The organism is Sphaerospermopsis aphanizomenoides BCCUSP55, assembly GCF_001586785.1.
Classification (GTDB): domain Bacteria; phylum Cyanobacteriota; class Cyanobacteriia; order Cyanobacteriales; family Nostocaceae; genus Sphaerospermopsis_A; species Sphaerospermopsis_A aphanizomenoides_A.
Genome location: NZ_LUFH02000012.1, coordinates 1 through 57,671, shown reverse-complemented (window position 1 = coordinate 57,671; position 57,671 = coordinate 1). Strand labels below are relative to the sequence as shown.

Annotated in this window: 54 protein-coding genes, 1 tRNA gene and 1 pseudogene (1 of these 56 running past the window's edge); 20 read left to right on the top strand and 36 right to left on the bottom strand. The window is 38.8% G+C overall.

Features of this window, described 5'->3' with window-relative positions:
• Positions 1-153: the end of a transglutaminase TgpA family protein gene (locus tag A0J48_RS04910; protein ID WP_200320874.1), read on the top strand. It extends 2,175 nt beyond the left edge of the window; the window shows 153 of its 2,328 coding nt (coding positions 2,176-2,328); its start codon lies off the left edge, out of view; it ends in the stop codon at positions 151-153.
• Positions 154-234: 81 nt separating this feature from the next.
• Here the strand turns inward: A0J48_RS04910 and A0J48_RS04905 are convergent, their stop codons facing one another.
• Positions 235-1,845 carry an acyl--CoA ligase family protein gene (locus A0J48_RS04905; RefSeq protein WP_200320872.1) on the bottom strand — a complete coding sequence of 537 codons (1,611 nt, stop codon included), beginning with the start codon at positions 1,843-1,845 and terminating at the stop codon, positions 235-237.
• A 258-nt stretch (positions 1,846-2,103) separates the two neighbouring features.
• On the opposite strand from A0J48_RS04905, the gene A0J48_RS04900 reads away from it, so the two are divergent.
• Both A0J48_RS04900 and A0J48_RS04895 read left to right on the top strand, forming a co-directional pair.
• Positions 2,104-2,679 carry a CAP domain-containing protein gene (locus tag A0J48_RS04900; protein WP_234300717.1) on the top strand — a complete coding sequence of 192 codons (576 nt, stop codon included), beginning with the start codon at positions 2,104-2,106 and terminating at the stop codon, positions 2,677-2,679.
• A gap of 98 nt (positions 2,680-2,777) precedes the next feature.
• Complete coding sequence (locus A0J48_RS04895; RefSeq protein WP_200320868.1) at positions 2,778-3,944, top strand: pyridoxal phosphate-dependent aminotransferase; 1,167 nt, start codon at positions 2,778-2,780, stop codon at positions 3,942-3,944.
• A 210-nt stretch (positions 3,945-4,154) separates the two neighbouring features.
• Here the strand turns inward: A0J48_RS04895 and A0J48_RS04890 are convergent, their stop codons facing one another.
• Positions 4,155-5,480, bottom strand: a complete 1,326-nt coding sequence (locus A0J48_RS04890; protein WP_200320866.1) for a glycosyltransferase family 2 protein — start codon at positions 5,478-5,480, stop codon at positions 4,155-4,157.
• A 357-nt stretch (positions 5,481-5,837) separates the two neighbouring features.
• Between A0J48_RS04890 and A0J48_RS04885 the strand changes: the two genes are divergently transcribed.
• Positions 5,838-5,990: a helix-turn-helix domain-containing protein gene (locus A0J48_RS04885; protein WP_267910271.1), complete on the top strand. Its 153-nt coding sequence runs from the start codon at positions 5,838-5,840 to the stop codon at positions 5,988-5,990.
• Positions 5,991-6,184: 194 nt separating this feature from the next.
• Here A0J48_RS04885 and hsdR read toward each other — a convergent pair whose 3' ends face one another.
• The 6 genes from hsdR to A0J48_RS04855 all read right to left on the bottom strand — a co-directional run bounded on the left by hsdR (position 6,185) and on the right by A0J48_RS04855 (position 13,686).
• Positions 6,185-8,536, bottom strand: a complete 2,352-nt coding sequence (gene hsdR / locus A0J48_RS04880) for an EcoAI/FtnUII family type I restriction enzme subunit R (protein WP_200320898.1) — start codon at positions 8,534-8,536, stop codon at positions 6,185-6,187.
• A gap of 256 nt (positions 8,537-8,792) precedes the next feature.
• Positions 8,793-10,211: an ATP-binding protein gene (locus A0J48_RS04875; protein WP_234300715.1), complete on the bottom strand. Its 1,419-nt coding sequence runs from the start codon at positions 10,209-10,211 to the stop codon at positions 8,793-8,795.
• Positions 10,208-11,494: a restriction endonuclease subunit S gene (locus A0J48_RS04870; protein ID WP_200320862.1), complete on the bottom strand. Its 1,287-nt coding sequence runs from the start codon at positions 11,492-11,494 to the stop codon at positions 10,208-10,210. Before A0J48_RS04870 ends, A0J48_RS04875 begins: the two co-directional genes overlap by 4 nt.
• Positions 11,495-11,526: 32 nt before the next feature.
• Positions 11,527-13,059, bottom strand: coding sequence for a class I SAM-dependent DNA methyltransferase (locus A0J48_RS04865; RefSeq protein WP_200320860.1), 1,533 nt, complete (start codon positions 13,057-13,059; stop codon positions 11,527-11,529).
• A gap of 61 nt (positions 13,060-13,120) precedes the next feature.
• Complete coding sequence (locus A0J48_RS04860) at positions 13,121-13,294, bottom strand: hypothetical protein (RefSeq protein ID WP_200320859.1); 174 nt, start codon at positions 13,292-13,294, stop codon at positions 13,121-13,123.
• A gap of 320 nt (positions 13,295-13,614) precedes the next feature.
• A tRNA-Thr gene (locus tag A0J48_RS04855) sits at positions 13,615-13,686 on the bottom strand.
• Between the two features lie 378 nt (positions 13,687-14,064).
• Between A0J48_RS04855 and argF the strand changes: the two genes are divergently transcribed.
• From argF to A0J48_RS04840, 3 genes are all read left to right on the top strand, one after another.
• A complete protein-coding gene (argF, locus tag A0J48_RS04850) occupies positions 14,065-14,985 on the top strand; it encodes an ornithine carbamoyltransferase (protein WP_200320857.1) in 921 nt (306 codons plus the stop codon).
• A gap of 178 nt (positions 14,986-15,163) precedes the next feature.
• A complete protein-coding gene (gene lexA / locus A0J48_RS04845; protein WP_200320855.1) occupies positions 15,164-15,769 on the top strand; it encodes a transcriptional repressor LexA in 606 nt (201 codons plus the stop codon).
• A gap of 139 nt (positions 15,770-15,908) precedes the next feature.
• Entirely contained in the window at positions 15,909-17,381 is a 1,473-nt protein-coding gene (locus tag A0J48_RS04840; RefSeq protein WP_200320853.1) for a DNA phosphorothioation system restriction enzyme, read from the top strand.
• 168 nt (positions 17,382-17,549) lie between these two features.
• Here the strand turns inward: A0J48_RS04840 and A0J48_RS04835 are convergent, their stop codons facing one another.
• The 7 genes from A0J48_RS04835 to A0J48_RS04800 all read right to left on the bottom strand — a co-directional run bounded on the left by A0J48_RS04835 (position 17,550) and on the right by A0J48_RS04800 (position 24,108).
• Positions 17,550-18,680 carry an RNA-guided endonuclease InsQ/TnpB family protein gene (locus A0J48_RS04835; protein WP_200320851.1) on the bottom strand — a complete coding sequence of 377 codons (1,131 nt, stop codon included), beginning with the start codon at positions 18,678-18,680 and terminating at the stop codon, positions 17,550-17,552.
• A 253-nt stretch (positions 18,681-18,933) separates the two neighbouring features.
• The gene (locus A0J48_RS04830; protein WP_200320849.1) at positions 18,934-19,665 is read right to left on the bottom strand and encodes a M50 family metallopeptidase; all 732 of its coding nucleotides are present in this window, start codon (positions 19,663-19,665) and stop codon (positions 18,934-18,936) included.
• Between the two features lie 93 nt (positions 19,666-19,758).
• Entirely contained in the window at positions 19,759-20,601 is an 843-nt protein-coding gene (locus A0J48_RS04825) for an FHA domain-containing protein (RefSeq protein WP_200320848.1), read from the bottom strand.
• A gap of 105 nt (positions 20,602-20,706) precedes the next feature.
• Positions 20,707-21,429, bottom strand: coding sequence for a 6-phosphogluconolactonase (gene pgl, locus A0J48_RS04820; protein ID WP_200320846.1), 723 nt, complete (start codon positions 21,427-21,429; stop codon positions 20,707-20,709).
• 410 nt (positions 21,430-21,839) lie between these two features.
• Positions 21,840-22,625, bottom strand: a complete 786-nt coding sequence (locus A0J48_RS04810) for an MlaE family lipid ABC transporter permease subunit (protein ID WP_200320842.1) — start codon at positions 22,623-22,625, stop codon at positions 21,840-21,842.
• A gap of 65 nt (positions 22,626-22,690) precedes the next feature.
• Positions 22,691-23,434 carry a ribonuclease PH gene (gene rph, locus A0J48_RS04805; protein WP_200320840.1) on the bottom strand — a complete coding sequence of 248 codons (744 nt, stop codon included), beginning with the start codon at positions 23,432-23,434 and terminating at the stop codon, positions 22,691-22,693.
• 98 nt (positions 23,435-23,532) lie between these two features.
• Complete coding sequence (locus A0J48_RS04800; protein WP_200320838.1) at positions 23,533-24,108, bottom strand: adenylate kinase family protein; 576 nt, start codon at positions 24,106-24,108, stop codon at positions 23,533-23,535.
• A gap of 350 nt (positions 24,109-24,458) precedes the next feature.
• On the opposite strand from A0J48_RS04800, the gene A0J48_RS04795 reads away from it, so the two are divergent.
• From A0J48_RS04795 to A0J48_RS04785, 3 genes are all read left to right on the top strand, one after another.
• A complete protein-coding gene (locus tag A0J48_RS04795) occupies positions 24,459-24,995 on the top strand; it encodes a P-loop NTPase family protein (protein ID WP_200320836.1) in 537 nt (178 codons plus the stop codon).
• 434 nt (positions 24,996-25,429) lie between these two features.
• Positions 25,430-27,910 (top strand): vWA domain-containing protein, encoded by a 2,481-nt coding sequence (locus tag A0J48_RS04790; protein WP_200320834.1) that lies wholly within the window; start codon positions 25,430-25,432, stop codon positions 27,908-27,910.
• Between the two features lie 121 nt (positions 27,911-28,031).
• Entirely contained in the window at positions 28,032-28,550 is a 519-nt protein-coding gene (locus A0J48_RS04785; RefSeq protein ID WP_200320896.1) for a DUF29 family protein, read from the top strand.
• Positions 28,551-28,932: 382 nt separating this feature from the next.
• Here A0J48_RS04785 and A0J48_RS04780 read toward each other — a convergent pair whose 3' ends face one another.
• Complete coding sequence (locus A0J48_RS04780) at positions 28,933-29,676, bottom strand: response regulator transcription factor (RefSeq protein ID WP_200320832.1); 744 nt, start codon at positions 29,674-29,676, stop codon at positions 28,933-28,935.
• A gap of 156 nt (positions 29,677-29,832) precedes the next feature.
• On the opposite strand from A0J48_RS04780, the gene A0J48_RS04775 reads away from it, so the two are divergent.
• The 3 genes from A0J48_RS04775 (at position 29,833) to A0J48_RS04765 (ending at position 32,542) form a co-directional block, all read left to right on the top strand.
• On the top strand, positions 29,833-30,897 hold the full coding sequence (locus A0J48_RS04775; RefSeq protein WP_200320831.1) for a YheT family hydrolase: 1,065 nt from the start codon (positions 29,833-29,835) through the stop codon (positions 30,895-30,897).
• A gap of 35 nt (positions 30,898-30,932) precedes the next feature.
• The gene (gene hetI, locus A0J48_RS04770) at positions 30,933-31,652 is read left to right on the top strand and encodes a 4'-phosphopantetheinyl transferase HetI (RefSeq protein ID WP_200320829.1); all 720 of its coding nucleotides are present in this window, start codon (positions 30,933-30,935) and stop codon (positions 31,650-31,652) included.
• Between the two features lie 356 nt (positions 31,653-32,008).
• Positions 32,009-32,542 carry a late competence development ComFB family protein gene (locus A0J48_RS04765; protein ID WP_200320827.1) on the top strand — a complete coding sequence of 178 codons (534 nt, stop codon included), beginning with the start codon at positions 32,009-32,011 and terminating at the stop codon, positions 32,540-32,542.
• Between the two features lie 28 nt (positions 32,543-32,570).
• Here A0J48_RS04765 and A0J48_RS04760 read toward each other — a convergent pair whose 3' ends face one another.
• From A0J48_RS04760 to A0J48_RS04735, 6 genes are all read right to left on the bottom strand, one after another.
• Positions 32,571-33,167, bottom strand: coding sequence for a hypothetical protein (locus A0J48_RS04760; protein ID WP_200320825.1), 597 nt, complete (start codon positions 33,165-33,167; stop codon positions 32,571-32,573).
• A 282-nt stretch (positions 33,168-33,449) separates the two neighbouring features.
• A complete protein-coding gene (gene purU, locus A0J48_RS04755) occupies positions 33,450-34,304 on the bottom strand; it encodes a formyltetrahydrofolate deformylase (RefSeq protein WP_200320823.1) in 855 nt (284 codons plus the stop codon).
• Between the two features lie 47 nt (positions 34,305-34,351).
• Entirely contained in the window at positions 34,352-35,050 is a 699-nt protein-coding gene (locus tag A0J48_RS04750) for a DUF4340 domain-containing protein (RefSeq protein ID WP_200320822.1), read from the bottom strand.
• A 134-nt stretch (positions 35,051-35,184) separates the two neighbouring features.
• Positions 35,185-37,002 carry a Gldg family protein gene (locus A0J48_RS04745; RefSeq protein WP_200320820.1) on the bottom strand — a complete coding sequence of 606 codons (1,818 nt, stop codon included), beginning with the start codon at positions 37,000-37,002 and terminating at the stop codon, positions 35,185-35,187.
• 127 nt (positions 37,003-37,129) lie between these two features.
• Entirely contained in the window at positions 37,130-37,942 is an 813-nt protein-coding gene (locus tag A0J48_RS04740) for an ABC transporter permease (protein WP_200320818.1), read from the bottom strand.
• Entirely contained in the window at positions 37,943-38,929 is a 987-nt protein-coding gene (locus tag A0J48_RS04735; protein WP_200320816.1) for an ABC transporter ATP-binding protein, read from the bottom strand.
• A 539-nt stretch (positions 38,930-39,468) separates the two neighbouring features.
• On the opposite strand from A0J48_RS04735, the gene A0J48_RS04730 reads away from it, so the two are divergent.
• The 4 genes from A0J48_RS04730 (at position 39,469) to A0J48_RS04715 (ending at position 44,662) form a co-directional block, all read left to right on the top strand.
• Positions 39,469-42,864 (top strand): phycobilisome rod-core linker polypeptide, encoded by a 3,396-nt coding sequence (locus A0J48_RS04730; RefSeq protein WP_200320814.1) that lies wholly within the window; start codon positions 39,469-39,471, stop codon positions 42,862-42,864.
• 338 nt (positions 42,865-43,202) lie between these two features.
• Positions 43,203-43,688 (top strand): globin family protein, encoded by a 486-nt coding sequence (gene apcA, locus A0J48_RS04725; RefSeq protein WP_200320812.1) that lies wholly within the window; start codon positions 43,203-43,205, stop codon positions 43,686-43,688.
• Between the two features lie 67 nt (positions 43,689-43,755).
• Positions 43,756-44,241 (top strand): allophycocyanin subunit beta, encoded by a 486-nt coding sequence (apcB, locus tag A0J48_RS04720; protein ID WP_015213876.1) that lies wholly within the window; start codon positions 43,756-43,758, stop codon positions 44,239-44,241.
• Positions 44,242-44,455: 214 nt separating this feature from the next.
• Entirely contained in the window at positions 44,456-44,662 is a 207-nt protein-coding gene (locus A0J48_RS04715; RefSeq protein WP_200320810.1) for a phycobilisome linker polypeptide, read from the top strand.
• A 125-nt stretch (positions 44,663-44,787) separates the two neighbouring features.
• On the opposite strand, the gene A0J48_RS04710 is transcribed toward A0J48_RS04715, so the two are convergent.
• From A0J48_RS04710 to A0J48_RS04655, 12 genes and pseudogenes are all read right to left on the bottom strand, one after another.
• Positions 44,788-45,009, bottom strand: coding sequence for a type II toxin-antitoxin system HicB family antitoxin (locus A0J48_RS04710; RefSeq protein WP_200320808.1), 222 nt, complete (start codon positions 45,007-45,009; stop codon positions 44,788-44,790).
• Complete coding sequence (locus tag A0J48_RS04705) at positions 45,009-45,230, bottom strand: type II toxin-antitoxin system HicA family toxin (RefSeq protein ID WP_096567347.1); 222 nt, start codon at positions 45,228-45,230, stop codon at positions 45,009-45,011. The genes A0J48_RS04710 and A0J48_RS04705 overlap by 1 nt, the downstream gene beginning before the upstream one ends.
• A gap of 8 nt (positions 45,231-45,238) precedes the next feature.
• A complete protein-coding gene (locus A0J48_RS04700) occupies positions 45,239-46,837 on the bottom strand; it encodes a hypothetical protein (protein WP_200320806.1) in 1,599 nt (532 codons plus the stop codon).
• Positions 46,838-46,952: 115 nt separating this feature from the next.
• Entirely contained in the window at positions 46,953-47,240 is a 288-nt protein-coding gene (locus A0J48_RS04695; RefSeq protein ID WP_200320805.1) for a hypothetical protein, read from the bottom strand.
• A 218-nt stretch (positions 47,241-47,458) separates the two neighbouring features.
• Positions 47,459-48,538, bottom strand: a complete 1,080-nt coding sequence (locus A0J48_RS04690) for a class I fructose-bisphosphate aldolase (protein WP_200320803.1) — start codon at positions 48,536-48,538, stop codon at positions 47,459-47,461.
• 127 nt (positions 48,539-48,665) lie between these two features.
• Positions 48,666-49,058: pseudogene (locus A0J48_RS04685) on the bottom strand (ACP S-malonyltransferase).
• Entirely contained in the window at positions 49,055-49,432 is a 378-nt protein-coding gene (locus A0J48_RS04680) for a DUF433 domain-containing protein (protein WP_200320801.1), read from the bottom strand. The pseudogene A0J48_RS04685 and the gene A0J48_RS04680 overlap by 4 nt, the downstream one beginning before the upstream one ends.
• 103 nt (positions 49,433-49,535) lie before the next feature.
• Positions 49,536-50,366, bottom strand: coding sequence for a FecR family protein (locus A0J48_RS04675; protein ID WP_200320799.1), 831 nt, complete (start codon positions 50,364-50,366; stop codon positions 49,536-49,538).
• An 86-nt stretch (positions 50,367-50,452) separates the two neighbouring features.
• Positions 50,453-50,827, bottom strand: a complete 375-nt coding sequence (locus A0J48_RS04670; RefSeq protein WP_200320797.1) for a hypothetical protein — start codon at positions 50,825-50,827, stop codon at positions 50,453-50,455.
• A gap of 143 nt (positions 50,828-50,970) precedes the next feature.
• Positions 50,971-51,564 carry a Uma2 family endonuclease gene (locus A0J48_RS04665; protein ID WP_200320795.1) on the bottom strand — a complete coding sequence of 198 codons (594 nt, stop codon included), beginning with the start codon at positions 51,562-51,564 and terminating at the stop codon, positions 50,971-50,973.
• 535 nt (positions 51,565-52,099) lie between these two features.
• Positions 52,100-53,467 carry a DUF3370 domain-containing protein gene (locus A0J48_RS04660; protein WP_200320793.1) on the bottom strand — a complete coding sequence of 456 codons (1,368 nt, stop codon included), beginning with the start codon at positions 53,465-53,467 and terminating at the stop codon, positions 52,100-52,102.
• Between the two features lie 109 nt (positions 53,468-53,576).
• Positions 53,577-54,128: a pyroglutamyl-peptidase I family protein gene (locus A0J48_RS04655; protein ID WP_200320791.1), complete on the bottom strand. Its 552-nt coding sequence runs from the start codon at positions 54,126-54,128 to the stop codon at positions 53,577-53,579.
• A 64-nt stretch (positions 54,129-54,192) separates the two neighbouring features.
• On the opposite strand from A0J48_RS04655, the gene hisH reads away from it, so the two are divergent.
• Positions 54,193-54,828, top strand: a complete 636-nt coding sequence (hisH, locus tag A0J48_RS04650) for an imidazole glycerol phosphate synthase subunit HisH (RefSeq protein ID WP_200320789.1) — start codon at positions 54,193-54,195, stop codon at positions 54,826-54,828.
• 66 nt (positions 54,829-54,894) lie between these two features.
• Complete coding sequence (gene rsmD, locus A0J48_RS04645) at positions 54,895-55,464, top strand: 16S rRNA (guanine(966)-N(2))-methyltransferase RsmD (RefSeq protein WP_200320787.1); 570 nt, start codon at positions 54,895-54,897, stop codon at positions 55,462-55,464.
• Positions 55,465-55,613: 149 nt separating this feature from the next.
• Here the strand turns inward: rsmD and petG are convergent, their stop codons facing one another.
• A complete protein-coding gene (gene petG / locus A0J48_RS04640) occupies positions 55,614-55,727 on the bottom strand; it encodes a cytochrome b6-f complex subunit V (RefSeq protein WP_200320785.1) in 114 nt (37 codons plus the stop codon).
• Positions 55,728-55,936: 209 nt separating this feature from the next.
• Between petG and A0J48_RS04635 the strand changes: the two genes are divergently transcribed.
• Complete coding sequence (locus A0J48_RS04635) at positions 55,937-56,311, top strand: c-type cytochrome (protein ID WP_200320783.1); 375 nt, start codon at positions 55,937-55,939, stop codon at positions 56,309-56,311.
• Positions 56,312-56,475: 164 nt separating this feature from the next.
• Here A0J48_RS04635 and A0J48_RS04630 read toward each other — a convergent pair whose 3' ends face one another.
• Positions 56,476-56,946, bottom strand: coding sequence for a tetratricopeptide repeat protein (locus A0J48_RS04630; RefSeq protein ID WP_200320781.1), 471 nt, complete (start codon positions 56,944-56,946; stop codon positions 56,476-56,478).
• Positions 56,947-57,671 lie beyond the last annotated feature (725 nt).

The following is a 57,671-nucleotide window of genomic DNA, read 5'->3' as shown; positions in this document are numbered from 1 at the left end:
TCATACAACCAACATCCGAGAGAAACTGCTCAAGTCATTGATGAAATTTGTCAAGCTTATGTAAGTTGGCGCTATGGCGGTTTGACTCCTAACTGGCAAGAATTACAGCAAAGGTGGAAAGAGTTGCAGAAAATGAAGACTATTAGTAGGTGATAGGTGACAGAACTTTATAAACTCGGTACTCGGTACTCAATACTCGGTACTCAATACTCGGTACTCGGTACTCGGTACTCCTTACGCACCTTGAATTTTTCTCTCATATCCTGCCCATTCTTTATTTCTGAGGATATATTTTTGAATTTTACCAGTGCTGGTTTTTGGCAGATTAGTAAATTCAATGGCAATTGGACATTTAAAAGCTGCTATTTGACTACGACAAAATTGGATTAATTCTTGTTCTGTAACTTGCACATCTTCTTTTAAAGTCACAAAGGCTTTTGGTGCTTCGCCTCGTTTTTTATGTGGTACAGAAATGACCGCACATTCTAATACTGCTTCATGGCGATAAAGACATTGTTCAACTTCAATGCTAGAAACATTTTCGCCATTGGTAATAATGATGTCTTTCATTCTGTCCCGCACTTCAATATAACCATCTGGATGCATTACAGCTAAATCTCCGCTGTGAAACCAACCACCACGAAAAGCTTTTTCTGTTCCTTCTGGATCATGATAATAACCTTTCATCACCATATTTCCCCGCATTACTACTTCCCCCATTGTTGTGCCATCAGCAGGGATATCTTGCATATTTTTATCTACGACTCGTAACCCATCACCGCTAATATAAGTTACTCCTTGACGGGCTAATAATTTCCCCTTTTCTGCGTTGTTGAAATTATCCCAATCTGATTGATATTCACATATCGTATAGGGTCCATAAACTTCTGTTAAACCATAAACATGAATAATTTTTGCCCCAATAGCTGTATATTTTTCAATTAATGTTGGTGATGGAGGTGCGCCGGCGGTGGTAATTGTGATGGGTTTTTCTAAACTTAGCGGACGTTCTCGATAATTGAGGAGAGAAATTAAGACAACTGGTGCAGCATTAAAGTGGGTTACTTGTTCTTTTTGAATAATTTCCCAAACTTTTGCGGGGTGGAATTTGCGTAAACAAATATGCGTGCCACCAATAGCTGTAACTGCCCAAGGAAAACACCAGCCGTTACAATGGAACATTGGTAATGTCCAAAGATAGACTGAATTAGGAGTTAAGTTTATTTCTATAATTTCTCCTAAAGTGCTAAGATATGCACCTCGATGGGAGTACATAACACCTTTGGGATAACCGGAAGTGCCGCTAGTATAATTAATGGTAATTGTTTCCAATTCATCTGTAATTACCCAAGGTAAAGCTTCAGAATTACCAGTTTGTAGAAATTGTTCATAATCTTCTCCATCTAAGGGAGTAAATCCAGGTATATCATTGATATTAATAATATGTTTAACGGTTTTTAATTCATTTTGAATAGGGCGAATGATATCTGCTAATTCTGTATCCACAAATAAAAATTTAGCCCCGCTGTCGTTGAGAATATAGGCAACTTCTTGAGATGCTAACCGGGTATTAATAGAGACTAAAATTCCTCCAGCCAGAGGAACTGCAAAATGAGCTTCTAAGAAATGAGGTGTATTGAAAGCAAAGAAGGCCACCCGTTCCCCTTTTTCCATTCCAGCATAACGCAAGGCTGAGGCTAAACAATTGACACGCGCTGCAAATTCTCTGTAGGTAAATGTTTGCTGTTCATAAATAATGGCTACTTTATCACGGTAAACTTTGGCGTTGCGTTCAATAAAGGTCAGGAGTGTGAGAATGATGTGATAAACTGCTTCTGTCTGCATTGTGGATACCAATGATGTATATACGAGTTTGTAATATATATTACGATAATATGCACTAGATATATACTTAAAGAAATATTTTTGGTTATAAGTAAATACTCTATTGTTATCGTCTCAATTTACAATCACAATGATCTGATGTATGTGCATCACCAATAGTCAATCGTAGAAATGAAGACCAGTAAAAAAGTTAATCTTTGGTGGAGATACTTGTTTTTATTTATAGTGCTATGGGCTTCAGGCCCAGTCAGCCATTTTATGAACCAAGCCTTACGTGGGTATCCATTAGATGTTAACTATTTCTGGACTGAACTTTCACCATTGGGAATGTTTGGAGCGGATTTATACAATGGTAATGGTGGTGCAAATTGGAAAATAGGCCAACCCAAAGCTACAGCTTGGAATGCTCAACAATTACGTTCTTTACCAGAGTTGCAAAAGTTTGCAGTAGAATTAGTAAACCGCGATCGCACTCTCAATAACTTAAAACCTTTAGTGACAGATCCTTTACTGTCACAAGCAGCCCAACGTTATGCCCAGGATATGATGGATCGGAATTATTTTAGTCATATCTCTCCTGAAGGTAAAAATCCTAGAGACCGTTATCTGGCTGTTGGTGGTAGTCATCATGTTGGTGTAGGAGAGAACATTTACAAAGGTACTTTTAGTGATTTAGGCTTAAATTACAAACAAGTAGAAAATTTCCAACGGGGTTGGATGTATAGTAATGGACATCGCGCCAATATACTCACTCCTAAATATGGTAAATTTGGCTATGGAATAGCTGCTAGACCAAATGGTGAAATCTATGCAGTGCAAATGTTTAGCAACTAAATAGTTAATCAAACCCAGCAGGAATTTACAAAAGGCAAATCTCAACTGGGATTCTGGGATATCCTTAGATTGGATAGAGATTCGCCCAAAGAAGTAGAATGAAGCTGGCAGCAAGAGTAAGTCAGGTGACACCCTCCATAACCTTAGCGATCGCAGCTAAAGCTAAGGCCATGAAAGCTGAGGGTATAGATGTTTGTAGTTTTAGTGCTGGAGAACCAGATTTTGACACACCAGCGCATATCAAAGCCGCAGCTGCGAAAGCTTTGGAAGAAGGAAAAACCAAGTACGGCCCCGCTGCTGGTGAACCAAAGTTAAGGGAAGCGATCGCCCACAAGCTAAAAACTGATAATGGTCTTGATTATAAGGCAGAGAATGTGCTTGTCACTAATGGGGGTAAGCATTCTCTCTACAATTTGATTGTGGCATTGATTGACCCTGGTGATGAGGTAATTATTCCTGCACCCTATTGGTTAAGTTATCCCGAAATGGTGACATTAGCTGGTGGAAAATCAGTAATTGTAGACACCGATGCTTCAACCGGTTATAAAATTACCCCAGAACAGCTAAAACAAGCCATTACCGCCAAAACCAAGTTATTTGTCCTCAACTCTCCATCTAACCCCACGGGGATGGTGTACACACCAGAGGAAATTCAAGCCTTAGCTAAGGTGATAGTTGATGCAGATATCTTAGTTGTATCTGATGAGATTTACGAAAAGATTCTCTATGACGGTGCAGAACACATCAGCATCGGTTCTCTAGGGAAAGAAATTTTTGACCGGACTTTAATTAGTAACGGTTTTGCTAAAGGTTACTCCATGACAGGTTGGCGACTGGGTTATTTAGCAGGGCCTGTGGAAATTATTAAAGCCGCCAGTACCATTCAAGGGCATAGTACCTCAAATGTGTGTACCTTTGCTCAATATGGGGCGATCGCAGCTTTGGAAAGTTCCCAAGACTGTGTAGAAGAAATGCGTCAAGCTTTCGCTAAACGTCGTCAGGTAATGTTTGAAAGACTCAACGCTATTCCGGGTTTGAGTTGTCCTAAACCAGACGGTGCTTTTTACCTGTTTCCTGATATCAGCAAAACTGGTTTAAAGTCTCTGGAATTTTGCAATGCTTTATTAGAAGCACATCAAGTTGCAGTCATTCCCGGCGTGGCTTTCGGTGCTGATAATAACATTCGCCTTTCCTACGCCACTGATATGGCGACTATTGAAAAGGGAATGGATAGGTTAGAGAAATTTGTCCGTTCTCGGATTTAATGGGGTGTAAGGGTGAAGAAAAGGGTGTAGGGGTGAAGAAAAGGGTGTAGGGGTGTAAGGGTGTAGGGGTGTAGGGGTGAAGAAAAGGGTGTAGGGGTGTAAGGGTGTAGGGGTGTAGGGGAGAATAATGTATTGATCATCTATTCCCTGTTCCCTATTCCCTATTCCCTCTTAACTGTCACCTGTCACCTGTCACCTGTCACCTATTCCCTATTCCCTATTCCCTTCTTTCCGAATTATGCCCATTTCTTGTAATCCTTGACGTAATCTGTGGGCTTCTTGGGGATTGTTTTGTTCATGGAGTGCGATCGCAAATTCAAAAGCTGCTAAACTATTTTCCACATCACCTACTTTCAGCAACACAACTCCCAAATTTTGATAAGCTTCTGCATAATCAGGATTTAATTGAATAGCTTTGTCATAATTATCAATAGCCTCAACCAACAAACCCATAGCTTTACATACCATTCCCAAATTGTAATAACCAATCACAAAACTGGGGTCAATTTTGATAGCGGTTTCATAAGCATTTTTTGCCCCTTGTAAATCCCCCGCAGTTTTTAACAAATTACCTAAATTATTGTATCCTCCCAATTTCAACAGAGGATAAATCGGTAATTTCACAGCCGCTTGATAATGAGAAATAGCCTGGGGTAAATTTTTTAAATGTGTATGGGCAATTCCTAAATGATAATTTAATTCATACAAAATATCATAATTTGTTTCCTTGATATCTTGAGCCAGATAATTCCCAACTTTCCTTGATTGAGAATTTTGAAATCCTCGAAGACGGGTTTTATTTTTGTCACTGCGATTATTTGGCTGAATTAATTGATTACTGATTAACTGATTCAATCCCTGATTTAATAACTCCAACCCCTCATTAATTTTGCCTATTTCTACATACAAAGCACCTAATTTGCTGCAAACATAGGCATCATGAGGATTAACTGCAAAGAATTCCTCCATTGCTGCTATGGCTTTAGCATATTTATTCTGCTGATTAATTACAGCTTTTTGATATCCAGCATGAAGAATAGCTACTTCTGGTAAATAACCAATTTGCCAATAGGGTTCTTGCTTTAAAATTTCGGCAATGCTATCATCAACTAAGGCATGATAAGGACGATCAAATTTAATCTTAGGATGGTTGCGAAACAGTCGAGAAACCAAAGAATAAGGTGATTGATTTGCACCTACTTCCTGACGCACAAGATTAATTAATAAATAATCTTGAATGTTAATTGCTTCTTTTAAATAGGGTACAATTTCTGGTTTAAGCGTTTCATCAGCATCTAATACTAAAACCCAATCTCCGGTGACATATTTCAAAGCTTCGTTGCGAGCGATACTAAAATTATTACACCATTCAAAATAATGTACCTTAGCACCGAATTGTTGAGCGATTTGAAGTGTTTTATCAGTTGAACCTGTATCGAGAACTACAATTTCGTCTACCACATTTTTGACACTTCCCAAACACTTTGGTAAATTAATTTCTTCATTTTTGACAATTATGCACAGACTGAGTTTCATAGGCTAGTTGTTTTTTAAGTAGTTTTGCAAAATAAATTGCACATTTTGGTAAGGGAACAGAACTACTCGCTTTGTGAACTTAAAAGTAGTAAATTAGTTTTGGTAAAGGTGAAAGGTTTTTCTTTTTTATCCCTTCTCCCTTTTCCCTGAACCGAACAGTATTAAGAATAATTGATAATTAAGGATAATCAATGCATGATTAGGACATCAACTATAACAGGTGACAGGTGACAGGTTACAGGTTACAGGTTACAGGTTACAGGTTACAGTGAGAAATCAAGGTTTAAGAGTGTCTAAGTGTTGAGGGGGCGAATGTCCTAACTACCTTGTCTATAGCTATATTATGCCTACGGCACGCTGCGCGTTACGCGCCAGTTAGTTTACAGGCTGCGTAAGGTTGACAAAATGCCCCGATTAACCGCAGAAAGGTTAAATGGCATTTGTAAGGCATTAAACTGTCAACCAGGCGAACTTTTGGAATATGTGCCTGATGATGCTAAAGATAAGTAGTCGTGCAAAATAAATTTTATAGTTAGGAGAGGGAATAGGGAATAGGTAATAGGTAATAGGTAAGGAATACAGACATTTTTGTTTTCCATCAATATGTACAATTAATTTTGCTTGGGTACTTAGTTCTACTGTTAATCTAGTTTCCTAGAACCCACATAGTATACAAAAGAGCTTAATTGTAACAATTTGCCCAATTAAGCTGCTATATCCTGTGAATACAAATACTGCTGAAATCCTATAAATACTTCACTAATATTAGCAACGCTACCTAATTCTTTAATGGCATCATGAATAGTATGATATTTCAATTCTAATAGTTGGGGTAACTTAGATCGATCCAGTTCTTCTACTCCATCCTTAATATATTGATCTAACACAAAATCCAGAAATTCCTGTTGTTTCCCTACATATTTACAGAAAATTAACGATTTATGGGCTAGAACCCTTTCCCGACGGCTAATAGGTACAGCAGCATAAGCAATATAGGCTAACACATCATATAAATCACTTTTTTCAGCATTAATTAAACGGCTAATTTCTGTTAATTGTTCTGAATCATAACCTTTTTCTGATAATCCTTCTAATAGTGCTTTTCTTGTATCTGGACGACTCCAAATAGTTCTTAATTCATTTTCATTTTTAAACAGTTCGGGAATTTCACCAAATAGCCTTTCTACAAATTCTGCGGCAGTTATGGGTTTACCGTCTACACTCCAAAAGCTGGTAGATATTTGATGTTGAATAGTTCTTTCTTTACCATCTCCTAATTTAACTTTAATTATTTTAGGTGTAGTATCTTCTGTTTTTTCGGTTCTCTCTTTTGTCGTATTATTATCTGTATTTGGTGATAATTCCCGTGCTTTTTTGTTGGTAACTTTTACAGGTTCTTGGGGTTCACCATCCCATTCTGGATCGTTAAAATGTTCGTAGGCTTTGACAAAATCATAAATAGTAAAATAATCCTTACCATCATATAAACGAGTACCACGACCAATAATTTGTTTAAATTCAATCATGGAATTAATGGGACGCATTAAGACTATATTCCGCACATTGCGAGCATCAACCCCGGTGGAAAGTTTTTGCGAAGTTGTTAAAATAGTAGGAATATTTTTTTCATTATCTTGAAAATTCTTCAGGTGTTGTTCTCCTAATTTTCCATCATTAGCTGTCACTCTGTGGCAATAATTAGGATTATTACTAATCTTAATTTGATTGATTAAATTTCTTACTGCCAGGGCGTGATCTTGGTTAGCACAAAATACAATAGTTTTTTGATTTTGATCTATTTCTGCCATGAACAGTTGTACTCGATAGCGTTCCCGTTCTTCAATTTCAATAATGCGATTAAAGTCTGTTTCTGTATAGGTTTTTTCATCATCTATTGCCCCTTCTATGACATCATCATCAGGGCTGTAAATATATTCATCTAAAGTGGTTTCTATTTCCCGCACTTTAAAGGGAGTTAAAAACCCATCATTAATACCATCTTTGAGGGCATAAGTATAAACTGGCTCACCAAAATAAGCGTAGGTATCAGCATTGTTTTGACGTTTGGGTGTAGCAGTAAGTCCTAGTTGTACCGCAGGGGAAAAGTATTCTAAAATTCCTCGCCAGGTGCTTTCGTCACTTGCTCCACCTCGGTGACATTCATCAATAATAATAAAGTCGAAAAAGTTGGGAGGATAGTCGTTAAATTTGGGGGTGGGTTTACCTTCTTCATCCTTACCTGTCATCAAGGTTTGGAAAATTGTAAAAAAGATGCTGCCATTTTTGGGAACTCTCTCCCGTTTTTTGATGGTTTCGGGAGCTATGCGAACTAAAGCATCATCAGGAAAGGCAGAAAAGGAGTTAAAGGCTTGGTCTGCAAGAATATTACGATCTGCTAAAAATAGTATTCTGGGGCGGCGTTTGGGTTCACGGCTCAAGTTCCATCGGCTTTGGAAGAGTTTCCAGGCCAGTTGGAAAGCGATAAAGGTTTTACCTGTACCAGTGGCCATTGTTAATAAAATTCGGTTTTGTCCTTGGGCGATCGCCTCTAAAACATATTTGATGGCATTATGTTGATAGTATCGGGCTTCCCACGTACCGCTTTTATCTTCAAAGGGAATAGTTGCAAAAATATCGCGCCATTTTTGTTCTTGTTCCCTGAGCGGAGTCGAAGGGAAGGTAGCTTCCCATAGTTCATCGGGTGTGGGATATTTGTTTATATAACCTTCTTTTCCGGTGTGCATATCTACTTGGTAAATGCCAACACCATTGGTAGAATATGCAAAGCGAGTTTTTAATTTTTCGGCGTATTTTTTCGCCTGTGCTAAACCTTCCGTATCAGGTAATTCGCGTTTTTTAGCTTCAATAACAGCGAGTTTTTCACCACGATAAACTAATACATAATCAGCGATATCTGCTTTTGCCCGTTTACCGTTGCCAATTAAACGGCCAGGAGCAATGACTTCTCGACGGATGCGACTATGTTCCACAACTCCCCAAGCAGCAGCAGTTAAGGCGGGGTCAATTAATTCGGCGCGGGTTTCGGCTTCGCTCAACCTAGAGGTTTCGGCTTCGTTCATATTTCGCTGATCTCGATTTGCTCTAAAACACTTTTTTGCTTGTTCTGCAAGGGTTTCGGGAATTGAGAGTTACTAATCTCGATTTGCTCTAAAACACTTTTTTGTTGGTTTTGCAAAGGTTTCAGTAATTGAGAGTTGCTGATCTCGATTTGCTCTAAAACACTTTTTTGCTTGTTCTGCAAGGGTTTCATGAATTGAGAGTTGCTGATCTCGATTTGCTCTAAAACACTATCTACGCCCAAAAAGGCAGATATCTGGCATAGCGCGTAGAATTGGTTTCAGATTGATCTGCTTTGATTAATCCAGCTTCTTTTGTATAACCAATAATCTGAGATACGGTTGCTGTCTGTGTTTCACTTAAATCAAACCTTTCCCGTAGTGTCTGGTTAGACATTCTTTTATTATTGACATATAACAGACAGCAATGTTGATAACAAGCTCTAATTCTGTCTGTTTTGCTCATATCCCCAAAATCCTGATAGGCAAATAGGATTGTTGTAGTGCGTGTATCACCTACTCGGAAATCTGGTGCAGGTAGTTGAGATTCTTCTGCTGCTGTTACAACTTTATCAATGCCACTACCTTTTTCTTCACATATACCGAAAAGTCGCATTAAATTAGCTAGTTGTTCATTACGGGAACGATTTTCATCAATAAATCGCTCTACCTTAATGGGTGGAATACCAGGATTAGATATCTCAATGCGATCGCTAAACATCTCGATCATCACTGAAGTACCTGTTGCCAAAAAATCCTGATGTACCAAAGCATTAGCAATCAGTTCTCTTAAAGCCTGTTTTGGGAACATCTTTACTTCTTCTCGCACAACTTCCTCTATAAAGCGATTTTGTGGTGCGGCTGAATGGACAAAATCTACTAATCCATCAAAACCAACTGCATAACCTTTAACACCTGTTATTTCATTACGAGTTTTTAACTTATCTATACCTTCGTAAATAACTACACGGGGTGCTTTACGAGCTAATGCAGGGGAAAAAGCATCTAGTTTTTTTGCTAAAAGAATAGCTGCTAGGTTTGTAATTGTCCAACCCTGTGCTGTTTGTAGAATTAAATGTTGGCTTTGCAATCTATCAAGAACAGCATCGCGGGTAGTTGGATAGGGAATCTTTAGCAGGTCAAAGTATGATTGAGTATCTAAAAGCTTAATTACGTCATCAGGGCTGACATCAGATCGAGCAGCTTGGGAAAACCAATCTTGTTGATCTTCTGCAAAAATGCTTTTAAGTACATCCGGTGTCATCGGTACTAAATCTTCCCCTGCTCTCATCAGGTAAGCCCCTTCAAAGGCTAATGGTTGCCCAACGGGACGGGTTGGTACTTCAAAAACCAGCACTCGTCCGTCGCAATGATGTAATTCTGTAACGTCTACCCGAAATCTGAGCTTTTCAACTATATATGCTTTAATCTTATTTAAACTATCTGCTGTTGGCCAAGCTAGAGTACCTACTACTTGGCGGGGTGGTTTATTGGTAACGCCCAAAACAAGACAACCACCTTTTTCATTTGCCAGTGCTACACAATATTTCAGAAGTTTAGTTGAATCAAATTGGTTTTTGGCTTCTTTAAATTCAAGATTCTCTGTTTCTGCTGGTACATTTAGCCATTTTTCAAGGGTTTCAAGGGTAATCATGCTGCTGTTTCCTCCATTGCAGTTATCCCTTTATCTGCTGTGGTCGGTGAGCGAAGTCGAACCGTTAGTTCCCCTGTAAAGGCTTTTTGCAGGATGGATTGTTTTAGTTCGTTAAGTGCAGCAATTTTTTGAAGGTAAATATTTTCAAGGCGTTGGGTTTCATTTCTTAAATCATCAATTTTGTTTGTTATTTGATTCTGCTCATCTAAAGATGGCATAGCAATAACTAGATCCGAAAGTGACTGATTACTTAAATTTTGCATAGTTGCGCCAGTAGAAAGTCTTTCTAGTTGGTTTCTGTATACTTCTGACCTAAGAAGATGAGCAAGAAATACTGAATTAACATTTTCAAATGGTTTGATAAAGAAAGAACCACTTCCACAAAGACATCCAGATTGTTCTTCTGTAACAACCGCACATCTTCCTATTTCCCCTCTTCTAGCTACTACAACATCATTTGTTGTTAAGACGTAAGATTTTAGTCGTTTAACTGTATCAGGACTAACAGTTTTACTGAAATTTGGAATAATCTTCTCGTCTTCAATATTTGCTGGGTTTACTATTGGAATACCGTTAGAAACATAGTCAGATTTATGTAAAAGTGATCCAAATGGACCAGTGAAAACTTTGCCACCAATTTCACGTAGTTTTTTCTCTTCCCAACCTTCACCTTTTTGACTAAAAATAGAATTTAGATAACTTTCAAATACTTCCCGTGCATTGCTGAGGTTTTTTTCAGTGTTGCTTATTGCTCTATCAATTCCCTCAAACGCCTCATCCAATATCGCTACAATTCTCTTTTGTTCTGGAAGTGGGGGAAGAAGAACTTTCACACTTCTAACAAGGTCAATATTCAAATTGCGAACTGTAGATCCTGCTGCAAGTTTATCAAACTGTTGATAAGTTGTATTTGAGCCAAGAAAATAGTAAAGGTAATTCTGATCAAAGAGTCCAGATTTATCTTTCAATACCAGCCATCCGTCATGAATACAACCTGATGTACGCATAATATATGGACGACCAAAACTCATAGAATTTGAGAGAATAAAATCTCCTTCATTTACTAATCTTGAGTATTTTACGCCATCTTGTTTAATTTTCTCTTTAGTCTCGTAAATATATTTAGAACTAACCGAAGCATCACTTATTTTAATCCAATTTATTCCATTTGGTTCATTAGTTAAAAAATCCTTAATTGGCCTTGGTGAACCACCACGATATATTTCACATAATTCATCAAGTTTTTTAATTTCCCATCCTTCTGGCAATTGCTTATTTTCCATAATCACCTTATCTTTTAATACTTTCTATATTGCTAATTGAGCGAAGTCGAAACCACGATCCCCCCAATAATCTCTAAAATTTCCGCAGTTTCCAGATCCAAAACTACAATTTCATCTAAAATATCCTGCGGTTCTCTTAACCTCACTTCCTCCACCTTATTGGGATTTTTCACCGATAAATCAAACGACTCCTGATCAATATCAGCAATATCCACTAACCAAGACTTTTCCGACACTGCAAAAGTAGCTTGTAACTCCACAAACTCCCGTAAATCATTATCATTTAAAGGATTTGTTTTCCCCAAACTTCGCCCCGGATCTAATTGATAATACCAAATCTTTTTAGTCGCCATTTGTTCATTTATAGACTTACCTTGATTAAAAATCGGTGTAGTCTGAATAGCGTCTAAAGGTTCTCTTTTCTCAAAAAATAAAACTACAGTTTTCACCCCCGCCCCGATAAAAGTCCCCCCAGGACAATCTAAAATAGTATGTAAATTACAACTACTCAAAAGCTCTTGACGCAAAGCACGGGAAGCATTATCAGAATTAGAAAGAAAGGTATTTTTAATAACTACCGCCGCCCTACCTCCAACCTTCAACATTTTGATAAAATGCTGCAAAAATAAAAACGCTGTTTCTCCAGTTTTAATATTAAAATTGTTCTGTACTTCTTTCCGTTCCTTCCCCCCAAAAGGAGGATTTGCTAAAATCACATCAAAACGATCTTTATCTTGAACATCACTAAGATTTTCCGTCAACGTATTAGTATGAATAATATTCGGGGCATCAATCCCATGTAAAATCATATTCATGATGCCAATAACATAAGCTAAACTTTTCTTTTCTTTCCCAGTAAAAGTATTTTTTTGCAGTATTTCCAGTTGTTTAGTTGTTAATTTACCCTGTCTTAAATAGTCATAACTTTCACATAAAAAACCCGCCGAACCACAAGCACCATCATAAATTTTTTCACCGATTTTTGGCTTTACAACCTGAATCATTGCCCGAATTAAAGGACGTGGTGTATAATATTCCCCACCATTACGCCCCGCATTTCCCATATTCTTGATTTTCGCTTCATAGAGATGGGATAACTCATGTTTTTCCTGCTGGGATCTAAATCTCAATTCATCAATAAATTCCAGCGCATCCCGCAAACTATAACCACTTTGAAACTTATTTTTAATTTCGCTAAAAATCTCGCCAATCTTATATTCTATGGTATCTGAACCGCTAGACCGTTGCTTAAAACCTTGTAAATATGGAAATAATTGACTATTTACATAATTGATTAAATCATCACCAGTTAAAGCATGGTCATGATCTAATTTACCCTTTTCATCTTTTGGTGCTGCCCAAACTGACCAACGATATTTTTGATCAATAATAAATGTATAAGATTCGCCACTTAACTCCGCTTTTTCAAATCGTTCCTGTTCTAAATCATCCAAATACTTCAAAAACAATAACCATGAGGTTTGTTCAGTGTAATCTAACTCTGTAGTACACCCGGCCTCTTTCCAGAGAACATCATCAATATTTTTAAAAGTTTGCTCAAACATTTAGGTTTACTTTTCAGGAATTATATTTTACGAATACTTTATTAATTTTCAGCATAGCCATTTAACTTCCCTGTGACTTGTCACCCGCAGGGGAATCTTTTTTTTGTAACCAATCTCTAATCACCTCCTCTAAAGCCGCAGTTTGCGTCACTTCCAGACGCGCACAGGCAACTTCAAAAGCAATTTTTAACTCTTTGGGGACTCTTCCCCTCACCTCTCTAGTTTCTTCTGCCATCCTATCTGAAGCTCAAGCTTGCGGCTTCTATTTTTGCACAGTATTTGAGGAAAAAAACTTCTGCGCTATTGCGTCATTGCATCATTGCGCTATAATCAGGAGAGGTAAAAAAACTATCAACCAACAATCATATCACTTTTCTCTGCGTTCAGGAAGAATTGGTTGGATTCCAGGCACAGACAATTGTGTTAACACATAAAATTCTAGAAGGAAAAAACAACATTAATTTGCAAAAACATAGCCAACTTAGATTGACTCTAAAAAACAGTCGATGCGACATCAATTTAAAAAAAGCGACATTTAATGTGCGAACGTACAAAAGCCAGCAGTCGGATTTGAACCGACGACCTTCCGATTACAAGTCGGATGCACTACCACTGTGCTATGCTGGCGGGTTGGTTAATGCCGTTAAAACACTCACCGATTAATAATCATAGCATAGATAAATAATTTGTCTAGGGGTTAGGGAAAAAAATTTTCCAATGCCCCATTCCCTTAAAACTTACGCAAAAAAACGAAAAAATAAGGTTTTCGGAGGATAGGTTCATCAAAGAAAAAAACCCCTACACCCCACACCCCACACCCAGCCCAGATGATAAATTTTGTGCGTCAGTCCTGTCCCGATAAGTTGACACATCAAATATCATTACCCAGAGAACAGTCATCCTGTAGCTCAAGGTAAAAATATTTGGTACAGTTTTAAATCTGTATTCCTATTGACGCGGCTGAGTGAAGACACAGAAAAACATTATTATTTACAAATCATCAGCATGGCAGCATTGATCGGACGAGATTTATTAGGTCTGGCGGATCTTAATTCCACAGAACTGCAAGAACTTCTAGAAATGGCAACTCAACTGAAGTCACAAAAACTCAAGTTGCATTGTGATCAAGTGTTAGGTTTGTTGTTCTCCAAAGCTTCAACTCGGACACGAGTCAGTTTTACTGTGGCAATGTATCAATTGGGTGGACAAGTTATTGATCTTAACCCGAATGTGACGCAAGTAAGTCGAGGAGAACCTGTACAGGATACTGCTAGGGTATTGGATCGTTATTTGGATATTCTCGCAATTCGCACTTTTGCCCAGCAAGAGTTAGAAATTTTTGCGAATTATGCCAAAATTCCTGTCATTAATGCCTTGACAGATTTAGAACATCCATGTCAGGTGTTAGCTGATTTACAAACGATTCAAGAATGTTTTGGGACTTTGGCAGGTTTAACTTTAACTTATGTGGGTGATGGGAATAATGTGGCTAATTCCCTGATGCTGGGTTGTGCTTTGGCTGGAATGAATGTGCGGGTGGCTTTTCCTTCGGGTTATGCACCTGATGCGGAAATTGTGGAAAAAGCTAGGGCGATCGCTAATAATAAAACTGAAGTTGTTCTCACCCATGACCCAAAAGCAGCCGCAGAAGGCTCCCACATTTTATATACTGATGTGTGGGCAAGTATGGGTCAAGAGTCAGAAGCTGATAATCGTTTTCCTATTTTCCAACCTTATCAAATTTCTCAACAATTATTAGGTCTTGCCGATCCAGAAGCGATTGTTTTACACTGTCTACCAGCCCATCGTGGTGAAGAAATTACAGAGGAAGTAATCGAAGGTTCTCAATCAAAAGTTTGGGATCAGGCAGAAAACAGATTACACGCTCAAAAAGCTTTACTGGCAAGTATTTTAGGGGCAAAATAACAGCAGTAGTAATGGGTAATGGGTAATAGCGAATGGGTAATAAATTTTATTTTTCCCTATCACCAATTACCTATCACCAATTACCAATTATCATTAATCTTTAATTGAATCTTGTTAAGAAAGGATTTTTGTAGTACAAATGCTCTAGGGACATTTGTAATTACTTCCCGATAAATTTATGGAAAAACTAACTGAAGCGCAACAAGAATTGTACGAATGGTTGGCGGAATATATCCGAATCAATCAGTATTCTCCCTCAATTCGGCAAATGATGCAAGCGATGAATTTGAAATCACCTGCACCAATTCAAAGTCGGTTGGAACATTTACGCAACAAGGGATATATTGATTGGAATGAAGGTAAAGCGCGAACAATTCGGGTCTTACGCCAAACAAAGCAAGGTGTGCCAATTTTAGGAACTATTGCTGCTGGTGGTTTAATTGAACCTTTTACTGATGCGGTTGAACATTTAGACTTGGCGAATTTATCTCTACCTCCCCAAAGTTATGCTTTACGGGTTGCTGGTGATAGCATGATTGAAGATTTAATTGCTGATGGTGATGTGGTTTTTTTGCGTCCTGTAGCAGAACCTCATCATTTAAAAAATGGTACGATTGTGGCCGCTAGGGTGGAAGGTCATGGTACGACGTTAAAACGTTTTTATCGTCAAGAAGATATGGTGACTCTCAAACCTGCAAACCCTAAGTATCAACCCATCGAAGTACCAGCAATGCACGTACAGGTACAAGGTTCTTTAGTAGGTGTGTGGCGTAATTATAATTAGGGACTCTTAACAGGTTATAAGTGACAGATGAAAGAGGTAAAAGGAAAAAGATAACGCAAAATTCATCTTCACTGTCACTTGTCAATTTCTACCTTCTTGACTGTCATTTGTTAGCTGCCATCTTTGTCACTGTCACCTTATGTATTTAACGCGAAAACCAGTGCAGAAATTGCCTTCTTTCTCTCTCAAATTGCCTTTTGTAAGAGAGAATAGTGGCAGTTATCACCTTCAGCCATCATTACCAGGATGTCCAAAAATGCCTGTATCCCTGCAACTGCGGGGGTATCAACGCCAAGCGATTACTAGCTGGTTTGCTAATAATGGTAGAGGTACTTTAAAAATGGCTACTGGTAGTGGTAAGACAATTACTGCACTGGCGATCGCTTGCGAATTGTACAAACAGATAGGTTTACAAGTCTTGTTGGTGGTGTGTCCTTACCGTCATCTGGTCAGCCAATGGGCTAGAGAATGTGATAAATTTAACTTACAACCGATTTTAGCTTTCGAGAATTTACGCAGTTGGCAAAGTCAACTATCAACGCAATTATATAATCTGCGTTCCGGTTCTCAAAATTTTGTCACGGTGATCACCACTAACTCGACCTTAATTGGTGAAGGTTTGCAATCTCAACTTAAATATTTTCCGCCCAAAACTTTAATTATTGGCGATGAAGCTCATAATTTAGGCGCACCCAGGTTAGAGGAAAGTTTACCCCGGAATGTGGGTTTGCGTCTAGCTTTGTCTGCAACACCAGAAAGATATTTTGATGATGGAGGTACGCAATCTTTATTTGATTATTTTGGTTCTGTATTGCAGCCGGAGTTTAGTTTGCAGGATGCTATTAATCAAGGGGCTTTGGTACATTATTTATATTATCCCGTTCTCGTGGAATTAACAGAATCTGAAAGTATTGCTTATTTAAAATTAACCAAGAAAATTGGACGTTCTCTTCAGTATCGAGAAAAGGAAGATGGTAATTTTGAAGATAATGAAGATATTAAATCTTTATTAATACAACGTGCTAGGTTAGTAGGTACAGCCGAAAATAAGTTAACGGCTTTACGAGAATTAATGCAAACTCGTAGGGATACAAGCCACACTTTATTTTATTGTAGCGATGGTTCTCAGGAAACTGGACACCGTTCATCTCTGCGGCAACTGAAAGCAGTGGCCCAAATTTTGGGGGTAGAATTAGGTTATACAGTTAGCACCTATACCGCACATACTTCTTTAATAGAAAGGGAGATTTTAAGACAACAATTTGAAAGCGGAGAGTTGCAAGGTTTAGTGGCTATTCGTTGTTTAGATGAAGGTGTTGATATTCCCGCTATTCAAACTGCGGTGATTTTATCAAGTTCGGGCAATCCTCGTCAATTTATCCAACGTCGGGGTAGGGTTTTACGTCCTCATCCGGGAAAGGATAGAGCGACTATTTTTGATATGATTGTTTTACCTCCTGATTTAGACAGAGAAGCTATGGAAGTGGAACGCAATTTGTTAAAAAAGGAGTTGCGGCGGTTTGTGGAATTTGCAGATTTGGCTGATAATGCTGGAGAAGCAAGGATGAAGTTATTAGCTTTGCAAAAGCGATATGGGTTGTTGGATATTTAACACGCCCCGATCTAAAAGTGCAGAGAGTATCAATGTGAACGATAAGCAACCGCTATATAAAACCTACTCAAATCTACCTATCTACTGACAGACTGACTCTTGAGTGTCGTTTACTTCCTGCTTCCTCCTGAAAGTGTCGGCACTACTCAGTCCACAGGCTAACACTGCCTAACTGACAGCTTTGGATACGCCAGTTGCTCTACTTGGGGAGACCCCAAGACCGCACTGGCTCAAATTAATAGCCGCGTTTAAATCCCTGTCGCATTCAAATCCACAGCTATCACACTTAAACACTCTTTCACTCAATGAGAAACTTTCTTTTTTTACACTACAATCAGAGCAGGTTTTAGAACTAGGAAACCATCTATCAACAATTACTAATTTTGAACCGTAAAGTTGACATTTGTACTCTAATTGTCTCCTCAGTTCATAAAAACCCATATCGGAAATCGCCTTTGCTAGTTTATGATTAGCTAACATCCCAGAAACATTCAAATCCTCTATCACTATCACACCGTGGTTTTTGGCTAACAGCGTAGTTAATTTATGTAATGTATCTTTCCTGATATTGGCTATCTTTTGATGTAATCTAGCTATTTTGAGTTGGGCTTTTTTCCAATTATTTGAACCTATTATTTTCTGTCTGTTTAACCATTGTAGTCTCCTTAATTGAGATTGATATTTTTGATAAGATTTAGCTCCAGGTATTACTTCACCAGTAGATAATGTGGCTAAGTTTTTCACACCTAAATCTACACCCACAACATTATCTAAATTGGATATTTTTGCTTCTACTTCTATCCTAAAACTAATAAACCATCTATCGGCTTGACGGCTGATGGTGACTGACTTTGGTTGAGTTTGAGGTAATCTTTCATAAGTCTTTAATATCCCTATTTTGGGAACTTGTATTTTGTGATTACCTAAGATTTTTACCGTTCCTTCTAGAGTGAAACTATCTTGTTTCCCTTTTTTTTTAAATCTTGGTACTCCTGATTTTCTTTGAAAACATCTATCCCAAGATTTTCTTAAATTTCTGAGTGCTTCTTGTGGTGCTGATTTGGAAAATTCATAATACCATTGGTTTTCAGGTTTAACTAATGCTACTAACCATTTATGTAAATCTATTGCTGTAGGAAATTTGATTTTCTCATCAGGATTATTTTGGTTGTGGTCTAATATTTGTTTAGTTAATGATAATCCCCAGTTCCAAGCATGACGAGCTACTCCACAGTGTTTTACTATGTTTATCCGTTGAATGTGGTTTAACTTTAACTCGGTTTTAAATCCTAGTAGCAATGATTTTACATCTCCTGTATTTCGGGGTATTTCACTACTTTATTAGTTATCAAGTCTGAGCGTCAAAACTTATGATACTATAAGTAAAGTGATAGTCAGTTAATGTATACATTAATTAATAATACCCAAAGTCAGCTATGTATTAACCGAGAAATTTTTGTTGCTGTTAGAGATGATTGTTTAAACTTACTCATATCCTCATGATAGCTTCCTATTTAATCAGATATGAGTTGATTTAGGTAGATATTTTGATTCAGTTACTAGCCCGTAGACTTTGAACTAAAATTACCAAAGAAGCTACAGCCATCAACCCACCCCAAAACCAATAAGGTAAAAGTAAATATTTCTGCATTTGTGCTGTATCGGAAAGTCCTAAAGAACCAGCACTATAACTAAATAGGTAATTTAATTGGTGGAAGGTACTAACACAAGCTTGTACACCTAAAAACTGAATTGCAAAACCTTGTACCCAACGCGGAGTTTTCCCAGCTATTCCTAAAATCATCAAACCTAGTAAGGGAATGGCTATTAAACCAAACCAAGAACGCACCCAAACTAAACTAGAAAACAGCAAAAAACCGCCTAAGATTTTTAAACTCAGGGAAGCAGCTTTAAAACTACGAGAAGCGAGAATTAAAGCAGCACCAGCAATAGGTGGACCCATCGGGCCTGCTGCTGCAACCAAAGCTGGGGCAATGGGGCCTAAATTTGAACGCATTGTATAACTGGCAACACCAGAACCATTACTAAAAATTAGTAACTGTTGAAAATTTCCCCCCAACATCAGCGCCATCAAGCCGTGACCCATTTCATGAAACCATGTAGCCAGGATTGTGAAGGGGTATAAAATATAATCACCTCCTGGGAATTGCCACAAAATAGCAGTAGCGATCGCAGCGCCTATTAGCCATGTTAGCCCCATCCGTTCAACTTCTGGAGGGGCTTCCTGAGTTAGCAAAGATGGAAAATCTTGCGGTTTACTCATTGGTAAAATTCCTGTTCACTAATTTGTAATTCGTAATCCGTAACTACAAATTATTAATTACGCATTACGAATTATCAATTACGAATTATTCATCTAAGAAAGTTGAAATAAGAAAGTTACCAAATCCCCCTTACCCAGACTGATGCGATCGCCTGGACGTAAGCGGTGTCTGTTCCCTGGTAATAGCGGCAAATTATTAATATAAGTGCCGTTAGAACTACCCACATCTTCTATGTAGTGAGCATCTCCCTCCACACGGATATCTGCATGAATCCGTGAGACAATTTCTGAATTGGGAAATCCAGCCACATCTATATCAGGGGGAATACGGTCATTAGGCTTACCGATATGAATCACGGAAAGATTCTGCGGTAATTCAAGTTCTTGATTACTTTGAACATGGAATAATTTTGCTACCACCTGCTGTAATTGAGTTCTAGACGCAGTTACCACAGGTGTTTCTGGAGGTGGAACTGGCGCTGGTGGTGAAGGTGGCGCTACTGCTTCTGGAGGTGGAACTGGCGCTGGTGTAGGAATAGGTTGTGGGACTGCTACTGGTGGTGGTGCAGGTGTAGGAATAGGTTGTGGGGCTGCTGCTACTACTGTTGGTGGTAGGGTAGAAGCAACAGGAGGATAAGCAGGAGAGCCGAGTCCCAGAGGATCTGGTTGTAAAAGTTCTAACATGGGGTCAGGAGTAACCAACGATGGCACTTCCACAGGGATATCGGGAGCCATCGTTGAGCTGACAACTGTTGCTTCTACAGGGGCTGATTGAGAATGTAGATTATAGCCACACTGACCGCAAAAAGCCGCATCTGCCTGTACAGTTGCTCCACAACTGGGACAGTTAGTAGTGGCGGGTAAAGGCGTGTAGCAAGCTTCACATTGAACAGCGCCGTCTGGATTGGGATGATTGCAATTTGGGCAGACGATCATGGATTTTAGCCTTTGTCAAGGTCATCGTAAAATATATTACTGGCAAGCAGTTATCAGTTGTCAGTTATCAGTTATTGGTCACTGCACTGTTTACTGTTCACTGATTTAGGGTTTGAGTTCCAATCCTGCGGCTGCATCTAACAACCACAATAATTCTCCTTTGGGTTTAATTAAGCGAGATGGATAGGTCAAATCATCCGCTACAGGCGCAAAAACTTGGGCTAAAGCTGGTCGTTTATTAGCACCAGCAGCCAAGAAAATTACACTCCGCCCAGCGTTGATGAATGGGTAGGTAAAAGTGATCCGGGGGTGATCGTCTTTGTTCCCTACAGTAATTAGGCGATCGCTTACTTTCAGGGCTTCTGTGTGGGGAAACAAAGATGCTGTATGGGCATCATCACCCATTCCCAGCAAAATTACATCCAATGCGGGAAATTGTCCTGGTGCAGAATGGAAAAATTCTTGCAGATGCTGATTATATTTAGCCGCATCTACAGATGGATTGCCTGATAAAGTGGGTACGGCGTGAATATTAGCTGCTGGAATAGCAACCCGATCTAACCAAGCACGACGCGCCATCAGTTCATTGCTATCTGGGTGGTCTGGTGGTACATAACGCTCATCTCCCCAGAAAACATGAATTTTATCCCAAGGCAGGTTTTGATTACCTATGGCTTCGTACAACGGCTTAGGTGTGCTGCCACCAGATAAGGCAATAGTAAATTGCCCCCGTTCCTGAATTGCAGTTTCTAATTTGGACAGGATCAAATCTAGCGCCCGTGCTACCAGCGTAGACAGATCCGGTAAAACTTCAACCGTTTTGTTCATGGCTTCATCATCACATAGCCGGCTTCCAGCAATACAATACCTAACTTCTGGCAATTTGCCTTTTGAACTTTTGAAACTTTTAACATCATGAAGAGGCAGGAGTATGGCTAACGCCACGCTTCGCACTTCAGGAGTTCAGGAGTTTAGGAGTTCAGTAGTTCAGGAGTTCCAGGAGTTCCAGGACTTCAGGAGTTCAGTAGTTCAGGAGTTTAGGAGTTCAGTAGTTCCAGGAGTATGGCTTACGCCAAGCTGCGCTATCAGTCGTTCAGGAGTAAGAAGAAAGAATTAAAATTTCCCCCTGCACCCTGCCCCCTGCCCCTGAAGTTTCTCTGCTCCCCTGCTCTCCTACACCCAGTAATTCGAGTCTATTATCTGATAACTGATTACTGATAACTGTTAGCTGATAACTGTTAAAGTATGGGCTGCTCAAAGAGTACCAAAGCCAGTATAAAATCCATGATAAAAATTGCTACCCAAGTAGTTACAACAGCTGTTGTCGCAGATTCTCCTACTTCTTTAGCTCCACCCTTAGTAGTTAGTCCCCAACTACAGCCATTAACTGCAACAATCATGCCAAAAATTAACCCTTTGAGTAAAATTATAAAAACATCGGCAGGTGTTAAAAAATCTCGGACTGATTCTAAAAATGTTTCTGGTTGAACTTGATAAAAATATGATGCGGCAAAGACTCCGCCACTGATGCCTATAACTACGGCAAAAATCATCATCAAAGGCATCATCAAACAACAAGCAATTACTCTCGGCAGTACAAGATAATCAATGGGGTCAGTTTTGAGCATATAAAGAGCATCAATCTGTTCTGTAACTCGCATTGCTCCTATTTCTGCTGCATAAGCTGAACCTACTTGTCCGGCAATAATACTAGCAGTCAGGATTGGTGCTAATTCTCTGCAAAAAGCTAAAGCAAAAGCACCACCCACAGTTTCCACAGCACCAAATCGGACTAATTCTCTGGCTGTTTGAATAGTGAAAATCATGCCCGCAAAACCACTGACTAGAAGCACTGGTGGCAAAGAACCAGGTCCTGCGGTAACAGTATGAGCCAAAATCTTCCGATAATAAGTTTTTCCTTGGAGTATATGTAGTGAAATTTGACCAAACAGCAGCAATGTGGCCAAACAGCGGACAATCCATAATTGTTCTAAATTTCTAGTTGGTTGCAAGTTTACCGCCATTAGTCTTGACTTTTGTTATTTGTTAGTATTCAACACAAGTGACAACTGACGGGGAATATTGCATATTAATTTCCTAGAAACAGTGTATTCCAATCAGGAATCGCATTTCGTTGAGCAATTAATAATTCCTGAATTCCTGTTTGGGCAACATCCAGTAACTGATTCAACTGCTGACGGCTAAAGCTGCCTTCTTCTGCTGTTCCTTGGACTTCGATTATTTCCAAGTTGTGATTCATGACCACATTAAAATCTACGGTCGCGGCGACATCTTCAATGTAGTTAAGATCCAAAAATGCTTCTTTCTCCAACAAGCCAACAGAAACAGCTGCCACTTGTCCACACAGTGGCGATCGCTCTAATACTCCTCGCTGCAATAATTGAGAAATGGCATGAGCTAAAGCGACAAAACCTCCTGTAATTGCGGTTGTCCTCGTCCCAGCATCTGCTTGCAACACATCAGCATCCACAGTCAGCGTCCGTTCTCCCAATATCTCAAAATCTAAAGCAGCTCTTAAAGAGCGTCCTATTAAACGTTGAATTTCTTGTGTCCGTCCCGATAATTTCAATAATTCTCTTTCCTGTCTTTGTTGTGTGGCAGAGGGTAACATCCGGTACTCAGCGGTCAACCAGCCTTTACCAGTCCCAGTTAAAAACCTAGGTACGCTTTCAGAGATGCTAACAGTACAAAGTACCTGAGTATCACCACATTTGGCCAGTACAGAACCAGGTGCAAAGCAGGTGAATTGAGAGTGAAAATCTAAGGGACGTAGTTCGTAGGGGTTTCGACCGTCGGGACGCTGCCAAGCCATTTAAATTGCCTCAAAATTTTCTATTCTGCCTTTAGATTACAGCAGAATTATGGAGTCAGTTATCAGTCTATTCGCTGTTCCCTGTTCCCTGTCACCTGTTACCCCAGTAAACTGAGAATATTATATTGTACCTGTTCTGGTGGATTATCACCATTGATAGTTAATAGACGGCGACGACGGTCATAATACTCTAAGATGGGGATGGTACGATCATAAAATAGTTCTACACGGCGCTGGACAATTTCTGGTTGATCATCTGGGAGCGATCGCCCTAAAGAACGACTCACCATCACTGCCTCTGCTACTTGCAGATAAATTGCCCAATCTAATTTTTGTCCTAAACTTTCCAACAAAAAATCTAATTCTTCTGCTTGAAACGCAGTCCGTGGATAGCCTTCTAGTATCCACCCACAATCAGTATCCTCTTGGTTAAGGCGAATTTTGATAAATTCAATCATGATTTCATCTGGCACTAATTCCCCTTTTTCAACATAAGGTTTGGCATAACGAATTAAATCAGGTATTTCACCATAGCCATTGACTGAATTATCATCAGATATAGCTTCGCGCAAAATCTCACCTGTCGAAATTAAAGGAACATCAAAGTATTTGCAAAGCCTATGTGCTTGAGTGCTTTTCCCTGATCCTGAACCTCCTAAAATCACCAATTTCACAACAATTTACTCCTCATTATTTTAAATTCATTTACTCTCTAACTCTGTTTTGTCCTAATAAAATGATAAATCTGATTTTTTGTGGATTTTTCAACCCCTAAATCGAGCTTTTAATTGATTGACACCGCGAATTATTTGTTGGTATTTTTACAACTAATTTCAGGCAAAAAACTAAAATTTCCATGAAAATCCTACTTGACTTTAGACTGAATCTAGTGTTTGACTAAGAATGCCAAACCTAAAATACTCTAGTCAGTACAAAACAGATTGATTATACAACCTAAATTTGTATTTGCTACTACTATCAGTAAAAGCTACTTAACCTATTAAAACTTTTTAAACTTACTCCTATGGTTGCCCAACTAGAAACACCTGGTATCAATTCGACTCTTAGCTTACCATATTCAGTTCAGGGGCTGGTGCAAGTTTTTACTAGTTCCCATCGTACTTTCTTGACTAGTGTTATGTCTCAAGCATTGAGAATTGCTGGACAGGGGACACCAGTATTAATAGTGCAGTTCCTCAAAGGGGGCATTCGTCAAGGCAAAGACAATCCTATACATATCGGTAAAAATCTGGATTGGATTCGCTGTGATTTACCCCGTTGTATTGATACACCACACTTGGACGAAACAGAAACCCAAGCTTTACAACATTTATGGTCTTATACACAACAGGTGGTATCAGAAGGTAAGTATTCTCTTGTGGTTTTGGATGAGTTGAGTTTAGCTATTAATTTTGACTTAATTCCAGAAGCAGAGGTTTTGGAGTTTCTGACAAAACGCCCTCCCCATGTAGATATTATTCTCAGTGGTCCGGAGATGCCAAAGTCTCTGCTTGATGTAGCTGACCAGATTACAGAAATTCGCCGTAGTCATCAACTTTGAGAGAGGTTTTTAAACGCAGAGGTTCGCGGAGGTAAGCGCAGAGGAACACGGAGGTTTGTTGGTGATGATTTGGGGTTATATAGCAGGAGGTAGGAGGGAAAGCCTTGTTATATCTACGTTTCAAGGATTAATAATATCCTAATTATCCTGGCTACAGCTATAAGTAAGTCGGCTTGAAAAAACCGAGGTATGTTACAAAAAGTAAAATCCGTTCTGTTTGCAACCTAAAAATAAAGAAATATAAAGCTTTTTCAGCTTAATTTGACATTTTTATAGTATTCATGTACTATATATTTATGTAGAGAAAATTAGAAGTTTTCTCAGTGCTGATTGCAACATCATAGTTTTTACAACATATTACAACATCACCCCATCCCAGTATAAATTCATTTATCCTGGACAATATTCTGTATAAATTTACCATCCGCAAAATTATGGCAAGTCAAAAAACCAAGTTTGCTGTTTATAATCTCGCAGGTAAAGAAAAAGCTTTCTATTTAACTGAAAAGGTAAAACTGGAAATTAAGCCTGATGCTATCCCTAAAACGATGATAGCTCATAGTATCATTATCATTGATCGTTCTGGTTCAATGTATGGTGATATTGAGGCTTTAAAGGAAACTTTAATTAAACTTTTGACTCTGGATGAATACAGTAATTCAGAATTGGTTGTCACGTTGATTTCCTACTCTTCTAAAGGTGATTTAACTTGTCATTTTCAGCGTGTCCCGATTCAGGATGTAATGCAGCCAGATTCATCTTATATTGCTGATATTAAGGCAATTCGTGCTACTTGTGCAACTTGTATTTCTCAATCTTTGAAATTAGCTAATGAATTGATTCGTCCTGGTGAATTAACAGCCATAACTTTACACAGTGACGGCTATGCTAATGATAGCAGTTTTAATTCTGAATCTAAGGCAATAGAGGGAATTTGTAATGATTTAAAAAACAAGGAAGTTTTTGTTAACACTATTGCTTATTCTCTCTCTTCTGATTTTAAGTTTTTGGCGAAAATTGCTAATTCTGTTTCTGGTGTTTGTATCCAAGCTGGGAATATTAAGGAAGTCTATGATGCTCTTTATAACACTGGAAATGTGTTAACAGAAGCGACAGGAATAGTCATCGAAGAACCCTTAGCTAGTGACTACAGTTATCAAGTTTTCTTTTCTCCCACAGCTAAAAAAATTAATGGTACAAATCAAACTTTAAAAGTTTTTGGTTTGAAGCTGGAAGATGAAGCTTACATCTATAAATATAAGCAAATTACCAAAGATGCTTATACTCAATTAACAGATGTTCCTATTGCTCAAAATGATCAATCTGTCTATCTTTTTGCGAAAGCTAACTTAGCTGATGGAAATCTCAATACTGCTAAATATGCACTTGCGAGTACCTTCAATGCAACCTTAACCGCAAGACACGCGAAGGCTTTAACAAATGAAGACATTGCAAATTTTACTCAAGATGTAGAAATTGCACTCTTTTATCCTCATGTTTTAGCTGAACATGAAATTTTAGATTATGTGAAAGTTAATGATAAAATCTCAGTTTTGAAGTTAATTGATATTTTATCACAACATCGGCAACATATCATTATTAACCTCAAACATTTGCAAGCAACTTACCAAAGAAAAGGTGTTAAGCGTGTTAATGGTACACGGGGAGAAAATGGAGAGTTAATTAAACCTTGGTTGGAAATAGAATATATTGAACCAGGTGATTATGTGCAGATGGGGACTTTTGATATTAACCGCAATACGGCTACTATTAATATGCTGATTACGCAAAAAGTAAAGCTGGTAAAATCAGAAGATAAAACGGCAATTACAGAAGTGGCTGGTGTGTTATTAAATGATTTAACGACTTTCAATAATTATACTATTGTCAGTGATGGAGAAATTAATGTCAAGGCTTTAAAAGTGAAAATCAGCAGTAAAAAAGCCTTTGATGATTTAAAAACTGTAGGGGTGATAGATGGGGAAGAGTTTGATTTTCAAAAAGAATATACTTTGCAATTAGCAGATTTACCTTTAGTGAATTTTGAGGGTAATTACAGTAGTATTGATGGTTTATTTACTCAACTGGCAGAAATTAAGGCTTTATCTAGTATTCTTGCTGCTCATTTACGGGAAGAGTCAGATGTATTTATTCCCGCACAAATCGAAGAATTGAAGAAACATTATCTTTCTAAAAGTTTGTATCTGAATTTTCCCACCACTAACGAATATACAGACTTGAAAGCGGCTTTATCTGATGGTACAGTTGACTCAAGGGTGAGTTATAAAATTGATATTGGTGGTACAGAAATTCTCAACTTGAGTAAATTGTCTTCTGCTAATCAGTTTCTAGATAAAAGATATGAAGTTTATGATTCAGAAACGGGTGAAATTTTCAAGAAACCGACTTTTGAATTAGCTTTTGGTGAAAATATAGCTTTTCGTTCTAAAGCTTTGTCTTCTAGGAGCAAAGTTACAAAAGCAGATGAATTGATGAAAGCAATTTTTGATGATTTTCTGGGAATAGAAGCAACGGGGAAAGTTGCAGAAATTTTAAACTTAGTTGGTGCTGGAAGTTTGGCTTTATTTTTGCAAGCAAAACACGCTGGTAAACCTGTGAATAAACAGGAAATTATCAACGCAATGACAGCAGCAAAAGCTAAGTTAGAAGATTATACGGAAAAGGTTTATCGGGAAAATATTTCACCTTTAATATTTTACATTGGTGCAACTGGTTTGATACCGGATGAAATGAATGCTCAAGCTATGACTGCGGATGAATTAGGTGGTAAATATCCAGATTTACAGTTTTCTAAGAGTGAACAGGAAGGAACATTTTTTGTGGTTGGTGATACTGTAATTAGTGTGTATGCGGAAACTGAATATTACAGTAAAAAACCTGTTGGTGTTAGTTAGTTGATTTTGTAATATTATTATTAAGGGTTTAGCATTGCTAGACCTTTACTAATATTTGATATCTAATACTAATATGTTATGATCAAAAAGTATTTTGACTACATTTGAGGTTAATCAACAAATGACACAGGAATTAATAGACCTCAGAAATAGTATTTTAGAACAACGTTATGCGGATGCTTTAGCTATTGTCGATGATTTAGAGGGGATGAGTAGACAATCAATTTTGCGAAATATTCAAGCGTTTATTAAGGTTTTGTTGATTCATTTGATTAAAAATCAAATCGAGCAAAGATTAACTAATTCTTGGGCAGCTTCTATTCGTAATTCCATTAGCGAAACCAAAAAACTCAATCTCAAGGAAAACAAAAAATCATATTATATTCATCAAAATGAATGGAGTACCTATATTCAAGATGAAATTGAAGGGGCTATTCGTGATGCAAGTGTGGAAGTTTTGAATGGTGCTTACAGTCCTTTCCAACTAGCAGAAATGGTAGAAAAAGAACAGATAATTAATCAAACTGAAGAATTATTAAAATTTACTTATGAAAACTCAGTCAAGGAATTGCCAGCAGTAATTGATAATTATTTAACTCAGTTACCTGGTGGAGAAGATTGGAAATTAGGAAAAAGATAGAATAGGGAGAAATTTTTAGGGACTTCCAGAAATTAAATTATTCAATGAGTGAGAACCAATATGAGTATGAGATTCTTCTTCCCCTGCTTCCCCTGCTTCCCCTGCTGACCCAAACGATGGAATATTTTTTTAGTTGGAAGTCCCTTACCCCACACCCCACACCCCATAAAATAAGGGTGCATTTATAGCACCCCTATTATTAATGAGGGATATGAGAGTGTGTTAGGACGTACGCAAAAAAACGAAAAATCAAGGGTTTTGACAAAGGGGTAAAGTGATGGAAAAATCAAGGTCGAGGAGAGGAAAACCCCTACACCCCTACACCCTTACACCCCTACACCCAGTCGTCACAGATAACTTCTGTGCGTAAGTCCTGTGTGTTTTACTCAACCACTGTAGCGGTAGTTCCCTCAGATGATGGTGGTAGACTGGGTAACTCTAAACAGTATCCCGCACCATAAACAGTCTTGATATAGCGCGGATGGCGGGGATCTGGTTCGAGTTTAGTTCGCAGATGGCGAATATGCACCCGAATAGTTTCAATGTCGTCGTCAGGGTCATAACCCCAAACTTCTCGCAGAATTTCGCTGGGAGAAACTGTTTGACCGTGACGTTGCAGCAAACAATGAAGTAGTTCAAACTCTAAGTGAGTCAGTTTTACAGTTTCACCGAACCAAATGGCCTCAAATCTTTCTGGAACGAGGGTAAGAGAACCATAGTTGAGAATTTCGCTGTGTTTTGCTGCTTGGGGGATGCGGTCAGTTCTTCTTAATAACGCCCGCACCCGCGCTAACATTTCTTCAACTTCAAATGGTTTGGTCAAGTAGTCATCCGCACCTGCATTAAATCCTTCTACTTTATATTGAGTTTGACTTAAAGCCGTCAACATCAATACAGGAATTTCTGCGGTGCGTTCATCCCGACGTAGGCGTTGGCAAATGGTAAACCCGTCTACTCTGGGTAACATGAGATCGAGCATGATCAAGTCTGGTTGTAGCTGGAGGGCCAGCGCCTGACCTTTGATGCCGTCTTCAGCTTGACTAACATCATAGCCAGCCATTTCCAAGTTGACGGCAACAAGTTCTGAAATCGCTGGGTCATCGTCTATGACAAGAATCCTCGGCATTCTTAAAAAATTATGACTACTTTTCTTAAGGATAAATAAGAATCATTGCTATATGCAAAGATTACTATTTTGATTGTAAAAAAGATTTTAAATCTAACATAAATATTAAGATTAAAGGATTATGAAATCAAGTCCAATTTACACGAATTTTAGTATATGGTGTGTGAGTCTACCTACAATCCCCCATATTTCTTGCGAAATGGCGTTGCTATAACTGTTTACACTGCTTTACAGGGAGGACAAAATTGGCAAACAAGCATTTCCCATCCAGAGCCACTGTATCAACAAGTGATATTTACTGGTGGGCAAGGTGTACCACTTTTTGGTTGGGTTGCTATTCCTAAAAATGCTCATAGCACCATTGTTGGGACCTATGGCATTACAGGAGAGTTAGAACAACAATGGTTTTTGAGGGTAATGGGACGTAAAGCTTATGCTCAAGGATACGCTGTGGTGTTATTTGATTGGCGAGCGCATGGTAAAACGGCTGAATTATCCCCAACCTTAACTTCTGATGGGTTGTATGAAGGGGAAGATTTTGTGAGAATTGCGGCTGAAGCGGCTAAAATGGGCTGTCCCAATAAATTTTGGTTCACAGGATACTCTTTGGGCGGTCAACTAGCTCTGTGGGGCATAAAAGCGGCTGTAGATTTAGGAATTAAAGGGATTAATATTGCTGGTGGGGCGGTGATTTGTCCAAGTTTAGATTCCTGGCGATCGCTCACCTATTTGGGAACAACACCCTTTGGTAAATTCATAGAACCTCGCATTGCTAGAGAATTAAAAAAACTGGCATGGAAAATTCATGAGCATCATCCTGGTCATTTGGATGCAGCAGCTATTGAAAGAGCAAATAGTATTTGGGGATTTGATGAAGAATTAGTAATTGGTCGTTTGGGTTTTTCTTCTGTGCCAGAATATTATGAAGCCAGCAGTGGTATAAATATTTTACCTCAGTTACAAAAACCAACTTTAATTATTTATGCTGCTGATGATCCTTTATTTTATCCCGGTATTGTTCCTGATTTAAAATTGGCCAGTTCCAAAAATCCATTTATAGATTTATTACTCACTCGCTATGGTGGTCATGTTGGTTATGTGAGCAGTAAACAATGTCAATATCAAAATCAAGATCCTGATCAATGGTGGGCGTGGAATCGCATTTTACAGTGGATTAATGAAAAACAAAGGGAAAAAATAGAGCTTGTCTCCTCATTTTAGATTTTGAATTTTAAATTTTAGATTTTGAATTGTTTGTGACTATCTTGAATAATATTTGGCTAACTGCTCCCACAAATTTAATGTTGTCGTCAGACGATGTACATCTCTGGAAAATAGACCTGAATCAATCAGAATCACAATTACAATTATTCAGGGAGTCTTTATCTAGTGATGAAGTTGCTCGTGCTGAAAGGTTTTATTTTCCTGAACATCGTCGGCGGTTTATTGCTGGTCGTGGTAGTCTCCGCGCTATTTTAGGACGCTATTTAGGTGTTGCACCTGCACAGGTAGAGTTTGAATATCAACAGCGTGGTAAGCCAGTTTTAGCAGCTAAGTTTGCTGATAGCGGGTTGTTATTTAATTTGTCTCACTCTCAAGATTTGGGTTTGCTGGGTGTGAGTTGTCAGCGATTAATTGGGGTTGATTTAGAATATATTCGTCCAATGTCTGATTTAGATAATCTTGCCAAAAGATTCTTTTTACTGAGTGAATATGAAGTCATTAAATCTCTTTCTTTTGAACAAAAACAACAAATATTTTTTCGTTACTGGACTTGCAAAGAAGCTTATTTAAAAGCTACTGGAGATGGTTTAGTGCAGTTAGAACAAATTGAGGTTTCTTTAACACTAACAGCACCTGCTCAATTACTTGTACCTGGAGATTGGAATTTGCAGGAGTTAGTACCAGCAGATAATTTTGCGGCTGCGGTGGTTGTAGCTAAGAGAGGGGGCAGTTTCCAGTTTTGGCAATCATGAACATCATTACAGCAGCTTTCAGCAGTCAGCGGTCAGCAGTCAGCAGTAAAACCCTTTTGGTGTAAGGCTTTGTCATAAAAATTTGTACCTTATTGATCTGCAATATGCTGCACCAACAATCGATGAGATTTGTACATGAGTCCTGTTTTATATCAAGACAAAACTGTATTTTTACTGGTTTTTACTATATTGGGTAACTTTTAATTACCAAAAAAATATTAAAATCCACGTTTACACTAAGCGGTATAAATGTATATAGTGAGATTTACTCAAAAATTCAATTATTGAGATTTCTCTTGTTGCTATCTTTATAAAAACTTCAACGCAAATTCAAATTTACACCAATTATTTGAGTTATGTCAAGCTATCGACCATCTCTTAATTCTTCCCATCAGTATCCCAAACAAAATGCATTCACAAAACATTCTCGAAATGTGATGGAAATGCTAGTAGTAGAGGAAGTTGAGAAACAAATTCAATCTTTGCCTGTAAAAATTGCTAATTATATCCAATCATCAGAAGTTGTTGCTTATGCTCTAAATCGCTTACCTTGTTTGTATGCAACTAGCAAAAGAGGGTGGCAGAGGCAATGGCATCATGGAAAAACAGAGTTGTATCAAAAAATTACTATGGCTGTGCGCCAAGGAATAGTTGCGGTACAAAGAGATCCTTTGCGTGTTAACGATCCGCTCAATTTCCAGGAAGACCAGAAAGCGACGGAAGCTTTGGACAAACTTAAAGTTATACTCCAACGTGAAGACCTCTCATGGGACAACTTAAGTGATGTGGTTCAGCAAACCTTGGTCAATACATCAAAAGGTAGAATCACCTGGCGTAGATATAATTGTTCGGATAACGACACATTTGACTGGGAGAAACATCGGCTTTAACCCAAAGCAATCAAAGGTGAAAAGTCAGCTAACGTTTATTAATACTAGCCTCTAGAGTTTTCACCTGAGTTTGCAATTCTTCTACAACTTGTAAATGCGATCGCTCCAGTAAATAACCAGCCCAAAGAAAACTACCGCTTAACAAAGTAACTACACTCACTAAAATACCAGTCAACAATTTTACTTGAGAACGTAATTTTTTTACTTCATAAATCTGATATTGAGCCGGAGAAATAGAATTTAGATTGTTATCTTGATTTTCTAATAGTATTTCAACTTTGGAGTTTTCTAATCTTTTAAACTCAACACTGCTTCGTAACCAATCAGCAATCAATTTAGGGCTATTAGTCTTAAACCATTGCCAAGCAATCATTCTAAACACAGGCTTAGATAGTTTAGATATCAGTTTCAGAGTTGTATTCAGGTTTCCATAACGAAACTTTTGATTAATCAAATTTGTTGAACCAACGTCATAAAGACAATTTATGATCAACTTAACTGTCACCTCCTCTCTGTAAATCATATTCACCAACAAGAGGAGAACATCTTGCATAAGTTTTTCTTCTTTTTCCTTTTCTGTCAGCAATTGTGCAAAGTCACTTGAGGATTCTAATTGCTTAGACATATTTTCTGTAGAAACTCTGAGTTGTAGTCATGTACTTACCTTTAAGTATACCGACATCACAAAACAAATTCCTCATCCTAGATAATGATTATTCAAATATTTCTGGCAGAAATCGGGGAAAAGGCAAGGTGAAAAGCGGTAAGAGGCTTCCAAATACAGAAATAAACAATCTCTGAGTGAACATGAGAAGTAGGGTGGCTTCCGTTCAGGCGATTTGCAGAAGTGTTAGCCAAATCGTTTCGACTTTGACCCCTAACCCTAGTTGCTGAATCAGTTCAAGTTTTACTCAAATACTACTGTCCTATTTTTATACACTAATACGCGATTTTGTAAATGAAACCTGACCGCCCTGGCTAAAACAATTCGTTCCAAATCTTTACCCTTTCTTACCAAATCATCAACATCGTCTCGGTGACTAACTCTCACTACATCCTGTTCAATAATTGGACCAGCATCTAAATCAGCCGTTGCATAATGCGCCGTTGCACCAATAATTTTGACACCTCTTTCAAAAGCTCGATGATAAGGATTAGCACCAATAAAAGCTGGTAAAAATGAGTGATGAATATTGATAATCTGAGGGAATTCTTTAATAAAATCGGCACTGACAATTTGCATATATTTAGCCAACACCACTAAATCAATTTTGTAGTCCTGCAATAATTGTAATTGTTTAATTTCCTGTTCTTGCTTATTATCTTTAGTAATAGGAATATGGTGATATTGAATGCCAAATTGTTCTGCTATTCCCTGTAAATGAGGGTGATTACTAATAATTAGAGGAATTTCTGCATTAAATTCTTTAGCCCTTTGTCGCCAAATCAAATCAAACAAACAATGGTCTTGACGACTTACCCAAATGGCTAGACGGGGAACAGTATCAGAAAAATGTAATTCCCATTTAGCACCCAAAGGTTGAGCAATAGCATTAAAAGCAGTACCAATAATATCTCTAGGTAAATTAAAACCCTCTAATAGCCATTCTATGCGAGTGAGAAATAAACCAGCTTCAAAATCTGTGTGTTGGTCGGCATGGATAATATTACCACCATTAGAATAAATAAAATTGGCAATTTTCGCTACTAGACCACGTTGGTCTGGACAAGAAATTAATAAAGTTGCTGTCGGTTTTGTCATGGAATTTTAGATTTTAGATTTTGGATTTGGAAACAGCATTAATAATATTATTTATTGATCATTTTTTTACTATTTGTTGGTGTTGCGGTTGGTGTTGTTGGTGTTATTGGCGTTGTTGTTGGTGTTGCGGTTGGAATTGTGGTGGGAATGGCTTCAGGAAGACCTGGTAACGGCTGAGATTCACTATTTTTACCCACTTCTTTCCACTCCGATAATTGCAGATTTACAGCATTAGCAAAATCTTTGGATACCAACAATACATTAATATTATCATTGTTATTTTGTGTAGGGTCAACTTGAGCATACAAGAAACTATCATTAAAATTAGGCTTACCTAAAATTAATTTATGACTTTGCTGATTTTTCAGTTGAATATCAATAGTTGCTTGGGGATTATCTACACCAAATTCACTCAATTGATTAGCGGGAATTGATAGATTTCTCTCACTTTTACCCTGTACTAATAAATCCATCAAATAAGAAACAATTGCATCATTAGCTGGTTCAGAAATTGGCGATTTAATTAACCATTTTGGTGGTTCAGGTTTAGGACTACGTTCTAGGTTTAATGTTATGTCCTTGGTTCTGACAGTCAAAGATTGGACATCATCAGCAGTAAAAGCAAAAATTTTTTGCTGACTTTGTTTCACTGCCTCTCTTTGAGTAGAACCTTTAATTTCATGAAAGTAAACAAAAGCACCCAAACCCAAGGCTAAAAGTATCAAAATTAAAGTTGTGCGTTTCATTTGTAGATAGGGAACAGGTGACAGGTAAGACTGTTTAGGGAAAATAGACAAAGCGAAAGAAGTAATTTCTAATTCTTAATTACGAATTACGTTCGCGTAGCGTGCCGGAGGCACTATTACGAATTACGAATTATCTATCTTCTTCTCCACCAAATAATAGCGCCTGCAATCAAACTAATAAAAGGTAAAAGCAACAAGGAAGATATACTTAATAAATTTGCTTTTGCAGTAGACATTATGATACGGCGATTTGTTGGTTCTTTAGGACGTATCGAAAGTGGTTGTTGATCCTGTTGACTCAACCAAGATACGGAATTAAGAAATACATCTCCATTTAATTGTTGTTCAAATACTCCATTTCTGGCAAAGTCTGAGTTTCCTAATACTACTAACCGTGATTCTTTTGCTGTAGATTGAGAATTTTCGTTAGTTGGGGAAGGTGTGGGAATTGGTGAAGATGTGGGATTTGGTGATGTTGTCGGAACTGGTGATGTTGTAGGAACTGGTGAAGGTGTTGGAATTGGTGATGTTGTCGGATTTGGTGATGTTGTCGGATTTGGTGAAGGTGTTGGAATTGGGGAAGGGTTAGAAATTGGTGAAGGAGTGGGAATTGGTGATGTTGTAGGAACTGGTGAAGGAGTGGGAATTGGTGATGTTGTAGGAACTGGTGAAGGAGTGGGAATTGGTGATGTTGGGGATAGCAACTTTCTTTTTAATGCTACGCCTAAAGTGAGAGGACCTTTTAAATCTTGACCTTCATTAAACTCTAATTTTTCGCTTTGTTGGTCACTTTCAGCCCAACTGTTAGGATATGATTTGGTTCTGAGTAGAGGAGTAGATTCGACATCAGGAACTGGTTCAATTAATATAGGACGAGATAGGGGATAAAAAGAAATACCATTACCAAAATCTTTAGTGATGGGATGCTGTCCATATTCTGTAACTGAAGGTGCAGCAGGTCCTAGTCCTAAACTTTGTCCAGAAATATCTACAGCTAAACGATTATCTAATTTTACGCCCCAATCTTTGAGCAAGTTATCAATCTTAGGATCAGTATTGGGGTCAATCATTAACATGAGATTACCACCACGATTCAGATAAGCTTGTAAAGCTGTAACTTCACCCTCAAATAATTCTCGTTTTGGTCCAGCAACAACGACAACAGTCGCATCTTCAGGAATATTGGTTTGTTCTGTTAAATTGAGAGGTAGTGCGGTGAAATTTTTATCTGTTAATCCTTGAACAGCTTGGGAAATAGAATTTTGAGCATTTTTAATTTCCAGTTCACCGTGACCTTGAAGAAAGTAAATTTTAGTGCTGGTGTTGCTGGTAATTTGTTGAAGTCTACTAGTTAATCTAACTTCTGATAGACGTTCATTTTCGCTGATTGTTTGTACTAATTGGCGTTTATTATCAAATTCTAGATAAACTCCGCCTTCACCAAACTCTTTAACACCAAATTTTTCAGCGAGTCCTGGTTTAGCTTGAGGATCAATATATTCAAATTTAAAGTTTGGACTTTGGCGACGATAATTTTCTAATAATTCTTGATCTTGATAATTTTGATCTCTTGTAAATAACCAGACTTTTACAGGTTGTGGTAAATTCCGCAGTAACTCCTTAGATTGTGGTGCGAGAGTAAATAATTGAGTTTCTGTTAAATCTGTCCGTAGATGATAACGATTACCTAAAAAATTAATCAATCCTAAAATTACCAATACTGCCAAAGTTGCAATAATGGCGTTTGTACCTGCTTGGGTTGAACGCTGTTTCCACCATTTAGTCCTCTGGCTTTGTAATACAACCCAAAACCCACAAATGAGAATTCCAGAAATTAGAAATATTAAAGGTATCAATCCCCAGTTTGCTGATATCAAACCAACTGTTAAACCAGTTGTAATGAAGAAAGGTCCTAGTAAAAATACAAGTTTCCAAATTGTTTTTTTAATCATAGTTATATAGGGAATAGGGAATAGGGAATAGGGAATAGGGAATAGGAATAATTAAAAATTACAAAACTCCTACTTTTACCTTTTGGAACTGACAACTGACAACTGACAACTGACAACTAACAACTAACTATTGTCTTTGAAAACGTAGTGCGTCGATGGATTGGGCTGTGAGAAAGATACCTAAAATAATGTAACTGGCAAATAAGATTAAGGCGCTGGTGTCAAAGATGCCTTGTGTGAGAGTGCTGTAATGTTTGAGCAGCGATAAATGACCTATAGCTGCACCTATGGGGTTAGGAATGGCTTTGGAAATAGAGTCAATTAATAACAGTAAGATAATGACGGCAAAGGTGAGGATGGCTGATAAAATTGTGCTGTCTGTTAATGAGGAAATAAACATTCCTATGGATAAAATTGCGGCTGCTAGTAAGATTAATCCTAAATGACCGACGAGAGGAATTATCGGTGACATGGGAGGATTTGCACCGCTAATGGCGATCGCTTCAAATCCCAACAACGGTAAAATTAATGTGGTAAAAAAAGTGAGTACCCCTAATAATTTACCAACAGCGACAGCCCAGTTTGTTACTGGTGATGTGGCTAATAATTCCAATGTTCCCCGTTTACGTTCTTCAGCGTAAAGTCCCATTGATAGTATTGGCAGTATAAACAATAATAACCAGCCTATTCGGTCTAAAAATGCCCGCACAAATTCGTAAGGTACATCTATTGGTGGTACTGGTACTCCCAATTGTTGCCCCTGTACGTCATAAGCTGCAACTGTAGGTAAAATTCCACCTGGTCCGAGTAATATCATCACCAGAAATAATCCAGAAATAAACCAAAATACGCCAGCAATACCATAAGCCAAGGGTGAAACAAAATAACTCTGTAGTTCTCGACGATAAATAGCAAGAATGTTAGCTAGTACAATACCCATCTATGCGGCTTCTCCTTCTGTGGTTGCTGCGTCTGCTGCTGGTAATAAATTCTTTTCTTCGGTGGTTAATTGCAAAAACACATCTTCTAGGGTAGCGTTGACTCGCCGCATTTCATATAATCCAAATCCTCCCCGAATTAAAGCCGCAGCAATATCTTTACCAGGTTCTGTTTCTGGTTGTGATATTACCCGCAAATGAGCGCGGTTGTGATCATTGGTCGGCATTGATTCTACCAGAATCACTCCAGCTACATTTTGCAATACCTGTTTGGCTAATGCTACTTCTCCTGTAATTTCTAAATCATAACCAGCCCCTCCGGTTAACTGTGTCATTAAATTGTCTGGGGTGTTAGTAGCTACGACTTTACCGCGATTGATAATGGCGACGCGATTACAAGTCATGCTTACTTCTGGGAGAATGTGGGTAGAAAGGATGATTGTGTGGGTTCCGGCTAAACTTTTGATTAAGTTTCGCACGTCAATAATTTGCCGGGGGTCTAGTCCTACGGTGGGTTCATCCAGGATAATAGCTGGAGGATCGTGAACTATAGCTTGGGCGATACCGACTCTTTGTTTATAGCCTTTGGAAAGTTGGCGAATAATGACTTTACGCTTTTCTTGTAAATTACAGCGTTGCATGGCTGCTGCAACTTTTTGGGGGCGATCGCCTGCTGATACCCCTTTAATTCGGGCGACAAAATGCAGAAATCCCTCAATGGTCATTTCCGAATATAACGGCGGTGTTTCCGGTAAATAGCCAATTTTCTGGCGTACTGCAAGGGAATTTTCATGGACATCATACCCTGCTATTTTGGCTGTACCTGTTGTTGCTGGTAAATAACCGGCTAAAATTCGCATGGTTGTAGTTTTACCTGCGCCATTTGGTCCCAATAACCCTAATATCTCTCCTGGTTCAACACTAAAAGTGACATCGGTAATAGCTGAGGTAGAACCGTAAATTTTACTTAAATGTTCAACTTCTATCATTTTCTAGTAGTGGTGAAAAATATATTATCTATATGGTAATGGAGGCTAGACAGGAGACAGCGGTTTTTGCATCCTTGATGGGAGACGGAGTCTATATTTTAAGTTTTCTTACCTTACACCTTTAGGACTCACGCACAAGAAAGAAAAAATAAAGTTTTCAGAGGATAGGATAATCAACGGAAAAAACTCCTACACCCTACACCCTACACCCAGCCCTGATGATAAATTTTGTGCGTCAGTCCTGACCTTATACCCCCATTCAGTTTAACGAGTTAGTACGCAAAATAATTAGCAACATTGGAATTAATATATATACCTATTTCTCTAGACATATTTAAATTTCAGATTTGACATACTTCTTAATAAATTAGCAGCGTAACCGCAAAACGTTCTAATCTAAAAACTGACTGAGTTGTTTACTGGCAACTTTGTAGGCAATATTGCTGACGCATAAGTACACAGATATGTCAAGTATGTCAAGCCTCAAACAACTCAGATTTAAACAATAAACGCTTATTATTAGGAGTTTTACAAATCCAATGAGTGTTAAAGCAAGTGGTGGAAGCTCAGTTGCTCGTCCGCAGCTATATCAAACCCTACCTGTAGCAACTATTTCCCAAGCAGAACAACAAGACCGCTTTTTGGGAACTGGTGAACTGGGCGAACTAGCAACCTATTTCGCATCTGGCGCAAAACGTCTAGAAATAGCTCAAATTCTCACAGAAAATTCCGAAATTATCGTTTCTCGCGCTGCTAACCGGATTTTCGTTGGTGGTTCACCAATGTCTTTCCTAGAAAAGCCCAGAGAACGGGAACTAGCCGCTGTTGGCGCTGGTGGGATGGATGTCCAAGAAGGAATGAAATTAGGGACAGTCACCTACGTTGAAAGTCGTGGTGGTTTCCTAGAAAACCTTCGTTCCATCTTCAATACTTCCGCAGGTGGTCCCACACCTCCAGGTTTTAGACCCATCAACGTGGCGCGTTATGGTCCTGGTAATATGGCTAAGAGTTTACGGGACTTGTCCTGGTTCTTACGCTATGCTACCTATGCGATCGTGGCAGGTGATCCTAATATCATTTCTGTAAATACACGCGGATTACGAGAAATAATTGAAAATGCTTGTTCTGGTGAAGCTACCTTAGTCGCTTTACAAGAAATCAAAGCGGCTTCTTTATCTTATTTCCGCAAAGATGCTGTCGCTACAGACATCGTGACTCAGTACATGGATGTGTTGTTAACTGAGTTCCAAGCACCTACACCATCTACAAAAGTTCGTCAACGTCCTTCTGGCGACCAACAAGGATTACAACTTCCTCAAATTTACTTTAACGCGGCTGAACGTCGTCCTAAGTTCGTCATGAAGCCAGGACTGTCTGCTGCTGAAAAAACAGAAGTAGTCAAAGCCGCTTATCGTCAAGTATTTGAGCGCGATATTACTCGTGCTTACAGCTTGTCCATCTCTGACTTAGAATCTAAGGTGAAAAACGGCTCAATCTCCATGAAGGAGTTTATCCGCCGTTTAGCCAAATCTCCTCTTTACCAAAAACAGTTTTACCAACCATTTATAAACAGCCGGGTAATTGAGTTAGCTTTCCGTCACATTTTAGGACGGGGACCAAGCAGCCGGGAAGAAGTGCAGAAATACTTCTCCATTATTTCCAATGGTGGTTTACCAGCCTTAGTTGATGCTTTAGTAGATTCCAACGAATACAGCGATTACTTTGGTGAAGAAACCGTTCCCTACATCCGGGGTCTAGGTCAAGAAGCACAAGAGTGTCGTAACTGGGGACAACAACAAGACCTGTTCAAATACAGTGCGCCTTTCCGTAAAGTTCCTCAATTTATTACTACCTTTGCGGCTTACGAACAGCCATTACCTGATCAACATCCTTATGGTTCTGGTAATGACCCCTTAGAAATTCAATTTGGCGCGATTTTCCCCAAAGAAACCCGCAACCCCAGCAGCAGTCCAGCACCTTTTGGTAAAGATACCCGCCGGATTTTAATTCACCAAGGACCGGGTATTAACAACCAACTGAGCAACCCCAAAGCACGCAGCGTTGCTCCTGGTACTCTCGGTGCTAAAGTATTTAAGCTCGACCAATTACCAGGAACTATTGGTAAAAAAGCCGCTAAGGGTGCAAGCGTTAAATTCTCTGAAAGCTCTACCCAAGCGGTAATTAAAGCTGCATACTTACAAGTTTTTGGTCGTGATGTTTACGAAGGTCAACGGCTGAAAGTTGCAGAAATTAAGCTGGAAAACGGCGAAATTACTGTCCGTGAGTTTGTACGGATGTTGGCGAAGTCGGATTTATTCCGGAAGATGTATTGGACTTCTCTTTATGTGTGTAAGTCCATCGAATATATCCATCGCCGTTTATTAGGTCGTCCTACCTACGGTCGTCAAGAGAACAACAAGTATTTTGACATTGCGGCTAAAAAAGGTTTCTACGCTGTTGTGGATGCGATTATTGACAGCGTGGAATACAGCGAAGCTTTCAATGAAGATACTGTTCCTTACGAACGCTATTTAACCCCTGCGGGTGTATCTCTGCGTCAACTGCGTATAGGTACAATTCGTGAGGATGTAGCAAATGTTGAGAAGGAAGTAACTCCACGCTTTGTGGAACTGGGTGCAGTCACCGAAATGCGGACCCAGCCAGATATTGACTTCCGTATTAACCAAGGTGTTAGCAAACAGCGTGAACAAACTAAGGTCTTCAAACTGGTTGCAAATACAGTTGATAAGGTAGCAGTACAAACCTTAATTGGTGCAGCTTACCGTCAAATTTTCGAGCGTGATATTGCTCCTTACATCGCACAGAATGAGTTTACTGATTTAGAAAGTAAGCTGAGTAATGGAGAAATCTCCGTTAAGGAGTTTATTGAAGGTTTAGGTTATTCTAGCCTGTACCTGAAGGAGTTCTATGCACCTTATCCCAACACCAAAGTCATTGAGTTGGGTACTAAGCATTTCTTGGGACGCGCACCCATTGACCAAGCGGAAATTCGCAAGTATAACCAAATTTTAGCTACTCAAGGTATCAAAGCGTTTATTGGCGCAATGGTAAATAGTGCTGAGTACGCACAAGCTTTTGGTGAAGATACTGTTCCTTATCGTCGCTTCCCAACTCTACCTGCGGCTAACTTCCCCAACACCGAGAAGTTGTACAACCAGCTAACTAAGCAAAACAATGATGTGGTTGTACCTAGCTTTGAGACAGTCAAGCCTCGGATTAAGACTGAAAATACACCAATGTTAGCTAACGCGATCGCAGATTTAGCGGCTCAATCCAAACAAATGGACAAGTCTAAACCCTTGTTCATTGAATTGGGGCGTTCTTTCAACGATGGTCGTGGACAGTCTGTAGAAGTAGGTGTCGGTACAAGTCGCCGCAAACCAGCCCGCATTTACCGCGCCACCACTGGTACAAATGCTCCCGAAACTAATCAGGTAATTAATGCTATCTACTGTCAAATCATGGACGTATTTAGCGGTCAAGTTCCTGGATATTTCCGCCGTTCTGACCTAGATAGCAAACTGCGTAACGGGGAAATTACCGTGCGTGAATTTGTTCTCGAACTAGCTAGTTCTGAAATCTATCGCAAACGGTTCTACACTCCCTATCCCAACACCAAAGTGATTGAATTCCTATTCCGTCACATATTGGGACGCGCACCCGCAACCCAAGGCGAAATTCGTCAATATAACAAAATATTGGCTGATAGTGGTTTAAGGGCGGCTGTAGAAGCGATGGTCAACAGTCCAGAGTATGCTCGCTACTTCGGTGAAGATGTTGTACCTTACAACCGCTATCCCTCTTTACCTGCTGGTAACTACTTGGGTAGTGTGCAAGCAGAAGCTGACCTGGTTAAACAATCTTGGTCTAGCTTGTCTCCTTCTGTCCTAACTGGTCGTACCAGTAATAGATAGGTGACAGGTGACAGGTGACAGGTGACAGGTGACAGTTAAGAAAGCAGGGGAGGCAGGGGAAGTTGGGGAAGCAGGGGGACAATTTTCACTTTTGCTTTTTTCCTTCTGTTCCCTGTTCCCTGTTCCCTGTTCCCTCAGAATGAGCAAATCTGAAAATGATTGTTACAAAATATTAAGAGCAGTCATAAATGCTCAACATAATGCCGGAGAATAATTTGCGGAAGGTAGTTGAGTTTTCCAGATTGCGTGTGTAATTACCCAAGCTGACTCATACTGTGTTTAACACAGTGCTACCATCAACCAAGTTCTGGTTTCATTAGTTTTGGAGGAATCCATTAATGAGTATCGTCACGAAGTCCATCGTGAATGCTGATGCAGAAGCTCGCTACCTCAGCCCCGGTGAATTAGATCGCATTAAGAGCTTTGTTTCTGGTGGCGCTGCACGCCTCCGCATCGCTCAAGTATTGACTGACAACCGTGAGCGCATCGTTAAGCAAGCTGGCGACCAATTATTCCAAAAACGTCCTGATGTTGTTTCCCCTGGTGGTAACGCTTACGGACAAGAAATGACCGCTACCTGTCTTCGTGACCTCGACTACTACTTGCGTCTTGTAACCTACGGAATCGTTTCTGGCGATGTAACCCCCATCGAAGAAATCGGTATCGTTGGTGTACGTGAAATGTACAAGTCTTTGGGTACCCCCATTGACGCTGTTGCTGGTGGCGTTGCTGCTATGAAGAGCGTTGCTTCTACCCTGTTGTCTGCTGAAGACGCTGCTGAAGCTGGTGCTTACTTCGACTACGTTGTTGGTGCAATGGGCTAAGTTACAGCTAAATAACTGCTGAAACTGAAACTGTTGCAATCAAGTTGGAAATAAGGAAATAACAACAATGCAAGACGCAATTACCTCTGTAATTAATTCTTCTGACGTTCAAGGTAAATACCTTGACACCGCTGCTCTAGAAAAGCTCAAAGGCTACTTCGCTACTGGTGAACTGCGCGTTCGTGCAGCTACAACCATCAGTGCTAACGCTGCTGCTATCGTTAAAGAAGCTGTAGCTAAATCCTTGTTGTACTCTGACATCACCCGTCCCGGTGGTAATATGTACACCACCCGCCGCTACGCAGCTTGTATCCGTGACTTGGATTACTACTTGCGTTATTCCACCTATGCTATGTTGGCTGGCGATCCTTCCATCCTCGACGAGCGTGTATTAAACGGTTTGAAAGAAACCTACAACTCCTTGGGTGTACCCGTAGGCGCTACCGTTCAAGCTATCCAAGCAATGAAAGAAGTAACTGCAAGCTTGGTTGGTCCTGACGCTGGTAAAGAAATGGGCGTTTACTTCGACTATATCTCCTCTGGCTTGAGCTAAGAGTTAGGTTTGCACTTAATACTTTAGGTGCGGCTTTATTAAGGTCTGGAAATCAATTGTTAGTGCTAGAAAGTTCTCTTGCTGACTAATTGTAAGTGTTATCAGTCTAGTATTGATGGTTGATTCCCAGACTTGGAAAAAATAATTAAAGATTTTCACTCAAGATATTTGAGATAAAAAAGTTTTCCAAACAATATCAGGAGATTTTCAGAATATGTCCCGGTTGTTTAAAGTAACTGCTTGTGTTCCTAGCCTAACTCGTACTCGCACCCAACGCGAATTACAAAATACTTACTTTACTAAGTTAGTTCCTTATGAAAACTGGTTCCGCGAACAACAACGGATTCAGAAAATGGGTGGCAAAATTGTTAAGGTGGAATTGGCAACTGGTAAGCAAGGTACAAACACTGGTTTGCTGTAATTTCTATACATCAGAGATTATTTTGGTAGATTTGTTAGGGGTCAGTGATGACCTCTTTTTTTGTAGCTATCAGCTATCAGTCGTCAGCTATCAGCTATAAAACTATACTGGCAGCGGAAACTTGGTTAAGATGCAATTTGCAGTGTGTTAGGTTCAGGGATAGATTCACCCTCTACTTCCCAAGCTTCTAAGTACATTTCAATTACTTCTTCTCCATTTTGAATTGCTTCTTCACGAGTTTTTCCGTGGGTGCAAGGCATGATTACAAGATGGCTAAATTCGGGGATTGTAACTAGGAAAAGTTGGTCTTCGTCTGACCATTGAATAATCATACTGTATTGACTCATTAATTTTGCTCCTCTCCTAATTCTTCCAGTTCAGTTAATAACTTTGCTAATTGCTTTTCTAGATAAAGTGGAACATCATCTCCATCTTTACCTGGAATTGTTAATGTTTTCCTCAGTAAAGGATGTTTCCATCTTTCATGACTGCCTTTCCCACGCTTTGGTAGATACACAAACCCTTTACGTGCTATCTCGGCTTTTAGCTCCCGAATTTTTCTGGGCATTAATTTTTCTACTTCTTTATATGAATAAATGCTAATTCTTCATTTTGTAACTCTTCTACTAATTCATTCAAACCCATATCAACTAATTCTTGGGTGAGAATAGTTTCATCAGTGCTTATGAACTGCCTTCCCCGAAGAAACTTCTCACCAGTCAAACTAGGTTGTTCACCCAGTATAGATAGAGAGCCAATAAGTGCTAAACAACAACCAATAATATAATTTCCAAGATAGAAAGTTACAAAAAAAATAATTGCCGCCTTAGCACCCTGTTGATACCCTGGTGGTTCAACTGAAAAGAGAAGATTTACTGATTCAACATTTCCAGATAGTGCTTGATAGAGTAATTGGATATTACCAGATGTCCTAAAACTTCTTATCAATTCTTCAATATTGATCAGCACTTCATTCTCTGGAATATCCATTTTTATGCATATTTCTATAGCCATTTCTGCAAGCTCATGAACTCTACTCCAGTTATATGCTGGGTCATGAAAAATGCTTGGATCAAATAACGACTGAGGCAAATCTTCTAAACTAAAACTCAAAATAGGGTATGAACTTGAAATCTCAGACTTCATTTCTACTATAATGGGACTGGATGATTTTTCAAGTATAGTCATAACCTGAAGAAAGTTTTTTAATTCCTTCAGGGAACTACCTTCAGCGTAAGAGCGAATCGAAAAATTTATGTTTTGATTTGATTCAATAATAAATTCAAAAAACCTAGATTCTACTCTAAGTTTTATACGTTCTTTTGGAATGAATTCATTAAAGGGAGAGATATATAATTTTGCAGGAAAAGATATCCCCGAAGAGAATTTATACTCTTTGAATTTTAATTCTGCTTCTAATGGTTTGACCTGAAGGGATAAAATTCCTCCATCTCGCTCTATGTAAGGAGTTTTGGCCAAAATTCCAAATCTTTTATCATGAATAGTTGAGTTATCTAGATCAATTTCTTTGCGAATTCCTAAAGACAAATCTAAAATATCTCTAATAGGATCATCACTAGCTAGAGTAAAATTGAAATTATATCTACCATCTTCAAATCCTAAAGTGTTTAATAGCTTATTTTTATTCTCAATATACTTTTCCATACCCTCTGGAATACGTTTCTCAATTTCACTTTTCAAACTTTTTCCAGTTATATCCGCTAATCGATCAGCATCTCCATAACTTATATCAAGCGTGTGCTTATTTAGCTGATCTCCATTCTCTTCATTTTCTATCTCTCTAATTTTCTTTAAAGTTTTTTCGATTATTTTTCTGTCAACATGAACTAAATAGATAGCTTGCGGTTCAGATTTTCCATCAAATTCAATAAAACAATAAAAGGCTGGCATTTTTGCCTTAATAAGTCTATGTAAATTAGATAGAGTGATTGATTCTCTCTTCCTTTGCTTATCCGTTGATTTCACTTGAATTTTGCACTCTAATGGTGCTGGAAGCATATCTTGAGGAGAAAGATTATCCTGCTTCCACGGAAACTCTACAAAGAAATCCCATCCTGTTCTATCCATTTCAGATTTATGAATTGTTATTCCAACTTGATTACACAATTTTCTAAATTCAGTTTCACCTAATGGTCCTAAATCTCTATCCTGCATATTGTGAGGTTGCTAAAAAGCTATATTATACTAATATATGTATTATACTATAAGTTTTTACTTAGTGTTATCAAAATTAACCAACCAAATTTCTCCCCGCTTAGGTATGTCACGGTTAGTAGTCCAAGATGTCACCTGACATTAACTCCTTCCATTCAGAATCTTCTTCATAATGAGAAATCATTGTTTCAGCCTGACTTTCTAGAATGCGTCTGCGTTCAGCCATTGGTAACTTTAAAAAAGCCAAACGTTGCTCTAAAGAAAGAGATTGATTTTTTCCAGAATCAGGAGTATTTTCAGAAACTAAAATTACTACTTCTACTGTTTGTCCTACTACAAAGTTGGGAATTTCAATTTTGTTTCCTGGCAGAACTTTGGCCTTGAGATATAAAGTTGATTTCACGAGTAAACATTACCCTTCAGCAGTTTCAATATTTAATAGTAGCAAATTTATAAACCTGTAGGCATGAGCTATGGTATCCATTATGAGCGATCACTAAATCATCTTCACTGCGGCAACATACTAACTTGAAAAATGATTGCGACAAATTGATCTACAAAACCAAACCATAGAATAAGGATTCTGAATCCAAAATCCAAAATCCAAAATCCAAAATGGTATTAGGCTATGGTGACAAGAGGAGATAAATAAACATCTTGAATAGCGTGAAATAATTTCACTCCTTCTGCAAATGGACGCTGGAAAGTCTTTCTTCCCGAAATTAAACCTGTACCTCCAGCGCGTTTATTAATTATTGCAGTCCGCACAGCTTCGGCAAAATCATTTTTACCAGATGCACCACCAGAATTGATGAGTCCTACTCTTCCACAGTAACAATTGAGGACTTGATAACGAGTTAAATCAATCGGGTGTTCTGTTGTTAATTCTGTGTAAACTCGCTCATTGGTTTTACCGTAACTTTTACCTGTGGCTTTAGCAATTGCACCATAACCATTGTTACATTCAGGTAACTTTTGTTTGATGATATCGGCTTCAATTGTCACACCTAAATGGTTTGCTTGTCCCGTTAAATCGGCAGCAAGATGATAATCTTGTTCTTGTTTGAAAGTATTATTCCTTAAATAACACCATAAAATTGTTACCAAACCTAATTTATGAGCGTATTTGAAAGCTTGACTTACTTCTTGAATTTGTCTGGTAGATTGTTCTGAACCAAAGTAAATAGTTGCTCCTACTGCTGCTGCTCCCAAATTCCAAGCTTGCTCAACATCAGCAAACATTATTTGGTCAAATTGATTGGGATAGGTTAATAATTCATTATGGTTGAGTTTGACAATCAAAGGTATTTTATGGGCATATTTGCGGGAAATACTGCCCAATACACCTAAAGTAGTAGCAACAGCGTTACAGCCACCTTCTATTGCCAAATTGAGGATATTTTCTGGGTCGAAGTAAATAGGATTAGGTGCAAATGAAGCCCCTGCGGAATGTTCAACACCTTGGTCTATAGGCAGAATAGAAAGATAACCTGTATTGGCTAATCTGCCAGTAGAGTAGATGTGTTTGAGATTTCGCAAGACTTGAGAAGAGCGATCGCTATTTATCCAAACTCGATCTATAAAATCTGCCCCTGGTAGATGTAATAAATCTTGGGAAACTTTAGCTTTATAGGTCAGCAGGTCTTCGGCTTCTTTCCCTAACAAAGACTCAATATAATTAGCTTCTAAAACTGTAGCCATAGGTTTTCGCAGTTTTGACACTATTACTATTTAGTTCTGTTATGGATAATTTTTGCCTACTGTCTTGAGATATAGATAAATGGATATATAGCAAATTAGTAAAACTGTAGACTTTTGTAGGATAGCTTTAGGGAATGAAAAGCCGACCTGCACCAAAATAGTTATCAATATCTAATAAAATTTCAACTAAACGATCAGCACATTGTTCTCGATAATCATACTCGTCTATACGAGCAAGGTTGCCAATTGTAATTACAGGAAAAGAGGTTGGTGTGTTTTCTTCACGCATTACTTGTTCAAGCGAGTCCTCACCTTTCATGTTGCGATTTGCTGTCAGTATCATCATTTGGTTTGCTTGAGCATAATGCTAAACAATTCTATCGCTAGTATCCATAGATAATTCCGCTTCTCTAAAGGTGACAAAGCGAATAGATAGTAGCTCCAGCCAACCTCATTTTGCTAAGATACCCAGGAGAAGAAGGGCATATCCATCAAGATTGTAGTCAACTAGAAATATCATAATTTTATTGCAGCCCGTTGCGCTTTTTGCTGCTCAAGTTTTGCCCAAAGAGCTTCTTTTTCCGTCTTGCGTGGCTTGGTTGCTAGTTTAGAAAAGTGTTCACGGTTGCGTTCTTCCCAATATTGATGAATTTCTTTTCTAGTTTGCAGAACTTCTTGATACTCAACTTCTACCTGAGTTTTATTGTTCTCAATATAGGACAAAGCTTCATTGATTTGATCATCTGTAAGATTGAATTTATCTTTGATTAACTTCGGTGGATAATTAGCTTTCAGAAAATCCATGACATCATAAATAGTGATGCGTGTCCCTTTGATGGTTAATCCACGTTCATTACGAAAAATAGGAACTTGTCCATTAGATACTGGATTCATAGTTTTATTCCTGTGATCAGCGACTTTATATTAATTCCATTTTAGCTTTCTGTAGATATGTCATGAATGCCAACCTTGAGCGATTATCCTGACATCCAAATCACTAAGGAACTGCTAATTGATACAATTGCTGCTTACCTAAAGGTGTTGTCACCACAGCTTCAACTCTGCGATTAGGAGGTAAAGGAACAGTAATATCAAATGTGCCACTCCCATCAATAATCTGACGTTGCTGATTAATTATTAGCAGATTCACTGGATCAAGATTACCCACAATCCTCACTTGTCCGCCATTAGCTAAAAGTTGACTCACATTTAAACTCGTATCTTCCCGTAACGGAACAGGTACAGAAGGCGGTTCTCCAGGAATAGTTAAATTTTGGAACCCAGCTTTTACTAACTGTGTTTGTCCTTGAGCAGAAGTAGCGACAGCACCCTTTTTAGTGCCAACTCCCATTTTTCCATCGTCCTGTACACTCACACCAAACTCAGTTCCTCGGACTCCAGCGACACCAGCCGGAGTTTTAATCTCCACACGAGATGTATCATGAGTTAACGGACGAATTTGCAGACTAACTTGCCCAGACTTAACTTGAAGTTCTGTAATTCGTTGACCTTTATTTCCTGTTTCCAACTTTTGGATAGTGACAGTTGTATTTTCTGCAACCTTAATTAAGCCAGTAGCAATATCAATTCCTAGCACCACGCTAGAACCCGCTTTTGTAGTAATTGTATCCCCTACTGCTTGTAGTCTCATGCCGTTACTGGCTGCTTTAACCGTTTGACCACGAGAATAAAAAACTTGTCCAACGGGACGGCGCACCTCTAGCCACCGATTAATATTTACCCTTAATGGATCAGCCGCAGAAGCATGAAGAGTACCAACCAATCCAACCATCATAAAAATTAAGTTAAAAGCCCATTTATTTTTCATATAAAGTAGTTGTGTTATCTGTATCAGGCCGGGAAATAGGAAGATAGAACAGTGGTCACGATTTATTATTAAGTGTTAATTACCTCCTAGTGAAAATAAACAACTCGTGCATCCAAACCGTAGGATCTTAAGAAAGAAGACAAGCATTCCGCCTCACCTCGATTTGTAAATCCTCCAGCATGAACATAAGCCCCAAGTTTGTGCTGTGCTAGAAATGCATCAGTTACATAGCGTCGGACAAACTTTAATAATTGGTCTGAGTTGCTGGGAATCACAACTACATAAGGACGTTCTGGAACTTTGCCAATAACGATGACATTGCTCTGTTGCGAACTATTGAAGGATCTGTTAACTTCAGGCAGGCTTCTGGAAATGCAACGGGGAGTCTGCGTCCAAGCCTGCTCAGATAAAGCTTGCCAAACAACAGTTGCAACTATTCCTGTAATCAGATACCTATTCACTTACCGTATAAACTTGTTTTTGGTTTCCTTAAATTACTTTATAAGAAAATAGGCTAAAAAACCCGGAATTGATACCTAAAAATCCTCAAAATTTTGAGGTGTTAATGTCTTTTAAGCCTGGGATGAAAGCGAAAAGAGGGGATTTATTCAGCAGATGATATTGTTTGTGATGATTCAAAAATTACATCTTCATACACATCTATAACAGCACAATTAAAATCTACACTCGCTAGATGTATATTATTCCCTTGCTTATAAGGATAAAGCACCCATTGTCCCTCTGGGTTACGGCGAAAAATTTCTATATTCATCCGGTTTTGGCTGACCAACACATATTCTTGTAGTGACTCTATATTGCGGTAATCAGCAAATTTATCACCTCTATCAAATCCTTCTGTGGTGGAAGATAAGACTTCTACAATTAAACACGGATAACACAGAAAATTGCTAAAGGTTTTATCTCTTTCGTCGCAACTGACTATTACATCGGGGTAGTAATAGGTATTGAGCGATTCAATTTGTACCTTGGTATCTGATATATAAGCTTGACATCCACTTCCACGCAGATGATTTCTCAGCATAGCAAACATATTGCCGGCAATAATTACATGAGTATTGCTTGCACCTGCCATTGCATAAACCAGTCCCTGTCTGTATTCATGCTTAACAGGACTGGTTTCTTCTTCGTGGAGATATTCTTCAGGGGAAATATAGCTATAACTAGAACTTGCAATCATTGACAATCTCCTCCTGATATTCTCTGTGGTTAAACACTTATAAGAAAATAGGCTGAAAACCCTTGAGGCTTCGCCGTGAGCGTCAGCCGAACGGTTAAGTTTTGGAGCGTGGCGTAAAAACTTAACCGTCCTTTAGGCAAGGGATGAAAGCTAGTTGAAGCGTTTACGCTTCAGTAACTTGTGATATAATCATCCTAACAGGAACGGTAATCAACCTGTATAAAAACCTAACTGCCTAACAGCAATCTGTACCTTGACAATTGAAGATATGGGGTTCTATTCCATAGTTCTAGTTCCTTCCCAGGAATAGGTAAAATCTTCATGGGAACTAGACTTGTGTTGAGCGAAGTCGAAACACGACACAGAATTTAAACTCAAACAAAATTTGCTCTGATGCAACTACCTCGCCCGCTGGAGGAAAGTTAACGCTTGGGGAGAGAACCACCTCCCTTGTTAGACACCGCAAGGGATCTAGTCTAAGTGGACTCGTTGAACCAAGAATCACCGCACCTTCAGGTCGGTGAGTGTCAAAATGTTACCTATTTTCACCTTGAGTTGAAACGGTTAAAACTTGTGGTGGTGAAGCATCAGGAGGATAGAGAAAGTCTACTTCTACTAAAGAGCGATCGCCTGGTTTCATATTTAATAACGCTAAAGGTTGACCTGGTTCTCCTCTAGTTTGGACTAAATGCACAAATTCCGTTTTTGGTTTACCTTGATTATCTTGATACCTAACCCGCACTGTTCCCCGAAAGAAAACCTGACGCGCTGGTGTGGTGAAAAACCGTAATCCTGATTTGCTTAATTTATCTTCTTTGATTGGTGTTTGCAGCGACACACTCACTGTTTGTTGGTTTTGCGTCTTGTTGTATAAAGGCAATTTGAGACTATATTGAATTCCATAATTGCCATGAGCGCGATAAGCTGTATCAGGATAACGCACTAACATATTTGCGCTTTGAATTTGACCAGTTCCTAAAGTACCTCCATGTAGTGAACTCAGAGGATATGACAAAGCTTGACCTGGTTGGGGAATAGTTAAATATTTGGTTTGAGGATTATCTACCAACAGCGATCGCCACACTGAACCACGCGCTACACCTGCGACTCGTCCATAAATTCTGGGTTTACTAGTATCCTCCAAAGGAGTAGGGACTTTATCTCTGGGTGTGGATAATTCTCCATTATCAAGTAAATTTTGCCATTCTGCTAAAGTTGGCGCACGTTCACTACCATCATTATTTGTGGGTGCAAACATAGCCAGACTAGCAGCATAGACAGTACCACTGCTTTGTAAACGCATAAAAGAAGAGCGTCCATTCAATGGTGGATTCAATCCTTTGACGGGAATTGGTAGATTTAATAACATCTGACTTTTCCCAGGCGGAATGACAATTTGCGGAGGGAAAATATTTTGTCGTCTTCCCCTCAATACATCAGACATCACTCGACTACCAGGGCCTGCAAACACTACGCCTGAATTATTGGGCAGAACAGAAGGTAAGGGAATAAATGGTGCATCCGGTTGACTTAAATAACTTGCTCCCTGCAATATATTCACTTTTACTGGTTGAGTACCAGGGTTATGCAAAATGATACCTAAATACAGGGAACGTAAATTTTCTGGTGGATCAGCTTTGGCAACATGATGGGAAAAAACATCAAACCGTCCCTGAAACGGAAAATCTAAATGTGCCGATGGTACTTTTTTACCATTCGGGGGAAAAGTAGAAAGTAAAATTCCTTCTTTTAATACCAACTCTGGGCTATTGCTATTAAAGACCGGCACAGTATCTAACTGTCCTGGTAAAGCCCTGACTTCTTGTGGTTGTACTACTTCTTCAGGTGATTGTGTGATTAGAGTTACTTGAGCTAGTGTCAAACCGAGTAAGAGTAACGACATAGACAATTTAAAATTAAACATTAACAATGATAAACCGCTTTATTATTCGCAGTTGAAGGCATTCTACATCAAAAAATCTGGACTGAGTGTCTTCTGCTTCCTACCTTCATTAAGTAATTATCAGTTTTTTAATCATGAAAACAAAATCAGCAACAATGCCTATCAAATTTTCTTGATTCAGAATTGGGACATGAATAAAGAGGCAGGGAATAGGTGGTTTAGCTTGACGGAGGTAGTCTAATACTGAATAATAAAGTCCTTCACATACAAATCCACCACAGTCATAGCTGATATTTACCGCTGCTGTTCCCTCCACTAATTGTTCAACATCAACATTAGTTTGCAAAAAATTTTCTGTATGATCTTGAGATGCAATATCCGTAGCCTGTACAGACATGATACTGGCACTGACTTCCACACTTAATTTTGTGCGACTTGCTGCCATACCACAACAGATAACATAATCAGGTTTGACTTCATTGATTTTGGCAATGACGCGAGAACTAGCAAGCGCAACATCTACAGGTAGTCGTCGGCAAAAAATTAAATCATCAGAGATATCAGCCATTTTGGCTAGTTCGATTAACAAATCATCAGAAGAATTTGATTCTTGATCACTCAGCCAAGTGTCAAAAGAAGTTAATAGTATTTTTTTATGCATAACTAATATTATTTAGAATTAGAATATAAATACCTTCCCTAATAAAATTACAAGGAGCAGGTAAATGCCAGTGATTGCGGTCGTAGATTATGACATGGGAAATTTGCACTCAGTCTGTAAAGGCTTAGAAAAAGCTGGGGCAACTCCTAAAGTAACTCATTCTGCCAAGGAATTAGAACAAGCAGATGCAATAGTTTTGCCTGGAGTGGGAGCATTTGATCCAGCAGTGCAACATTTGCGAGCGCGTGGTTTAGAACAACCAATTAAAGATGCGATCGCTTCTGGTAAACCGTTCTTGGGTATTTGTCTAGGACTGCAAATTCTCTTTGAATCCAGCGCCGAAGGAAATCAACCAGGTCTAGGAATTGTGAGGGGAAAAGTTCGTCGTTTTCATCCAGAACCAAGTATTGCTATTCCTCACATGGGTTGGAATCAACTGCAACTCACGCAGCCAAAAAGCATTTTGTGGGAGCATTTACCTTCCCAACCTTGGGTTTATTTTGTCCATTCCTACTATGTTGACCCAATTGAACCACACATTCGAGCTGCCACAGTTACTCATGGTAGTCAAACTGTCACAGCTGCGATCGCTCATGAAAATCTCATGGCAGTTCAATTCCACCCAGAAAAATCCTCTAATATAGGTTTGCAAGTTTTATCTAATTTTGTGGCTCAAGTCCGCGAAAAAATTCCTGCTTAATAAAAATTTGCAATATGCTGGTCAGTTGTTTAAAACTCAAAACCAATGACTAATGATCAATAAATAATGAGTCTGAGAATTTATGGGAATCGGCTGCTAAAAACTTTACCAGGAAAAGAAACTAGACCCACCAGTGCGCGAGTACGGGAGGCAGTTTTTAATATTTGGCAGGGCAAAATAGATGGTTGTTGCTGGTTAGATTTATGCGCCGGTAGTGGTTCAATGGGTGCAGAAGCTTTGTGTAGAGGAGCCAGCTTAGTAGTAGGAATTGAACTATCCAGTCGAGCTTGTGCAGTTATCCAGCAAAATTGGCAGCAGGTAGCTAAAAAAGAGCAGAATTATCAAATATTAAAGGGAAATTTACTAAACCATTTGAAAAAGTTATCAGGTCAAAAATTTGACAAAATATACTTTGATCCGCCTTATGCCAGTGGATTATATGAACCAGTTTTAGAAGCGATCGCTCAATATCAACTTTTAGATGCTCATGGAGAAATAGCCGTCGAACATAGTCCCCAAAATTTTACACCACCAGAAATCCCTGGTTGGGAAATATGCCATCAAAAAGTTTATGGAAACACAGCATTGACTTTCTACAGCACCTTGACATCAAACGAAATGTCACTCCCCCGCTAACCTAGCAGTGTAGCGGGAGTCCTCTTGCGACACTTAAGATAGATTCATGAAATCAGGGATTACCAAGAAAGAAGGGGGAACAAGAGAGGGAAAAAGTAAAATTATCCTCCTCCTACCCCCATCTTCCTCATCTCACTCCTAGCCCAGTTTTAGCCGCCCAACTCAGTGGGACGCTTATATTGCCTATAGGCAGCGTAAAAAAGTCCGCTCAGAGTCACGAAAATAAGACCAAGAACTATACCTGACAGCAAGGGTTCAACCACTGTAACTCTCCTCTTTACAATTATTCAACATTTGTTTCCCGTTTTTAATTTTACCAAATTCAGCATCAATCCCACGCTCTACACCGTTTTTAGAATGTAAATACTATATAAAAATTTTCATCTGTGCTTGCAGGTACAATCAAGAAATTTTAAGCTATGTGTAGGAAATGAAAAGTTTTTTGTACACCTAGACTGTAAAAGCAAACCTTTTGGATAACCAGCTTACCAAACCTGAAACTTTGATTCAGTGGATCGCTTTGTCGGCTTTAGCGATACTCATAGCAATACCTTTGGTCATTTTTGGCGTTCAGATCATTCAAGCCTCTGATCCATACATCAAGAGCGTTGTATCACGGCTAGGAAACCCAGTACAGGGAAAAGCTATCTTTCAAATCAACTGTGCTGGGTGTCACGGTTTAGAAGCAAATGGACTAGTAGGTCCAAGCTTACAAACGGTCTCCAAGCGTAAATCTCGGTATGAGTTGATTCACCAAGTTATCAGTGGTGAAACTCCTCCCATGCCAAAATTCCAGCCCAGTCCTCAAGAAATGGCAGATCTTTTGAGTTATTTGGAAAGCTTGTAAATGTATGCTTCAGCTTAGTAGTGTTATATATAAATTCAACCTAAAAACAATTTATATTAATGTTTTTTAAAATTAATTACCATAATATAAATTTATAGTTTAGATGTTTCAACAAAGACTACATAGATAGCGACACATACTTGGATAAATTCTGTTTTCTATGTTTAACTGAGCTTAAGTGTACATTCGAGTATCAATTTTTGATTTACTAATGAATAGGGTTGAATGACTAACGCTTGTTGAAAAGCTTGGATGGCTTCAGCATATTTTCCCGAAGCAGCGTAACACAAGCCCATGCCATGAAGTGCGCCAAAATGTACTGGATTTAGTTGGATAACCATCTGACAGTCAGATAGAGATTTCTGATAATTGCCTATACTGTAATATAAAAAAGCTCTACGGTTCCAGGCTTCAGCAAAATCTGGTTGTGCTTGAATGAGTACGGTTAATACTGCTTCCGCAGCAGTAAGTTTTCCAGCATCTATTAGCTTTTGACTGTAATCAATTTTTTCTAGTCCATATACTCCCTTTTGCTGAAACCAGAACCGCCAAATTTTGCGTGTTGCTTCTTCGCGGACGTTAACATCGGGGTTTTTTAAGTCTTCTAGCAGATAGTTGATAGATAAAGAATCCATGAAGTTGATGTAGGGAACAAATTTTTCACAAAATTATCTCCTAAGTTAGATTTAAAGTCATCCTTGAATACTTTGTATATTTGGGACTTACGCAAGAACTCTCTAAAACCCCCTTTCCTTCGTGTTCTTTGCGCTTACCCTTCGGGAACTGCTGAGTACTACGCACAGCTACGCGAACCCAGAACGTGGTTCGTTGTTTCGTTTCTTGTGCGTAAATGATTTCCCAAAAAATAAATTATTTTTTCCCCCTGCTCCCTGCTTCTTGTCCCATGACTTACGTCACGCTACGCTATCAAAACGGGGGAATATTTTTTGATTTAGAAGAAGTTAAGTCCTTTTGTCTTATAGATTAGGCGAAATTTTACAATACGCCTTGGTTTCTTGCTCTCCTTGGGCAAGCAAGCTAGAAAGTTTTACTGTACAAGGATTTCAGTAAATATTCACGGCAAAATGTCCATGATAAAAAAAAGTTTGAAAAACCCCTTGACGAAAACCAGAAAGAGTTGCTATATTAATTTGAGTGAGGGCAAAGCGCCCGACACAACTGAACCGAGAAAAAATAATACTTTGAAAGAATAGAGACGACCATTCCTCGTCAAAGTAATGGAAGACGAACCAAACCTGATGAAAGAGAGGGATTGGGTGAGTCTAAAAAATATATAGAGCTAAAAACAAACTTAACAAAACGGAGAGTTTGATCCTGGCTCAGGATGAACGCTGGCGGT

Bases quoted from the DNA above. Each gene is read 5' to 3' on its own strand.
- A0J48_RS04750 (WP_200320822.1), bottom strand. From the start codon at position 35,050: ATGAAACGCACAACTTTAATTTTGATACTTTTAGCCTTGGGTTTGGGT.
- A0J48_RS04665 (WP_200320795.1), bottom strand. From the start codon at position 51,564: ATGATTGCAAGTTCTAGTTATAGCTATATTTCCCCTGAAGAATATCTC.
- A0J48_RS04735 (WP_200320816.1), bottom strand. From the start codon at position 38,929: ATGATAGAAGTTGAACATTTAAGTAAAATTTACGGTTCTACCTCAGCT.
- A0J48_RS04705 (WP_096567347.1), bottom strand. From the start codon at position 45,230: ATGCCCAGAAAAATTCGGGAGCTAAAAGCCGAGATAGCACGTAAAGGG.
- A0J48_RS04840 (WP_200320853.1), top strand. From the start codon at position 15,909: ATGTATTTAACGCGAAAACCAGTGCAGAAATTGCCTTCTTTCTCTCTC.
- A0J48_RS04810 (WP_200320842.1), bottom strand. From the start codon at position 22,625: ATGGCGGTAAACTTGCAACCAACTAGAAATTTAGAACAATTATGGATT.
- A0J48_RS04675 (WP_200320799.1), bottom strand. From the start codon at position 50,366: ATGAAAAATAAATGGGCTTTTAACTTAATTTTTATGATGGTTGGATTG.
- A0J48_RS04890 (WP_200320866.1), bottom strand. From the start codon at position 5,480: ATGAAACTCAGTCTGTGCATAATTGTCAAAAATGAAGAAATTAATTTA.
- rph (WP_200320840.1), bottom strand. From the start codon at position 23,434: ATGGCTTGGCAGCGTCCCGACGGTCGAAACCCCTACGAACTACGTCCC.
- A0J48_RS04700 (WP_200320806.1), bottom strand. From the start codon at position 46,837: ATGCAGGATAGAGATTTAGGACCATTAGGTGAAACTGAATTTAGAAAA.
- A0J48_RS04660 (WP_200320793.1), bottom strand. From the start codon at position 53,467: ATGTCGTTACTCTTACTCGGTTTGACACTAGCTCAAGTAACTCTAATC.
- A0J48_RS04900 (WP_234300717.1), top strand. From the start codon at position 2,104: ATGAACCAAGCCTTACGTGGGTATCCATTAGATGTTAACTATTTCTGG.
- A0J48_RS04745 (WP_200320820.1), bottom strand. From the start codon at position 37,002: ATGATTAAAAAAACAATTTGGAAACTTGTATTTTTACTAGGACCTTTC.
- A0J48_RS04790 (WP_200320834.1), top strand. From the start codon at position 25,430: ATGGCAAGTCAAAAAACCAAGTTTGCTGTTTATAATCTCGCAGGTAAA.
- A0J48_RS04860 (WP_200320859.1), bottom strand. From the start codon at position 13,294: ATGGCAGAAGAAACTAGAGAGGTGAGGGGAAGAGTCCCCAAAGAGTTA.
- A0J48_RS04825 (WP_200320848.1), bottom strand. From the start codon at position 20,601: ATGATCGTCTGCCCAAATTGCAATCATCCCAATCCAGACGGCGCTGTT.
- A0J48_RS04730 (WP_200320814.1), top strand. From the start codon at position 39,469: ATGAGTGTTAAAGCAAGTGGTGGAAGCTCAGTTGCTCGTCCGCAGCTA.
- A0J48_RS04875 (WP_234300715.1), bottom strand. From the start codon at position 10,211: ATGATTACCCTTGAAACCCTTGAAAAATGGCTAAATGTACCAGCAGAA.
- apcB (WP_015213876.1), top strand. From the start codon at position 43,756: ATGCAAGACGCAATTACCTCTGTAATTAATTCTTCTGACGTTCAAGGT.
- A0J48_RS04775 (WP_200320831.1), top strand. From the start codon at position 29,833: ATGGTGTGTGAGTCTACCTACAATCCCCCATATTTCTTGCGAAATGGC.
- A0J48_RS04795 (WP_200320836.1), top strand. From the start codon at position 24,459: ATGGTTGCCCAACTAGAAACACCTGGTATCAATTCGACTCTTAGCTTA.
- A0J48_RS04630 (WP_200320781.1), bottom strand. From the start codon at position 56,946: ATGGATTCTTTATCTATCAACTATCTGCTAGAAGACTTAAAAAACCCC.
- A0J48_RS04830 (WP_200320849.1), bottom strand. From the start codon at position 19,665: ATGAGTAAACCGCAAGATTTTCCATCTTTGCTAACTCAGGAAGCCCCT.
- purU (WP_200320823.1), bottom strand. From the start codon at position 34,304: ATGACAAAACCGACAGCAACTTTATTAATTTCTTGTCCAGACCAACGT.
- A0J48_RS04870 (WP_200320862.1), bottom strand. From the start codon at position 11,494: ATGGAAAATAAGCAATTGCCAGAAGGATGGGAAATTAAAAAACTTGAT.
- A0J48_RS04765 (WP_200320827.1), top strand. From the start codon at position 32,009: ATGTCAAGCTATCGACCATCTCTTAATTCTTCCCATCAGTATCCCAAA.
- A0J48_RS04760 (WP_200320825.1), bottom strand. From the start codon at position 33,167: ATGTCTAAGCAATTAGAATCCTCAAGTGACTTTGCACAATTGCTGACA.
- argF (WP_200320857.1), top strand. From the start codon at position 14,065: ATGGCAGCATTGATCGGACGAGATTTATTAGGTCTGGCGGATCTTAAT.
- pgl (WP_200320846.1), bottom strand. From the start codon at position 21,429: ATGAACAAAACGGTTGAAGTTTTACCGGATCTGTCTACGCTGGTAGCA.
- A0J48_RS04715 (WP_200320810.1), top strand. From the start codon at position 44,456: ATGTCCCGGTTGTTTAAAGTAACTGCTTGTGTTCCTAGCCTAACTCGT.
- rsmD (WP_200320787.1), top strand. From the start codon at position 54,895: ATGAGTCTGAGAATTTATGGGAATCGGCTGCTAAAAACTTTACCAGGA.
- lexA (WP_200320855.1), top strand. From the start codon at position 15,164: ATGGAAAAACTAACTGAAGCGCAACAAGAATTGTACGAATGGTTGGCG.
- A0J48_RS04865 (WP_200320860.1), bottom strand. From the start codon at position 13,059: ATGTTTGAGCAAACTTTTAAAAATATTGATGATGTTCTCTGGAAAGAG.
- A0J48_RS04655 (WP_200320791.1), bottom strand. From the start codon at position 54,128: ATGCATAAAAAAATACTATTAACTTCTTTTGACACTTGGCTGAGTGAT.
- hisH (WP_200320789.1), top strand. From the start codon at position 54,193: ATGCCAGTGATTGCGGTCGTAGATTATGACATGGGAAATTTGCACTCA.
- A0J48_RS04710 (WP_200320808.1), bottom strand. From the start codon at position 45,009: ATGAGTCAATACAGTATGATTATTCAATGGTCAGACGAAGACCAACTT.
- A0J48_RS04680 (WP_200320801.1), bottom strand. From the start codon at position 49,432: ATGAATCCAGTATCTAATGGACAAGTTCCTATTTTTCGTAATGAACGT.
- A0J48_RS04740 (WP_200320818.1), bottom strand. From the start codon at position 37,942: ATGGGTATTGTACTAGCTAACATTCTTGCTATTTATCGTCGAGAACTA.
- apcA (WP_200320812.1), top strand. From the start codon at position 43,203: ATGAGTATCGTCACGAAGTCCATCGTGAATGCTGATGCAGAAGCTCGC.
- A0J48_RS04690 (WP_200320803.1), bottom strand. From the start codon at position 48,538: ATGGCTACAGTTTTAGAAGCTAATTATATTGAGTCTTTGTTAGGGAAA.
- A0J48_RS04895 (WP_200320868.1), top strand. From the start codon at position 2,778: ATGAAGCTGGCAGCAAGAGTAAGTCAGGTGACACCCTCCATAACCTTA.
- A0J48_RS04905 (WP_200320872.1), bottom strand. From the start codon at position 1,845: ATGCAGACAGAAGCAGTTTATCACATCATTCTCACACTCCTGACCTTT.
- A0J48_RS04785 (WP_200320896.1), top strand. From the start codon at position 28,032: ATGACACAGGAATTAATAGACCTCAGAAATAGTATTTTAGAACAACGT.
- A0J48_RS04780 (WP_200320832.1), bottom strand. From the start codon at position 29,676: ATGCCGAGGATTCTTGTCATAGACGATGACCCAGCGATTTCAGAACTT.